The 57671-nt window shown below is 45.7% G+C and carries 46 protein-coding genes and 1 riboswitch (2 of these 47 running past the window's edge); of the genes, 35 read left to right on the top strand and 11 right to left on the bottom strand.

Going from position 1 to position 57671, the window contains the following annotated elements; genetic code table 11:
- The 13 genes from brnQ to cysK form a co-directional block, all read left to right on the top strand.
- On the top strand, positions 1–1053 hold the 3' portion of the coding sequence (gene brnQ, locus CKV62_RS08325) for a branched-chain amino acid transport system II carrier protein (RefSeq protein ID WP_095066494.1). It extends 285 nt beyond the left edge of the window; only the last 1053 of its 1338 coding nucleotides appear in the window; its start codon lies off the left edge, out of view; its stop codon occupies positions 1051–1053.
- A gap of 95 nt (positions 1054–1148) precedes the next feature.
- The gene (locus CKV62_RS08320) at positions 1149–2222 is read left to right on the top strand and encodes an iron-containing alcohol dehydrogenase family protein (protein WP_095066493.1); all 1074 of its coding nucleotides are present in this window, start codon (positions 1149–1151) and stop codon (positions 2220–2222) included.
- 52 nt (positions 2223–2274) lie between these two features.
- Entirely contained in the window at positions 2275–2511 is a 237-nt protein-coding gene (locus CKV62_RS08315; protein ID WP_095066492.1) for a DUF1653 domain-containing protein, read from the top strand.
- 8 nt (positions 2512–2519) lie between these two features.
- Positions 2520–3296, top strand: a complete 777-nt coding sequence (locus CKV62_RS08310; protein WP_095066491.1) for an HAD family hydrolase — start codon at positions 2520–2522, stop codon at positions 3294–3296.
- A 230-nt stretch (positions 3297–3526) separates the two neighbouring features.
- Positions 3527–4171 (top strand): peptidylprolyl isomerase, encoded by a 645-nt coding sequence (locus CKV62_RS08305; RefSeq protein WP_095066490.1) that lies wholly within the window; start codon positions 3527–3529, stop codon positions 4169–4171.
- Complete coding sequence (locus CKV62_RS08300; protein WP_422821973.1) at positions 4161–4532, top strand: GIY-YIG nuclease family protein; 372 nt, start codon at positions 4161–4163, stop codon at positions 4530–4532. Before CKV62_RS08305 ends, CKV62_RS08300 begins: the two co-directional genes overlap by 11 nt.
- Before the next feature lie 52 nt (positions 4533–4584).
- On the top strand, positions 4585–5043 hold the full coding sequence (locus tag CKV62_RS08295) for a YwiB family protein (protein ID WP_038117165.1): 459 nt from the start codon (positions 4585–4587) through the stop codon (positions 5041–5043).
- Positions 5009–6742 (top strand): arginine--tRNA ligase, encoded by a 1734-nt coding sequence (gene argS / locus CKV62_RS08290; protein WP_095066488.1) that lies wholly within the window; start codon positions 5009–5011, stop codon positions 6740–6742. Before CKV62_RS08295 ends, argS begins: the two co-directional genes overlap by 35 nt.
- Before the next feature lie 15 nt (positions 6743–6757).
- On the top strand, positions 6758–8368 hold the full coding sequence (locus CKV62_RS08285; RefSeq protein WP_095066487.1) for a CTP synthase: 1611 nt from the start codon (positions 6758–6760) through the stop codon (positions 8366–8368).
- On the top strand, positions 8365–8577 hold the full coding sequence (locus CKV62_RS08280; protein WP_095066486.1) for a hypothetical protein: 213 nt from the start codon (positions 8365–8367) through the stop codon (positions 8575–8577). The genes CKV62_RS08285 and CKV62_RS08280 overlap by 4 nt, the downstream gene beginning before the upstream one ends.
- Before the next feature lie 184 nt (positions 8578–8761).
- Complete coding sequence (gene ahpC, locus CKV62_RS08275; RefSeq protein WP_038117157.1) at positions 8762–9325, top strand: alkyl hydroperoxide reductase subunit C; 564 nt, start codon at positions 8762–8764, stop codon at positions 9323–9325.
- Positions 9326–9662: 337 nt separating this feature from the next.
- Positions 9663–10112 (top strand): RrF2 family transcriptional regulator, encoded by a 450-nt coding sequence (locus CKV62_RS08270; protein ID WP_038117155.1) that lies wholly within the window; start codon positions 9663–9665, stop codon positions 10110–10112.
- Between the two features lie 89 nt (positions 10113–10201).
- Positions 10202–11137 carry a cysteine synthase A gene (cysK, locus tag CKV62_RS08265; protein WP_038117152.1) on the top strand — a complete coding sequence of 312 codons (936 nt, stop codon included), beginning with the start codon at positions 10202–10204 and terminating at the stop codon, positions 11135–11137.
- A gap of 226 nt (positions 11138–11363) precedes the next feature.
- Here the strand turns inward: cysK and CKV62_RS09520 are convergent, their stop codons facing one another.
- The 5 genes from CKV62_RS09520 to dapF form a co-directional block, all read right to left on the bottom strand.
- Positions 11364–14801: a subtype B tannase gene (locus tag CKV62_RS09520; RefSeq protein ID WP_197696273.1), complete on the bottom strand. Its 3438-nt coding sequence runs from the start codon at positions 14799–14801 to the stop codon at positions 11364–11366.
- Between the two features lie 239 nt (positions 14802–15040).
- On the bottom strand, positions 15041–17023 hold the full coding sequence (locus CKV62_RS08255; RefSeq protein WP_095066485.1) for a PTS fructose transporter subunit IIABC: 1983 nt from the start codon (positions 17021–17023) through the stop codon (positions 15041–15043).
- Positions 17024–17071: 48 nt separating this feature from the next.
- Positions 17072–17983, bottom strand: a complete 912-nt coding sequence (gene pfkB / locus CKV62_RS08250) for a 1-phosphofructokinase (RefSeq protein ID WP_095066484.1) — start codon at positions 17981–17983, stop codon at positions 17072–17074.
- Between the two features lie 159 nt (positions 17984–18142).
- A complete protein-coding gene (locus CKV62_RS08245) occupies positions 18143–19480 on the bottom strand; it encodes a Na+/H+ antiporter NhaC family protein (protein ID WP_231968319.1) in 1338 nt (445 codons plus the stop codon).
- 61 nt (positions 19481–19541) lie between these two features.
- Positions 19542–20375 (bottom strand): diaminopimelate epimerase, encoded by an 834-nt coding sequence (gene dapF, locus CKV62_RS08240; RefSeq protein ID WP_095066482.1) that lies wholly within the window; start codon positions 20373–20375, stop codon positions 19542–19544.
- A 165-nt stretch (positions 20376–20540) separates the two neighbouring features.
- On the opposite strand from dapF, the gene ptsP reads away from it, so the two are divergent.
- Together ptsP and CKV62_RS08230 are read left to right on the top strand one after the other, a co-directional pair.
- Positions 20541–22268 (top strand): phosphoenolpyruvate--protein phosphotransferase, encoded by a 1728-nt coding sequence (gene ptsP / locus CKV62_RS08235; protein ID WP_095066481.1) that lies wholly within the window; start codon positions 20541–20543, stop codon positions 22266–22268.
- A gap of 100 nt (positions 22269–22368) precedes the next feature.
- Positions 22369–22629, top strand: a complete 261-nt coding sequence (locus tag CKV62_RS08230; protein ID WP_095066480.1) for an HPr family phosphocarrier protein — start codon at positions 22369–22371, stop codon at positions 22627–22629.
- A gap of 306 nt (positions 22630–22935) precedes the next feature.
- On the opposite strand, the gene CKV62_RS08225 is transcribed toward CKV62_RS08230, so the two are convergent.
- Positions 22936–23214, bottom strand: coding sequence for a metal-sensing transcriptional repressor (locus CKV62_RS08225; RefSeq protein WP_095066479.1), 279 nt, complete (start codon positions 23212–23214; stop codon positions 22936–22938).
- Between the two features lie 151 nt (positions 23215–23365).
- Here CKV62_RS08225 and CKV62_RS08220 point away from each other — a divergent pair, with 151 nt between their 5' ends.
- From CKV62_RS08220 to CKV62_RS08160, 13 genes are all read left to right on the top strand, one after another.
- Positions 23366–24175: a transglycosylase domain-containing protein gene (locus CKV62_RS08220; protein WP_095066478.1), complete on the top strand. Its 810-nt coding sequence runs from the start codon at positions 23366–23368 to the stop codon at positions 24173–24175.
- Positions 24176–24397: 222 nt separating this feature from the next.
- Complete coding sequence (locus CKV62_RS08215; RefSeq protein WP_095066477.1) at positions 24398–26095, top strand: ShlB/FhaC/HecB family hemolysin secretion/activation protein; 1698 nt, start codon at positions 24398–24400, stop codon at positions 26093–26095.
- Between the two features lie 43 nt (positions 26096–26138).
- Complete coding sequence (locus CKV62_RS08210) at positions 26139–32345, top strand: two-partner secretion domain-containing protein (RefSeq protein ID WP_231968318.1); 6207 nt, start codon at positions 26139–26141, stop codon at positions 32343–32345.
- On the top strand, positions 32327–33220 hold the full coding sequence (locus CKV62_RS08205; protein WP_095066476.1) for a hypothetical protein: 894 nt from the start codon (positions 32327–32329) through the stop codon (positions 33218–33220). The genes CKV62_RS08210 and CKV62_RS08205 overlap by 19 nt, the downstream gene beginning before the upstream one ends.
- 224 nt (positions 33221–33444) lie before the next feature.
- Positions 33445–34656, top strand: a complete 1212-nt coding sequence (locus CKV62_RS08200; protein ID WP_054674335.1) for an argininosuccinate synthase — start codon at positions 33445–33447, stop codon at positions 34654–34656.
- Positions 34656–36083, top strand: a complete 1428-nt coding sequence (gene argH / locus CKV62_RS08195) for an argininosuccinate lyase (protein ID WP_095066475.1) — start codon at positions 34656–34658, stop codon at positions 36081–36083. Before CKV62_RS08200 ends, argH begins: the two co-directional genes overlap by 1 nt.
- A 539-nt stretch (positions 36084–36622) precedes the next feature.
- Positions 36623–37954 (top strand): putrescine-ornithine antiporter, encoded by a 1332-nt coding sequence (potE, locus tag CKV62_RS08190; RefSeq protein ID WP_095066474.1) that lies wholly within the window; start codon positions 36623–36625, stop codon positions 37952–37954.
- 129 nt (positions 37955–38083) lie between these two features.
- A riboswitch (cobalamin riboswitch) is annotated at positions 38084–38269 on the top strand.
- Between the two features lie 215 nt (positions 38270–38484).
- A complete protein-coding gene (gene nikB / locus CKV62_RS08185) occupies positions 38485–39423 on the top strand; it encodes a nickel ABC transporter permease (RefSeq protein ID WP_095066473.1) in 939 nt (312 codons plus the stop codon).
- Positions 39423–40244 (top strand): nickel transporter permease, encoded by an 822-nt coding sequence (gene nikC / locus CKV62_RS08180; protein WP_095066472.1) that lies wholly within the window; start codon positions 39423–39425, stop codon positions 40242–40244. The genes nikB and nikC overlap by 1 nt, the downstream gene beginning before the upstream one ends.
- 155 nt (positions 40245–40399) lie before the next feature.
- The gene (locus CKV62_RS08175) at positions 40400–41968 is read left to right on the top strand and encodes an ABC transporter substrate-binding protein (protein WP_095066471.1); all 1569 of its coding nucleotides are present in this window, start codon (positions 40400–40402) and stop codon (positions 41966–41968) included.
- Between the two features lie 12 nt (positions 41969–41980).
- Entirely contained in the window at positions 41981–42778 is a 798-nt protein-coding gene (locus CKV62_RS08170) for an ABC transporter ATP-binding protein (protein WP_095066470.1), read from the top strand.
- Entirely contained in the window at positions 42771–43580 is an 810-nt protein-coding gene (locus CKV62_RS08165; RefSeq protein WP_095066469.1) for an ABC transporter ATP-binding protein, read from the top strand. Before CKV62_RS08170 ends, CKV62_RS08165 begins: the two co-directional genes overlap by 8 nt.
- Before the next feature lie 208 nt (positions 43581–43788).
- Positions 43789–45342 carry an ABC transporter substrate-binding protein gene (locus CKV62_RS08160; RefSeq protein WP_095066468.1) on the top strand — a complete coding sequence of 518 codons (1554 nt, stop codon included), beginning with the start codon at positions 43789–43791 and terminating at the stop codon, positions 45340–45342.
- A gap of 126 nt (positions 45343–45468) precedes the next feature.
- On the opposite strand, the gene CKV62_RS08155 is transcribed toward CKV62_RS08160, so the two are convergent.
- Complete coding sequence (locus CKV62_RS08155) at positions 45469–46410, bottom strand: YiiG family protein (protein WP_095066467.1); 942 nt, start codon at positions 46408–46410, stop codon at positions 45469–45471.
- Between the two features lie 255 nt (positions 46411–46665).
- Here CKV62_RS08155 and CKV62_RS08150 point away from each other — a divergent pair, with 255 nt between their 5' ends.
- The 5 genes from CKV62_RS08150 (at position 46666) to CKV62_RS08130 (ending at position 49914) form a co-directional block, all read left to right on the top strand.
- The gene (locus CKV62_RS08150) at positions 46666–47490 is read left to right on the top strand and encodes a sulfurtransferase (RefSeq protein ID WP_095066466.1); all 825 of its coding nucleotides are present in this window, start codon (positions 46666–46668) and stop codon (positions 47488–47490) included.
- A gap of 8 nt (positions 47491–47498) precedes the next feature.
- Positions 47499–47732 carry a hypothetical protein gene (locus CKV62_RS08145; RefSeq protein WP_095066465.1) on the top strand — a complete coding sequence of 78 codons (234 nt, stop codon included), beginning with the start codon at positions 47499–47501 and terminating at the stop codon, positions 47730–47732.
- Positions 47733–48488, top strand: a complete 756-nt coding sequence (locus tag CKV62_RS08140) for an exodeoxyribonuclease III (protein WP_095066464.1) — start codon at positions 47733–47735, stop codon at positions 48486–48488. It abuts the gene before it with no gap.
- A gap of 22 nt (positions 48489–48510) precedes the next feature.
- Positions 48511–49212: a 7-cyano-7-deazaguanine synthase QueC gene (gene queC, locus CKV62_RS08135; protein ID WP_095066463.1), complete on the top strand. Its 702-nt coding sequence runs from the start codon at positions 48511–48513 to the stop codon at positions 49210–49212.
- Between the two features lie 210 nt (positions 49213–49422).
- Positions 49423–49914 carry a QueT transporter family protein gene (locus tag CKV62_RS08130; protein WP_095066462.1) on the top strand — a complete coding sequence of 164 codons (492 nt, stop codon included), beginning with the start codon at positions 49423–49425 and terminating at the stop codon, positions 49912–49914.
- Positions 49915–50105: 191 nt separating this feature from the next.
- Here the strand turns inward: CKV62_RS08130 and CKV62_RS08125 are convergent, their stop codons facing one another.
- The 4 genes from CKV62_RS08125 to ispE form a co-directional block, all read right to left on the bottom strand.
- A complete protein-coding gene (locus tag CKV62_RS08125; protein ID WP_095066461.1) occupies positions 50106–51362 on the bottom strand; it encodes a Glu/Leu/Phe/Val family dehydrogenase in 1257 nt (418 codons plus the stop codon).
- Positions 51363–51667: 305 nt separating this feature from the next.
- Positions 51668–53131, bottom strand: coding sequence for an alanine/glycine:cation symporter family protein (locus CKV62_RS08120; protein WP_095066460.1), 1464 nt, complete (start codon positions 53129–53131; stop codon positions 51668–51670).
- Between the two features lie 24 nt (positions 53132–53155).
- Positions 53156–53851: a GntR family transcriptional regulator gene (locus tag CKV62_RS08115; RefSeq protein ID WP_095066459.1), complete on the bottom strand. Its 696-nt coding sequence runs from the start codon at positions 53849–53851 to the stop codon at positions 53156–53158.
- Positions 53848–54744, bottom strand: a complete 897-nt coding sequence (gene ispE, locus CKV62_RS08110; protein ID WP_095066458.1) for a 4-(cytidine 5'-diphospho)-2-C-methyl-D-erythritol kinase — start codon at positions 54742–54744, stop codon at positions 53848–53850. Before ispE ends, CKV62_RS08115 begins: the two co-directional genes overlap by 4 nt.
- A 286-nt stretch (positions 54745–55030) precedes the next feature.
- Between ispE and CKV62_RS08105 the strand changes: the two genes are divergently transcribed.
- Both CKV62_RS08105 and CKV62_RS08100 read left to right on the top strand, forming a co-directional pair.
- On the top strand, positions 55031–55948 hold the full coding sequence (locus tag CKV62_RS08105; protein WP_095066457.1) for a YitT family protein: 918 nt from the start codon (positions 55031–55033) through the stop codon (positions 55946–55948).
- 179 nt (positions 55949–56127) lie between these two features.
- Positions 56128–57671, top strand: the 5' portion of a protein-coding gene (locus CKV62_RS08100; RefSeq protein ID WP_095066456.1) for a phosphoglucomutase. It continues 94 nt past the right edge of the window; only the first 1544 of its 1638 coding nucleotides appear in the window; its start codon is at positions 56128–56130; the stop codon falls past the right edge of the window.

Here is a 57671-nt window from a genome sequence, read left to right as displayed (position 1 = left end):
ATCGGACCGATGTTTGCTATACCTCGTACGGGCACGGTTGCTTATGAAATTGCAATCAAGCCTTTTACAGAAGGCTTGAACATGAATATGGAGCCTATTTTTTTAGCTATTTTCTTTGGATTATCTTTATGGTTGTCCATCAGTCCTCAAAAATTGGTTAACCGTATCGGCAATATTTTGACCCCTGCATTGCTTCTTGTTATTTTGCTGCTGATTGTAAAATCATTTATTACGCCTCTTGGCGGCTATAGTGTGCCGCAACCGGCTTATGGTGATGCACCGACAGCGGTATTGCAGGGCTTCCTTGACGGTTACAACACGATGGATGCTCTCGCATCGGTGGTGTTCGCCATTCTTGTTATCGATTTTGTACGTCTCAGCGGTGCTACTTCTCGCGACGTCATTACGAAAACCGTGATGGAGGTAGGGGCTATTGCCGTAGCATTACTCGGCGTGGTATACATCTTTATCGCCAATATCGGCGCTACCAGCGTGGAACGCTTCGGTCTGTTCGATACGGGCGCACCTGTATTGTCCGTCAGCTCCCAGTATCTATTCGGAGATTTCGGTGAAATCGTATTGGCGATTATCGTTCTTTTGGCGTGCCTCAGTACGAGCATCGGATTGATCACGTCCTGCGGAACGTATTTCCACAAGCTGACCCCGAAGATTAGTTATAAACTATATGTAGTTATCTTTTCCGCAGCCGCCTTTGCGTTCAGTATGTTCGGTTTGAAAACCATCATCAGTGCGGCTATCCCGGTTTTGATGCTGCTATATCCGTTGACGATAGTAATTATCTTCCTGGCGCTTGGTCATAATGTATTCGGCGGTCGTCGTTGTATCTATGCATGGACGATGGCTTTCACCATGATTTCGGCCCTCATGAGCGGCCTCGAAACGGCAGGTATTGCACCGGGTTTCTTGGAAAATCTGTTTACTCAATATATTCCGTTCCAATCGGTCGGCATGGGCTGGGTGAGCTTTGCAGTTCTCGGTTTTATTGTAGGTCTTATTCACAAGGGTTTAGTGAGTGATTCTGTGAAAGCGTAATCTCATAGCGATACATAAAATTCCTCTATCCATTGATTTCGGATAGAGGAATTTTTATAATTAATCTGTAGAAAGACATTTGAAAGGAGAACATTATGCGTAGTACTCATTGTTTACCCAGTTACAGTTTTGGCGGTCACGAAGTATTTTCGTTGATCTCTCAATTTACAAAACGTTATGGATTCACGGTGGCGGTTATCGGTGGCGAAAAGGCATTAGCCGCAGCGTTACCGCATTTGGAGTCGGCTTTTAAGGCGGCCGGCATCAAGATTCTTGATGTCATTTTGTTCGGCGGAGAATGCACATTTCAGAGAAGCAAGGAAATCTCAGAAATGCCTTCGGTGAAAGCCGCGGACTTTCTCTTTGCTGTCGGCGGCGGTAAGGCTATCGATACGGTGAAGCTGGTGGCAATTGAACTCGATGATAAACCGTTCTTTACGGTTCCTACCATCGCTGCTACCTGTGCGGCTACGTCGGAAGCTGTTGCTGTATATACGGCAGACCATAACTTTGATGATGTAGCCTTTGTGAATCATCCGCCCGTGCATTGTTTTATCGATGCGGAGATTTTGGTGAATGCACCGAGCCGCTATCTTTGGGCCGGTATGGGGGATACCATCGCTAAGCACTATGAAACACTTATGTCTGCACGGAATCGTGAGCAGGTATATAACACGCAATTAGGGCTTACACTTTCCTCCATGTGTAGCGAACCGATTTTGGAACACGGATTACAGGCTTATAAGGATAATGAGGCGCATCGACGCAGTGAAGCCTTTGATATGATGGTGATGACCGTTATCTTCACGACGGGGATCGTATCCGGCTGTATGCCCGGCGATTATAACAGCAATATCGCACATGCGATCTGTTATGGCTGCGCTACGAATGAGAAAACGGAGAAACATCATTTACATGGAGAAATGGTGGCCTTTGGTCTTTTAATCTTGTTTGCGGTGGATAAACAGTTGGATGAATTAAAACGATGGTTGCCTGTTTATAAAGCTATCGGATGGCCGACGAAGCTTTCACAGCTGGATCTTGATGAATCACATATTCCGCAGGTTGTTGAAAAGGCCGTGTCCGTTCGCGATATCGTAATATCGCCGTATGAAATTACGAGAGATATGTTGAAAGATGCCATCGAATATATAGAGTCGTTATCATAATGATTTTAGGCTGAGTTGTCACATTGCTATATGCTATATAATGAGGTTAATGATGAGAGATATTGTAAAAGGCGGTTTATATCGACATTTTAAGGGCATGTATTACTATGTGCTGGATGTGGCAACGCATTCTGAAACGGGTGAAAAGCTTGTAGTATATCAAAAGCTGTATGATGAGCGCGATATGTATGTGCGTCCTCTTGAGATGTTTTTGAGTGATGTGGATCGTGAAAAATATCCTGAAGTGGAGCAGCGGGAACGCTTTAAATTGATGAGCGGACGTGATTAGGAGGGCCTGTGGAACAGAAATTTTTCTTTTTCGATATCGATAACACGTTGGCGGTGTGGCCGGAAGGCAATATTCCGGACAGTGCGCAATATTGTTTAGATGAACTTCAACGTCGCGGTCATCAGGTGGCGTTGGCGACGGGACGTATCCAGGTCGATGCCAAACGTTTTGCGGAAAGGGCGGGGCTCACCAATTTTGTAGCGGACGGCGGTCACAGCATTACCGTAAATAATGAACTTGTATCCATGATCGGCATGGATCGTGAGGCATGCATCAAGTATTTGGAATATTTGGAATCTCACCATATTCCCTGGGCTGTTACGGACCGTAATAAGTTAGGGCGTATTACGCCTTATAAGGAAATCCTCGATTGGCATCCCGATTGGGATGTATTTAAAACGACGGTGGATCCTGATTTTGACTTTCACAGTGTAGATGAATTTTATAAGATCTACGTGTTTTTCAAAGAAGGCGAAGAAGAGGCGAAGGATATTGAGCATATGACGCATAAGCTCATTCGTTACGGCGACGGCTGTGTTCTTTACGAACCGATGGAAAAGGCCTTGGGGATTCGTAAAATGCTTGATTATTTCGGTATGAAGCCGAACCAGGCTGTCGTGTTTGGTGACGGTTATAATGATTTATCCATGTTTAGACCTGAATGGCTTAACATCGCTATGGGAAATGCACGGCCGGAGCTGAAAGAAAAGGCTGATTACATCACGACGGATTGTGATAAGAACGGGATTTATAACGCATGCAAGCATTTTAAATGGATTGACTGATAATTTTAAGTGAATCGTTGGATAGACGAAAAATGCAATGGTCTATGCGGATTTAGCAAAATGATAAATTTAATATTTATTTAAACCATTTTTTTCTGAAAACATGATATACTAAAAAAGAGCCGCTCACGGGTTGAGCGGCTTTTCTATGTGAATATCGATTTATAATAAATTTTAGTATAAAAGATTTGTTGCACGTTGTGTGACGGTTTAATGTAAAAGGAGATGCTATGAACTGGAAACGTTTGGCATTATGCGCTATGTTGGGAATTGTCGTGCTGGGTACTACCGCTTGCAGTAGTCAGAGCGGAACGAGTCAGCCGCAAGGAAATACCGTACAGGCCGATACCGTAAAAATGCCGAATTTCAGCAATGCGCCGATTGCCGATGAATATGCCGTATTTGATACGAATTACGGACAGTTTAAGGTCCGCCTGTTAGGTTCTAAGGCGCCGATTACGGTGAAGAATTTCGACTATCTAGTGAAGAAGGGCTTTTATAACGGTGTTACATTTCATCGCGTTATCGAAGGCTTTATGATTCAGGGCGGCGATCCTGAGGGGACCGGCGCAGGTGGCCCCGGATATACGATTCCTGATGAGTTTTCCAACGATCTGCATTTCAATAAAATGGGCGTTCTCGCCATGGCTAACAGAGGTCCGAACACGGGCGGTTCTCAGTTTTTTATCACGTTGGGACCTACGGATTGGCTTGATAATAAGCACACCATCTTCGGTACTGTAGTGCAAGGCATGGATGTAGTGGAAAAAATCGGTAAGGTTAAAACGGACGGTAAAGATAAACCGGTACAGCCGGTGGTAATCAATTCCATTTCCTTGGAGCCGATTACTGATGACGCAAAGAATGGCAAGTAAGAAGCCCCGATCCGCGGTTGATGATGAGAAATCGGAATGCACTTCGACCTGTGGCGACGTCGTTGATTGTAAGGTCCTGCTGTCCGGAGACAGTTCGAAGGAGTCGGATTTACATTTTGTGTATATCGTAAAATGTGCGGATGACTCCTTGTATTGCGGATGGACGACGAATTTAAAACATCGGATGGAGGCTCATAACGGCATCATTCCGGGCGGCGCGAAGTATACCCGTGGACGTCGTCCCGTACAGCTGGTGTATGCGGAAAGCTTTCACGAGAAACAGGCGGCTCAACGTAGGGAATACGCCATTAAACGGATGTCGAAGACACAGAAGTTGAGACTCTTAAAGGATACAAATTAATCTGCAGTTATGATATAATATATTAGTTAATTACTACCTTGGAGGTTGAGATATGAAGCGGGTTCTGGTGTCCGTAAAGAGCGTACAACGAGATATGGATGGCAAGGATACCGTGGTTGAATTGATCTCGCCCGGTACGTGGCACGAAAAGGGGAATGTACAGTATGTACGTTATGAAGAATCAAGCGTGACCGGTATGGACGGGGTCAAGACGACGATTAAAATTTATGATGACTCCATCGTGCTTCTCAGAACGGGTGCGGTGAATATGCGTCATGAATACATCCGTGGTGAAGAGCGAGAATCTATTTATGAAACGCCATATGGTGATCTGCATATGGCTGTTAACACTCATGAATTAACAGTGGACTTTCACGATGGCAGCGGTCACGTTCATCTTGGCTATGATATTTCCGTTGAAGGTGAATGGCAGTTTTATAATCAGTTAGATATAGACGTGCGGGAGGATATAGAGCATGGACATGAAGGAAATCCTGAAATCGGGGATTGAGCAGGCGTTACAAGATACGATTAACAGCGGTGCACTACCGGCCGGAGACTATCCGGAAATCGTTCTCGAAGTGCCACCTCAAAAAGAGTTCGGTGATTTTTCCACCAATATCGCCATGCAATCGGCACGCGTCGCTCGTCAAAATCCTCGTGCTATTGCGGAGGCTTTGATTAGTCATATGAATTTTGACTGGCTTGACCGTGCAGAGGTGGCCGGTGCGGGATTCATCAACTTTTTCTTGAAATCCGATATGGTATACGATACGTTGAAAGCCATTTTGAATGCGGGCGAAACGTATGGTATGCAGCCTTTACGCGCACGGGATACAATTCAGGTGGAATATGTGAGTGCGAATCCGACAGGTCCGTTGCACGTAGGTCATGGTCGCGGTGCGGCATATGGCAGTGCTTTGGTTAATCTGTTGCGTGCGGCCGGTTATAATGTGCAGTCCGAGTACTATATCAATGATGCGGGTAATCAGATCGATAATATGGCGATTTCCATTGAATATCGCTTTCAAGAGCTGCAGGGGGCTACCTTGGTGTTCCCGCCTAAGCGCAATGAAGACAGCTGTATGCCGGAGTTCAACGTTCCGGAAGGGGCGCTCGTGTTCCCTGAAAACGGCTATCGTGGTCCCGATATTATCGAAACGGCGAAAGCTATTGCCGATAGAGAGGGTTATGATACGTTAAATGCGATGAGCGAGGCGGATCGTATTGCCTTGTTCAAAGAGGCGGGGCTTAAAGAAAAATTGGCCCGCTTAGAGGCGACGTTGAAAGATTTCCGCGTAACCTTCGATAACTGGTTCAGTGAACGAACTTTGCATGAAACTAATGAAATTCAATATGCTGTAGACCAGTTAAAAAATCTCGGCGCTATTTATGAACAGGACGGCGCCTTATGGTTGAAATCCACGGATTATGGTGATGACAAGGACCGCGTGGTTATTCGTGATAACGGCGTTCCTACGTATTTGGCGGCGGATATCGCATATCATCGCAATAAATACGAGCGCGGTTTTAATGAGATGATCAATATATGGGGTGCCGATCATCATGGCTATGTGGCTCGTGTGAAAGCAGCTATGGCCGCTTTTGATTTTGATCCTGATAAATTGACGATTCTGTTGTTACAGATGGTTGCGTTATATCGTGACGGAGAACTCGTAAAGCTCTCTAAACGCAGCGGCGACAGCGTCACATTGGATGAATTGATTGACGAGGTCGGCGTCGATGCATCTCGTTACTTCTTCCTGATGCGTTCTCTCGATAGCCAACTCGATTTCGATATTAACTTGGCGAAATCGCGCAGCAATGATAACCCTGTGTATTATATCCAATATGCTCATGCGCGTATTCACAGCATTTATAATCAGGTGCGTGAAGCCGGTATTGCATTTGGTGATTATAGTCAAACTGATTTCACAACGCTTACAAGTGAAATGGAATTAGAGTTAATTAAAAAGTTAGCTGAATATCCGGAAGAGGTTGTACAATCGGCAGAACATCGTGCGCCGCATCGCATTGCCCGTTATCTTTATGATTTGGCGAGCATGTTCCATTCGTTCTATCGTCAAGGGCGTATTATTGGCGTGGATCCGGCATTACAACAAGCTCGTCTTGGACTCATTACGGCGATTGCCCTCGTTCTTCGTCAAGGCTTGGGGATTTTAGGTATTTCCGCTCCGGAAAAAATGTAATAGGTGGGAGGCATCATGGCAACTAAGTATATTTTCGTAACTGGCGGCGTTGTTTCTTCTCTTGGTAAAGGGATTACGGCGGCATCTTTAGGTCGTTTGCTCAAAAACCGCGGATTTAATGTGACGATTCAAAAGTTTGATCCTTACATTAATATCGACCCGGGTACGATGAGCCCTTATCAACATGGCGAGGTGTTCGTAACCGATGACGGCGCTGAAACCGATCTTGATTTGGGTCACTATGAACGTTTTATCGATATCAATCTCAGCAAACGTTCCAATATTACTGCCGGTAAGGTATATTGGTCTGTCATCAATAAAGAACGTAAAGGGGATTATTTGGGCAGTACGGTTCAGGTTATTCCTCATATTACAAATGAAATCAAGCAAAGTGTGTACCGCGTAGGTAAAGAGGATAATGCCGATGTGGTCATTACCGAAATCGGCGGTACCGTAGGGGATATTGAAAGCTTGCCTTTTATGGAAGCCATCCGCCAGGTGAAAAAAGAGGTAGGTCGTAATGATGTACTGTATATTCACGTAACCTTGGTGCCATATATCAATGCCGCAGGCGAATTGAAAACCAAACCTACACAGCACAGCGTAAAAGAATTGCGCAGTATCGGTATTCAACCGGATATCTTGGTATGCCGCAGTGAAAAACATATTTCCGATGAAATGAAGGAAAAACTTGCTTTATTCTGTGATGTGGAACAGGAAGCGGTTATTGAAAATCAGACGTGTAACTCTATCTATGAAGTACCGTTGATGATGCAGGATCAAGGCCTTGATGAAATCGTTATCAAGAAGCTTGATCTTGAAGACCGTCCTTGCGACATGGAAGCATGGAAGGACATGGTTCATAAAATTTTGAACCCCAGCAAGAATATTACCGTTGCCATCGTCGGCAAATACGTGGCATTACATGATGCGTATCTTTCCGTTGTAGAGGCTTTGGACCATGCGGGTATTGCGGCCGATACAAAGGTGAATATCCGTTGGATTGACTCCGAGGAGTTGGATGATACATCTGTAAATCCTGCAGACGTATTTGAAGGGGTAGAAGGAATTATCGTACCGGGCGGCTTCGGTTCTCGCGGTGTGGAAGGCAAAATCCGTACCATTCAGTATGCACGGGAAAACAAGATTCCATATTTGGGACTTTGCCTCGGTATGCAATCGGCTGTTATGGAATTCGCCCGCAACGTATGCGGTATGGAAGGTGCAACCTCCAGCGAATTCGATGAACATGCAAAGTATAAAGTTATCGACTTGATGAGCGACCAGGTTGATGTAGATAAAAAAGGCGGCACCATGCGTCTCGGTATCTATCCATGTAAGGTGGAACCGGGCACAAAAGCTCATGAAGTGTACGGCAAGGACTTAATCTATGAACGTCATCGCCATCGTTATGAGTTCAATAATGAATACCGTCAACAATTGACAGATGCAGGGCTTGTTATTTCCGGTACATCTCCGGACGGCCGCTTGGTGGAAAGTATCGAAGTAAAGGATCATCCGTTCTTTGTGGCGACGCAAGCTCATCCGGAACTTAAATCGCGTCCGAACAATGCACATCCGTTATTCCGTGGTTTTGTAGATGCAATCCTGGAACTTAAAAAATGATGCAGATTATATCTATTATAGGTTTATTTATATTAGCTGCACTTAAGCTTGAACAATTTGTGTATGGTAAAGCCGGCAAGGAACAATCTACACCAGGCCGCGTTGCTAGACGTGGTGCCGCCGTTGTCGGCAGTCTATTCCTCGGTGGAGGATATATAAGCAGTAAAAAGATAGTGGTACGTAAAAAGAAGGCAGATGCTCAGAAATGAGTATCTGCTTTCTTTTTTGACAGTCAAAACTGTTACAGAAAAATATATCGATAAATTTAAAAATAATGCTTGCAATATTAAATGATTTTTGTTATTATATAGACAAAGATAGATATAGATTTGATGATAAGTACATCAATGTAAATATGTTAACTAAAAATGGAATTTATACAAGGAGGACATGATGTCTATTATAGGTAAAAAACTTCCTGAGTTTACACTTGATGCTTTCAAAAAACCTGAATTGGTAAAGGTAAGCACTGCAGATGTATTGGGTAAATGGTCTGTGTTCGTATTTTATCCAGCGGATTTCACATTTGTTTGTCCAACTGAATTGGAAGATGTACAAGATTCCTATGCGGAATTGAAAGAATTGGGTTGTGAAGTATACTCCGTATCCACTGACTCCGAATTCGTTCACAAAGCATGGTCCGATGCTTCTCCAAGTATCAATAAAATCGAGTACTACATGTTGGCTGATAAGAAACATGAATTAGCTGATTTCTTTGATGTATTCGATCCTGAGTCCGCTATGGCATATCGCGGTACATTCGTTGTGGATCCGGAAGGTATCATTCGTACTGCTGAAATCCATGACATGGGTATCGGTCGTTCCGCCGAAGAATTAGTACGTAAAGTACAAGCGGCTCAATTCGTAGCTAAACATGGTGACCAAGTGTGTCCTGCACGTTGGAAACCGGGTAAAGAAACGTTAAAACCGGGTCTTGATCTTGTAGGTAAAATTTAATTTATCTCGTATACCTTTTATCTAGACCATTTAGACAACTCCTCAAATGATATTACGGGCGCGGATCGTATCCCTATCGATTCCGGTAAGTCCCAATAACCTGATGAACCCTCTCCAATTCATCATGGTAAACCTCATATAACAAACTACAAACTATACGCAAAAGGACTGGCCTTCGGGTTGGTCCTTTTGTGTTATATAAGTTCTTGCAATTTTGATTCAGTTATTTTATAATAAAATTAATTCCTAGTGATATACAAGGTTTTGAAAGCGTAGATAGGAATTACATTTTAAATATATTAGAGCGTCTTGGCTTTTATAAAGAAAGGCAAAATATATGAGAATTTCCACAAAAGGCCGATATGCGTTGATGGTACTCATCGATTTGGCGGAGCAGGGGCAGGAAAAGCCCGTGTCCTTACGATCCGTTGCAGAGCGTCAAGGTATATCCGAAAAATATCTGGAAGGCATTGTAGCCCGATTAGTGGCGGCTGATTTAGTGGATAGTATTCGTGGAAAATACGGCGGTTATCGACTATCCAAAGCCCCAGAGGAATACACCATAATCGAGATTTTACTCGCCACGGAGGAATCCATGGCGATTATTTCCACTCTTGATGAAGGGGTTTCTACCGATGCGGTTATCAATGAGCGGACCGTTGGATTCTGGGCCGGGTTGCAAAACTACATTCACGATTATTTGGGCAGCGTAACGCTTCAAGATGTGATTGATGGAACTTACGCTAAACTCGATACTAAATACGATAACTGGGATGGCTCCATCTAATATAGAAAGTTCTATTTTAAATTCATATTATTTCGTAACATGATCAGTATGATTACATAGTTTATAGCGTTAGATAAGGAGTGATTACTATGTCTAATATCGCAAAATCTTTTGTAGAATTAATCGGTAAAACGCCGTTGCTAGCGGCTACACGCTTTGGTAAAACAGTCGGGGCGGAGTCTAACATTTTTGCCAAGCTGGAATATTTTAATCCCGGCGGCTCCGTGAAAGATCGTATTGCGGCGGCTATTATTCAGGCGGCTGTGGAATCCGGTGAATTACAGCCCGGTGGTACAATCGTAGAGGCTACATCCGGCAATACCGGTATCGGCTTATCCGCTGTAGGTGCCGCATTGGGCTATAAGGTAGTCATTGTAATGCCGGAAACAATGTCCATTGAACGTCGTAAATTGATGCTCGGCTATGGGGCTCAACTGGTATTGACCGATGGATCTCTCGGCATGAAGGGGGCCATTGCTAAGGCTAAAGAAATCGTAACTGCTACGGCTGGGGCGATTGAAGCGGGCCAATTCGTAAACCAGGCGAACCCTGCAGTTCATTATAAAACTACGGGTCCTGAAATTTGGCAGGACACAGACGGTGCTGTCGATATCTATGTAGCCGGTGTCGGTACAGGCGGTACATTGACCGGTGCGGGGCGCTATTTGAAAGAACAGAACCCGGGCGTCAAGGTGGTTGCCGTAGAGCCGGCTGATTCCGCGGTGTTATCGAATGGCAAACCGGGCCCTCATAAAATCCAGGGCTTAGGCGCCGGTTTCATTCCGGACATATTGGATACTCATATATACGATGAAGTTATTCAGGTTGCGAATGATGATGCATTCAAAACGGCTCAAGCATTCGGCCATACCGAAGGCGTATTGGTTGGTATTTCCTCCGGTGCTGCATTATGGGCGGCTCAAGAGTTGGCTAAACGTCCGGAAAATAAAGGTAAAAACATCGTGGTGATTCTTCCTGATACAGGGGAACGCTATTTGTCGACACCTTTGTTCCCGGAAGCATAGTGCTCTCGGATATATAAATTCTTGGACGTATAATATTTCCGGTAATGTAATATTTTGAAAGTATGATTTCTGAAAATATAATATCTCGAAACTTATACATTTTCACAATGCAATGAATACTTGTAAAAATGGTGAGTGAAAGAAGCGTGACAGAAAAGGACCTCCGTAGGGAGGTCCTTTCTTTATGTACTTTCATGTACTATATAATTGTTTGATTAGCAATCTGTTAGCGACCGTTTTTCACAATCGAATCCATCCAATTGAACAGTTCCTCCAGGTCATAGTCACCGGAGTGATCCACGTTGAACGGCGTCGCCATGTCTACCCTGTATCCGAGGTTTTGTGCACGTGTGCCGACGATTAACGGAATCGCCATGGATGTGTTACTATCCGCTGTACCGTATCGGATACGATAGTAACGTGCATTTGTTGCCGCCGGTGAACCGAGATAATTCATCGGGTTCATCATGGTAACAATTTTTGCGTTTTCTACATATACATCCTGATTGGATGTCGTATCGTGCAGAGCGGCGGTAATCGTAAAGTGATTGTTATCGCTTGTACTTGTACCGAAGAGGTTATTTTCACCGGAGTCGTTACTACGTGAATCGAATGCACCCGGCGCCTTCGAGCGACTTACAAAACGATTGTACGCTTCCCAGTTGATATCTTTAATAGCACCTGTTTTAGCATCTCGAATCACATATGTATGCTTCGATACGTCCGTACCATTAGCTTGCGCTTTATTAATCGCATCGATGATGAAAGCTTTCACATAAGCCTTGAAGCTGCCGTCACCGTTTTTGTCGAGTCTCAAGACACGTCCTATGGAGTCACGTAATTGCAAGTTGTTTACGTAGTCAGGGAAGTGTTCCTTGAGCAAGTTCGAGTATGCCACGTCATCCGTATTTAAGGTTACACGCTGTGTTGTACGTTTCGGTGGAGCGGCGTTACCGGAAACATTGGCTTGCGGTAATTCGCCTTGGCCCATAGATACTTTATCGAATGATGTAATACCGTTATAGCTCCATTCATAAGCCATGTCTGCCGCATCGAGGTTTGTAATCGGCGCGTATGCAGAGGATGCGTATACATCGGTCGGTGCCGTAGCAGCTCCGAGGGCTTGCAAGTATGGCTGGAAGTCAACGTTATTGCCCGCAGCCCCTTGTAATAAGGAGACTGCACCGCCCGCACTGGTACCGTTTGTGATGATTCGATTTGCATTACCCGGCATAGCGGCATCATTTGCATGTAAATAAGCCGTAGCGGCCTGTAAGTCGACGATAACCGCCGGCGCTTTGCCGATGTAATTGCCGTCGGATGCCTTATTGGTACGACCGCGCGTAGCAGGTGATGCCACAACATAACCGCGGGACAATGCGTAAAGGGCACTGTTCGGCTTGCCATTATCAGCTTTCGGTACCATAGGTTGACTTGGCATATAACCGCCTACCGAGTTCGGCATAAAGATAGGTGCCGTTTGTGTCGTATATCCGTTTATCGTACCGTTGTTAAAGTATTCTTCCGGCACATAGATATTGAGGTATTGCTGGTCGATGTCAATCGGATTTGATACATAAGGAATATATTCAAATGCACGATAGGTGATAGTTTTGTTATCCACCGTGCCCGTCATGGTTTCGTAATTCTTGGCATCGAATGTCAAGTTGATTTTCGCGGATGTATCTGCCTGCAACGGCGGATCCATAGGTTGTGAAAGTATATTCTTTTCGTCCGTTATAGCAGGTCCTTTTGTAGAAGCTTTGTTGCGGCTTTCTACATACGATTGAGGCAATGTATTGTCCTCAGCTGTTTTAGTTTCCTCAACTTTGGTTTTTTGAGTTTCTGAGGCTTTGTTTTTCTCGCCTTCTGCAGCTCTAGCTTTTTCTGCTGCTTCCGTTTTAGCTTTTTCTTCGGCTGCAGCTTTTGTTTTTTCAGCTTCTTCTGCTTTTGCTTTTTCAGCTGCAATACGTTCCTGTTCAGCCTTAGCCTTTTCTGCCGCTACGCGTTCCTGTTCGGCTTTGAGAGCAGCCTTCCGTTGAGCTTCGGCCTGATAAGCGGCGATACGTTCCTGCTCGGCCTTGATAGCGGCTTCGCGTTCAGCCTTAGCTTTTTCAGCCGCCGCTGCGCGTTGTTGAGCGGCTAAGCGTTCTTGCTCAGCCTGTTGAGCGGCGATACGCTCCTGTTCGGCTTTAAGAACGGCTTGCCGTTGAGCTTCGGCTTGTTGGGCGGCCATGCGTTCCTGTTCGGCTTTAAGAGCGGCCTGCCGTTGAGCCTCGGCCTGTTGGGCCGCTAGCTGTTCCTGCTGAGCTTTGAGAGCGGCCTGCCGTTGGGCCTCAGCCTGTTGAGCGACAATGCGCTCTTGCTCAGCCTTAAGAGCCGCTTGGCGTTGCGCTTCGGCCTGATAAGCTGCAATACGTTCCTGCTCGGCCTTGATAGCGGCTTCGCGTTCAGCCTTAGCTTTTTCAGCTGCCGCTGCGCGTTGTTGAGCGGCTAAGCGTTCTTGCTCAGCCTGTTGAGCGGCGATACGCTCCTGTTCGGCTTTGAGGGCCGCTTGACGTTGGGCCTCAGCCTGTTGAGCCGCCAGCTGTTCCTGTTGAGCTTTGAGAGCGGCGATACGTTCTTGTTCAGCTTTGAGAGCCGCCTGCCGTTGTGCTTCGGTTTGTTGAGCAGATGTGTATTTTTGTTCCGCCATACGGCGTTGTTCTTCTTGAATACGAAGCCGTTCCTGTTCGGCAGCTACGCGTTGCTCTTCCGCAATGAGGGAGTGTTCAGCCTGTTGAGCTGCGATACGATCTTGTTCAGCTTTTAGGGCCGCTTGGCGTTGAGCCTCAGTTTGTTGAGACGCGATACGCTCCTGTTCGGCTTTTATGGAAGCTTGTCGACGAGCTTCCGCCTGTTGAGCAGCTAACTGTTCTTGCTGAGCTTTAAGAGCGGCTTGTCGTTGTGCTTCAGCTGCTTTTGCTGTGCGGTTCTGCTCCTCTACTTGTTGCTGCTGAGCTTCCAGCGCCGCTTGCTCCAGTGCTTCTTTTTCTAAACGCTCACGTTCTGCGCGTTGGATGTCGCGTATAGTCAGTTTTTGTTTCGCTACGACGGATTTTGTCGTTGTTGTTCTTGCAATTGGCAGAGGGGCCGTAGAGGGTTCCTGTTGAACCACAGGGGCACGTTGAATTTGAGTTTTTTGTAATTCCGGTTTTCCATCAACTTGTTTTTCCACTACCGACTGCTCCGTTTGACGTTGTACATTCATTAAGCTATGCATCGCCAATGTCGGCTCCATTACGGTGTGTGTGTTTTTGTCTACCGTATATTGCGGTTTTTGTACTGTCGCAACAGGTTGTGCTATTGCCGTAACATCAATGGTATTACGGGGCGTATTTGCTTGTGATGCGGTAGATGTGGACGATTGTCCTTGTTGCATCTCCGATTGTGTCGACGCAGCCATCGGTTGTGTGGCGGATGGCGCGGTAGGTTGCGCCGCAGTTTGTTGTACAGCCGCAGCAGACACAGTCGCCGCAGAAGGGGTTGTAGTCTTAGATTCAGCGGTGGACTTAGTGCCGACTAAATCGCTCATATTGAGGGACGGTGCCGCATGTGCTACACCACCTAAGGCCGTTGCCGCTAAAAGGGCGGCAGTGACCTTCTGATTCTTGGTTGACTTCATGAATTAATGCTCTCCTACTAGATATGAATTGATAGTTAAAAAATTTAAAGTTAATTTATAGTTTAGCATAAATCCGTGTAATTGTACACTTTATACATATGCGGACCGTGAATTTATCTGATTTTATAGACATGATAAATTTTAAATTAAGGTTAATCGATTGAGATGTAAAGAAATTGTTTATGATGAAAGTAAAAGCCCTATACCGCGGCGGTATAGGGCTTTCACTAAAGGATATATTATTTTTTCAAGCTCGGTTTTACCAGGCCTAAGATGATACATGCAATAACGGAACCGATGGCGATGGATGCGAGATAAAGTAGCGGATTGCCGATGGTCGGCACCACGAAAATCCCGCCGTGAGGAGCGCGTAGGGTGCATTCAAATAACATAGATAATGCGCCTGCTGTACCGGCACCGATGATGCAGGCCGGCAATACGCGAATCGGATCGGCCGCTGCAAACGGGATGGCACCTTCGGTGATGAAGGAGAGGCCCATGATGTAGTTGGTCAAACCGGATTTGCGTTCCGCTTCGGTAAAACGGCTAGGGAAGAAGGTCGTGCAAAGGGCAATCGCCAATGGTGGCACCATGCCGCCTGCCATAACCGCCGCCATGATACCGTATTCACCGGTTGCTAAAGCGCCGGTACCGATAACGTAAGCTGCTTTGTTTACAGGACCGCCCATATCAACGGACATCATAGCGCCGAAGATAAGACCCAACAATACACGGCTTGTGGTGCCCATGGATTGCAGGGAATCCATCAACCAGTGGTTAAGTGCGGATACCGGCGGATTGATGATAAAGGTAATAGCAAGGCCTATGAATAATACGCCTAGTACCGGATAGAAGAGAACGGGCTTCGTGCCCTCCAATGCTTCCGGCAGGCCGGATACGAGTTTTTTAACCAATAAGACTAAATAGCCCGCTGCAAAGCCGGCAATTAAGGCGCCGAGAAAGCCGGAGCCGCCCTGGTTTGCTAATAAACCGCCTACAAAGCCTGCTACGAGACCGGGACGGTCTGCGATACTCATGGCGATATAGCCGGCGAGAACCGGCAACATGAATCCGAAGGAGGCGCCGCCGATTTGCATCAGAAATGCTGCAAGCGGCGTACCGGAACCGAAGTTTTTAGGATTTGCCGGATCGAGTGTATCAAAGAGGAATGCCAATGCGATTAAGATACCGCCGCCGATAACGAATGGTAACATATGGGATACGCCGTTCATCAGATGTTTGTAAATTTGACGACCGATGCTGTCCGAAGCATCTCCGGTCACTTCCGAGTCTTGTTGCTCGGCGTTGGAGGCGTGGTATACAGGTGCTGTACCAGACATGGCTTCCGTTAATAATTCCTCAGCCTTGTTGATGCCGTTGGCAACCTTTGTCTGAATCATCGGCTTACCGTTGAAGCGAGCCATTTCGACTTGGCGGTCAGATGCGATGATGATGCATTTTGCGTGTGCGATTTCCTCCGCTGTGAGCGCGTCTTTTACGCCGGATGCACCGTTCTTTTCAACCTTTAGGGAGATGCCCATCTCCTTGGCTTTGCGGTCTAATGATTCCGCCGCCATGTAGGTGTGGGCGATGCCCGTAGGACAGCCTGTAACGGCTAATACATCATAATACGGATTGGTTGCAGTCGCTGTTTCTGTTGCGAAAGCCGTTGTATCGGTTGCGGCATTGTCGGATTGCGCAACACTTAATGTGCTTTCAGCGGTCGTAGCGGATTTGATACATCCCGCTACGGACGGATCAAAGTGGCCTTGCTCCTTAGCCGTGATGAGTTCCAGGAACCGCTCTACCGTAGGGGCGGCGATGAGGGCCTCCTTGAAATCCGGATCGATAACCATCGTCGCGAGTTGACTTAAAACCTCTACATGCGTATCTGCAGCTCCTTCCGGAGCGGCAATCATGAAGAATAAGCGGGACGGTTGACCGTCTAAGGCCTCGAAATCGACGCCGTTCGGCACGACCATAGCCGCAAGGCCTGCTTCGCGAACGCCTGTGGATTTGGCGTGAGGTGTGGCGATACCGTCGCCGAGACCGGTGGAACCGGATTCTTCACGGGCGAAAACGGCCGCCAGATACTCTGCTTTGTCGATGAGATGGCCGCCCTTATCCATCAGTTCCCCTAACATGTAAATGGCATCTGCCTTTGTTACCGGCTCCGCGTTTAAGAGGACGGATTCCGGTTTTAATAAATCGGTGATTTGCATATATGTACTCCTTGATGCAGATAAAATAGAAAATTATTGAAATGTGATTTAGGGTTGTACTTGTGAAAGTAGTGCTTCCACCTCGTCCAATGTGGCGAGGTTTTCCGAATAGGCCGAAGCGGACCCGCTGGCGATGCCCCAGCAGAGGGCCTCTTGAAGGCTACCTGTTTTCTCGTAGCCCGTAATAAATCCGGCCACCATGGAGTCTCCGGCTCCTACGGAATTTACGAGGGTTCCCTGAGGGGCTTTGCTCGTGTAGACTGTACCGTCTGCAGCTACTAAGATAGCGCCGTCGCCGGCCATGGAGATCAGGACGTGTTGAGCACCTTTTGCCTGTAATTCTTTTGCGGTCGATACCAGGTCATCCTTTGAAGATAAGGTGCGACCGAAGATTTCGCTCAGCTCGTGATTATTGGGCTTGATTAAGAACGGTTTATACGGTAATACACGCGTCAGAAGATCCTTTGTGGCATCGACGATGATGCGGATGTGTTTGTGCTGTAAACGCTCCATGATGCGTTCGTACATATCGCTCGGCAGGTTTGAAGGAATGCTGCCCGCAAGGATCAGAATATCCTTGGCAGTCAGTGAATCCAACTGTGTGTACAGTGCCTGTAATTCATCGTCGGCGATGGTCGGACCGCGACCGTTGATTTCCGTTTCCTCGTCGGATGCTTTTACTTTCACATTGATGCGTGTTAAACCTTCCCGGAGACGGATAAAGTTTTCCGTTACGCCGAATTGATTCAGCTGGGTCACGATTTCCTGACCGGTGAAGCCCGCGATGAAACCGAGTGCTGTCGTATTCATGCCGAGATTGTTGAGCACAATGGAAACATTGATGCCTTTACCGCCACCGAGGACATATTCCTGCGTGGTGCGATTGATCGTGCCCGTTTTGAGATGGTCCAGGCGTACGATGTAGTCGAGGGCCGGATTAAAGGTGATAGTGTAGATCATATATATTCCTCTTTGATACTACGTAAATAATTATCATATCGAACTATTATTATATTGAACGACTAAACGACTATTTATATTATGTTTTATGCTGAATTATATTTTATACGAAATCATGCCGAATGGAACGGATGTTTTCGTGTCAGAACAATACTTGTATCAGATTGATTTTATCCTGTCATGTCGGCACAGGCGCAACCAGTAGATGAGAGGCGTCAGATACAAGAAGAAGGCGAATGGTATATAGCCGGTTGCACTGGTATTCAACATGATAACAGGTACGAGAGCGGCGATATTCCACGGTTGTAAGGCGGTGATGAGGATGCCGCTGTTTTCAAAGTCCAGCATTACGTCGTCCGCCTGAATGCTTTGTTTCGCATAGGTGGTGCGCATAATGGAATGGGTCATGATGATAGCGATGGCCTGGCTGCAGCCGATAGCGCCCGTTAAAAAGGCGAGTCCCGCATTGGCTGCAAATAAGCTGCTGCGCGAGTTAGCATGGTCTAAGAGCTGTCTCATTTCGTTCCAGAAGCCGACGCCTTCCAGCATGTTCGAAATGGCGCAGGCCATAAATATTGATAAAGACGGAATGAACATGGTTTTGAGACCGCCGCCGTGAATGATATCTGCCAGAGGATTGTAGCCGGGAAGCTCGAAGCCCGCCAGGCTGAACCGGGCCAGGTCAGACAGGCTTTGGCCTTGACTGGTATACGCTAGAATCGCGGCCGCCAATGCGCTGAGGCCGATGGGCCATCTGATGGATACTTTCAGAGGCAATAATGCCATGACGATGATGACGGGAATCCATAACATCCAATTGATATTGAAAATGAAAGGAATCGTATCGGACAGATAATTGTCTGTAGTATCCAACGGAAACCATTGGGATAGCAAAATGTAGAGAAGCGTTGAAATGACGAGCGCCGGTATGCTGTCCGTAAACATTTTTCGGATATTCGTCCGTACCTCGGTATGCGTTAAGGCAGCCACGAGGGATGCACTGGATGAGAGGGGACTGTTGCGGTCGCCCACATACGCTCCGGCAATGATAGCACCAGCTACGATGCTTTCCGGTATATTTCCGGCCCGTGCGACGGCGATGAGTACGATTCCGATGGTGCCTACCGTGCCGAGAGATGTGCCGAGCAGCATGCTCACGATGGCGGCGATGAGAAAGGCACAGGCGATAAAGATATATGGGTTAATCCAGTCGATGCAGGTGGCGATGATCATAGGTATAGTTCCCGATGCCTGCCACATGGCGATGAGCCATCCGATGAGAAGAAAAATCTGTATTACACCAATCGATGACTTCGCACCTGTCCAGGATAACTTGAGCAGTTCTTTCGGCTCATAACCCTTACGGTAGAATACGTACGCCATGATACACCATACCGTGAGCAAGGCGTAGCCGATAGCGATACCGTTAGCTACGGCGGTGATAATGACGATGATGGACAGCAATAAGCCGATGAGAGATTCTATGTTTCGGGGCATTAATGAACGACCTTGCCGATAGTTCAGAAATGCGTTCAGTATCAGTTGCAACCATTTCATCTTATTCTATGGGAAGTTCGGTTTCGAACACTTCCTCGGCAGGTCCCGTCATGAGCACCGTGCCATCCTCCAAGTATGAAATATGCAATATGCCTAAGTATAACTCCACGTCCACTTCGCGACCGGTCAGGCCTTTTTCGCAGGCCATGACGGCGGAGGCACAGGAACCGGTACCGCATGCGAGCGTAGCGCCGGCTCCGCGTTCCCAGGTGCGAACCTTGATGTGGTGGTCATTTACGACCTCCACATAGTTTACATTTGTATTTGCCGGAAAGGCGTCATGCTTTTCAAGGATAGGGCCTTGCGTTTTAACAGGTGCCTTTGTGATGTCGTCAATGAATACCTCCGTGTGAGGCACGCCGAGCAACACGGAGCTGACCGTTACGGCTTCTCCGTTTACGTCGAGGTCTACGTCGATCACCTTGTCCATATCCACATTCATCGGAATCTCCCGGGCCTTAAAAAACGGTTTGCCCATATCGACGGTGACTTGTGTTACCACGCTGTTTTCAATCGTCAGGGATGGTTTCATGACACCCGCCAATGTTTCGATGGTGAAAGTATCCTTTGTGATTTCTCCGTGCTCATAGGCGTATTTAGCGAAGCAACGGATCGCATTGCCGCACATTTCCGCTTCGCTGCCGTCCGAGTTGATGATGCGCATACGTATATCGCATGTGTCGGATGGTACGAGGATGGTAAGACCGTCAGCGCCGATGCCGGTGCGACGATCGCAGAGGCGAATGGCGAGGTCCGTATAATCTTTTGAGGCCCCTTTTGAATCGGCAAATAGAATGAAATCATTGCCGAGGCCGTGCATTTTCGTTAATCTCATAAGCGCTCCTATCAATAGATAAGACTTTCACCATGAAGCCCGTGAAAGTCTCTGATTTACATTATATTATTATATCACATATAAGGGGGCCGTACTTTATTGTTTACTATAGAAATGTTACAATAATATGTAATGTAGTTTATCAGTATAGAAAGAGGAATACACATGCGAATTCAAGGGATTTCTGGATCTCGTGGCGTTGCAGTAGGCAATGTATATAGATATGTGCAGGAGGAAATCGTCATCCCCGATTACACCGTAACGGACGATAAGGTGGATGAGGAAATCGGTAAATTTGCCACCGCTATGGCGGCGACCTTGAAACAACTGGATACGATTCGCCAAAAAGCGTTGGAGGATATGGGCCCCGACGAGGCGGCCATATTTGAGGCGCATATGCAAATCGCTCAGGATCCGTCATTGTCCGACGGCATCAAGTCCCTCGTTGAATCCGGTCATGTGAATGTGGTGGCGGCTACGTCGCAGACTATTGAAACCTTTGCGAATATCTTTCTCGGTATGGATGATCCGTACATGCGCGAGCGCGGCGCCGATATCAAGGATATCGGAGACCGTTTGATGCGTAACATTTTAGGCATGAATCCGCGCGGCTTGTCCCATATTTCCGGCGAAGTCATTTTGGTGGCTCACGATCTGGCGCCATCCGATACGGCGTCTCTTGATAAAAATGTGGTAAAAGGCATCGTGACGGCGGCCGGCGGTCCTACGTCCCATGCGGCTATCATGGCGCGGACTCTTGAAATTCCCGCTGTTATGGGGGTCGGTGATATTGAAAGCTTCACTGACGGCGATAAGGCTGTCGTGCTCGGTACGGACGGCGTCGTGGAAATCAATCCTTCCGATGCGGACTGGATCGAATATACAAACCAAGCCGAGGCATTTCAGGAGGAACTCAAACGATTGCGCGAGTCCGCCAATCTTGAAGCGATGACCACAGACGGTCATCATGTGGAACTGTTCGGCAATATCGGTAAGGCGAAGGATGCAAAGCACGCCCTTACGATGGGCGCACAGGGTATCGGCCTATATAGAACGGAATTCCTGTACATGGAAAACGATGAATTGCCGACAGAAGACGCGCAATTTGAAGAATATAAAAAAGTAGCTCAGGATATGAAGGGACAGCCTGTTATCATTCGCACCATGGATATCGGCGGCGACAAGGAATTGAAATGTCTGGACTTGTCGAGTGAAATGAATCCGTTCCTTGGATATCGGGCGATTCGCATTTCATTAAACCGTCCGGACATTTTTAAAGTGCAGTTGCGTGCGCTGTTGCGTGCTAGTGCCTTCGGAGATATTCACATTATGTATCCTATGATCGCTTCCGTGGAAGAGGTTAAACAGGCGAATGCGATGCTCGCCGAATGCAAAGCCGAGCTTACTGCTGAGGGCATCGATTTTAATGATGCTATCAAGGTGGGCATTATGATTGAAGTGCCGGCAGCGGCCGTTATTTCTCCGATTTTGGCAAAATATGTAGACTTCTTCAGCATCGGCACGAACGACCTTTGTCAATATACATTGGCGGTAGACCGGATGAACGAAGCCATCGGCGGTCTATATCAACCGTTGCATCCGGGCGTGTTGCGGCTCATCAAACACGTCATCGATGCAAGCCATGAACAGGGAAAATTCACGGGTATGTGCGGTGAACTTGCAGGTGATCCTGTGGCGACGATGATTCTGTTAGGCCTTGGTCTCGACGAATTCTCGATGACCGCATCCTCCATTCCGCTCATCAAAAAAATTCTGCGTTCCGTATCGAAAGATGATTGTAAAGCGGTGGCTGACAAGGCCCTCACCATGGATACGGCGGAAGAGATTACCAACTACGCTAAAGCCGTTCTTGAAGAAAAAGGTTTGTTGTAGATAGTGCGGGTACTTGAATTCGAAATATCGAATTGATACAATAAATCTATTACAAGACGTATGAGATGGGTCAGACCTATCGAGATAGAAAGAGGTTATCATGAAAGAATTGACAGTAGAAATTACAAATGAATCCGGTTTACATGCGCGTCCTGCGACGGCTTTCACACAATTGGCGGCAAAATTCGCATCTAAAGTTACCATTGCGGCAAATGGTAAAACAGCGGATGCCAAATCTATTTTGACCGTGTTGACATTGGGCGCTACGAAGGGTACGTCCGTTACATTGACGGCTGACGGCGCCGATGAAGACGATGCACTCGTTGCATTGAGCGAATTCTTAACTACAAATCACGACTAATCTTAAAATTGGAAAAGTCCTCCGACTATGAACGGCAGCCAGAAATTTGGACATAATTTCTGGATCTGCGGTTCACTACGGTCAGAGGACTTTTTTGTTGCCCGAAATTCGGCACGTAAAAGGAAATTGATTAGCAGGCAGGTAATGGCTTGATTAGATGTATGAAAAATCGGTATTAAATCAACAGGTTCCGTCCCATAAGCCAGATTAACAGATATACAACAGATCGGTCAACGGACATGCAAAAGACCGACTATATGAAATAGCCGGTCTTTATTGTTCGTTTTTCATAGACGCCTCGCAGGACTATTTTCCCATATTCGCAAAGCGTTCTACAGCTTTTGTGAAGTCTCTGATCGTTTTTTCCACGTCCCCGTGTTCGATACCGTCACGCACGCAATGGTTGATATGGCCCTCAAGCACGACCTGACCTACCTTGTGCAGTGCGGATTTGGCCGCATTAATCTGGCTCAGCACATCTTCGCAGGGAATGTCTTCTTCTATCATACGGTCGATAGCCTGCACTTGACCTAAAATTTTTCGTAATCGACGATGTAGATTATCTGAATCCATACACTGTTTCATAATACTCCTCCAATAGGCATGCTTTATCATCCTATTAATTATACTCTAAATAAACGCGTAAATACAACACAATCACATAGATGTGATACAATACAATCAATATAACTTATTTTTGTATATTTGTACATCGATATATCTGCATGAGGTTACAATGACAATATTTCGCTTTATTCGCCGTGCGTTGACGGTCGTCGTGGTCATACTATTGGCCATGTATATCTATGATGCGTACCATAGCTTTCAGGGGACCAATCGTGAAAGCAAGGCAAAGAGCACCGTTGAGCAACGGATAGAACAAAATGAAGATACACTGAGCAGGTTGGATCGCATTGTGCGGCTGTTTACGTTTAAGGATAAGGTGGAAACGGCTCTTGCACAGCGTGTGCCGCGGGAACACTGGGTGAAAGCGGATACCATTCCGGAAAATGCGAAAAACGCGCTCATCGCCATTGAAGACAAGCGCTATTATAATCACGGCGCTATCGATATCTTCGGCATCATTCGCGCGTTTTATACCAATACGGTGTCCGGTGAAACTGTCGAAGGGGGCAGCACCATTACGCAACAATTGGTAAAAAATCTGTTCCTGTCGTCAAAGCGTATCGTGACACGCAAGGTGGAGGAAGCCATCCTCGCCGGTGAAATGGAACATTATTATTCAAAGGAAGAAATTCTTACCATGTATCTGAATACCGTATACTATGGACATAACTATTACGGTATTTATGAAGCTTCGCACGGCTATTTCGGAGTCAGCCCGAGTCGACTTACGCTGGGGCAGTGCGCCCTGCTGGCGGCGTTGCCGAATGCGCCGAACTATCTAGATCCGTACGAGAACTATGAAGGCGCCAAGGCTCGACAAAAACTCGTGCTGGAACAGATGGTCGATCAGGGCATGATTACGCGTGCCGAAGCGGACTATGCCTATGAACAGGATTTGGGACTCATTGAGGAAGAATAGTTATTTTATTGACTGGAGGATTCAAAAATTGGATTTATGAACTGTTAGCTGCCATATAATTGAATAGGTTATCTCATGAATATCTCTTGGTTGATTGCAAAATTGACTGAGAGATATTTTAGTGAAAATAAAAATTTCATGAAATTTATAAATAGAGATTGACATCATAGGGGGAGGCTAAGATATAATTTAATACGTTACCTATAGAAAGGGGAGAGGACTATGAAAGCAGTATCTGTTGCCGCAGGCTGTGTGGGCCTGGCCGGCGTTATGTGTGCAACGCCAATTGTGGCGGCGGATGTACCGGACTTATTTATACAACAGGAAGCGGCTCGAGCCGATGCTTCCCTGCGGCAACGCGCGGAGGCACCGATGGCGAGGGCCGCTTTGTTGCGTTCGGAATCACCTGATGAAACATTAAATGGCACCTCTATACAGGCTTTGCCGCAGGAAGCGGTATCATTCCCGATAGAGCATATTACGGTTATTTCATCGGAACCGGTTTTTAAGAAGTATACGCATCGGTTGAAGGCCTATACTCATAACAATATCGGTGCGGAGGGGATTGCTGTACTGCAAAAGCAGTTACAAGAACAGATTCTTGCCGATGGATATATGACGAGTCAAGTGGTGGTGCCGAATCAGGATTTACAATCGGGCACACTTACGTTTGAGATTGTACCGGGATATGTGGAAGATATTGTTCTTACGAACCCGAAAGCTCGCACTAATTGGCGAAGCGCCTTTCCCGTACGGCCCGGGCATGTATTGCGGAGACAGGCGTTAGAACAGGGTATAGATCAGATGCGCAGTGTGCCGGGACAGGATGTGAAGCTCAGTATTGAGCCCGGAACAAAGCCCCTTCATTCTATTGTGAAAGTAACGGTAGAGCAAAAAGGATTTGTGCATGGCGCACTGATAGCGGATAATGCCGGTTATGAATCGACAGGAAAATACCAGGGGACCGTGTATCTGTCATTCAGTCAATTGGCAGGCCTTAACGATACCTTATCAGCCGGTTATACGAAGGATATCGGTCACCATGGTGACGGACATGGCTCGAAACAGTATGCCGTAAATTATGCGGTGCCCGACGGGAACCGGACGTATCGACTGTCGACGTATCAATATAGTTACCATCAATTGATATTCATGCCGGAAGCGTTCCGCTCTTCGGGGAAGACCCGCGGTGTCGAGGTTTCCGTGGAGCAGGTGCTGAACCGGACGAGTCGCTCCAAGACAGCCGCTGTCGCTAAGGTGATTCATAAGACACGACATAGTTATATTGATGATATGGAAATCGGTGTGCAGGAACAACATACGACGGCATTGGAACTGGGACTGTCCCATCGTCAGTACAGCGGGAACACCGTGTCCGACGTATACCTCTTCTATCGGCAGGGGATACGTGGGTTAGGCGCTACGGTGCGCGGCTGGGAAGGTTTGGCAGATAATCCGACTACATTATATAAAATGGCGGGACTGGAAGGCGAAATACAAAGCGGTGTACGCATCGGTCATAAACAGGGCGTGTATACGATGCGTTTCAGAAGCCAATTTACCAATCAACGTCTGTTCGGGACCGATCAGTTCAGTATCGGGGGACGGTATTCCGTACGCGGTTTCAGTGGGGAGGAAACGCTTCGTGGTGACTCCGGTTACTATATTCAAAATGAATGGGCCTTACCGTTCAGACGACAACGGATCACTCCGTATATCGGTGTAGATATAGGTCATGTATGGGGACCGTCAACAGCGACACAAATCGGTCATACATTAGCGGGCGGTGTTATCGGTGTTCGTGGGACTGTCGGCGATGCGTTTCGCTATGATGTGTCATTAGGGACACCGCTCAAGAAGCCGGACGGCTTTACGACTGATACAAAAGTATGGGCGTTTAGAGGCAGTTACCAATTTTAATTAATATGTGTGTTATCAGATGAGTGTGTATAAGGAGAGAACCATGAAAATCAAACAGTATACTGCGACCGCTGTATGTGCAGCCCTGTTAGTGACAAATTCCGGGCCTTGGATTCCGCTGGCTGTGGCACAGTCTGTCGTACCGAATCAAGGTACAATGGGTCCTGCTATGGATGAAGCTCCTAATGGGACCCCCATTGTCAATATTAATAAACCGAATGCTAAGGGGTTATCTCACAATCAATATGATATGTTTAATGTAGATGAGAAAGGGGTTATTTTAAATAACTCGAAGCGTCCTGTATCTACGGAACTGGCCGGCTATGTGATGGGGAATCCGAAGTTGAGAGGCGCCGCAGCTAAGACGATTCTAAATGAAGTAACCGGAACGGGCGCGACGGCTATGAATGGTGCGTTGGAGGTAGCAGGGCGTAAGGCACATGTTATCATTGCTAATCCTAATGGGATTGCCATTAATAATGGGACGTTCATTAATGCCAGTGCCGCTACGTTGACAACAGGAAACCCTATTATTACCGATGGAACTATTGCCGGATATGATGTGAAGCAAGGTGCGGTGACGGTATCCGGACAAGGTCTCGATGCATCGCGTACATCTCGCACGGATATTTTGGCGGAAGCGGTACAGCTCAACGGCAAGGTATGGGCGAATGAAGGCCATGTGGTAACCGGTAACAATACAGTATCTGTCGACGGTAGCGGTAAGGTAACTAATGTTACCAAGACGGGCAACTCAGAGAAGGTAGGCCTTGATGTATCTCGCATTGGCGGTATGTATGCAAACAGCATGTATTTAGTGGGAACCAATGATGGTTTCGGTGTGAACAACAAAGGGATTCTTTCCGCACAGAATCATATTTCTGTAGACAGTACCGGCAAGGTGCAAAATAGTGGTACTGTGGTGGCGCCGGATATGAGCATTAGCGCAAAAGGCTTTACGCAAGTCGGTCAAGCTAAATTGTATGCTGACTCGGCACGCATTTCGGCGGAGGCTTTCACACAAACCGGTAATGCCGTTACAAAAGATGCACCGGTACTCATTGCGCGTAAGAATTTAGCGGTGGCGACAAAGGCCATACAGAATACGAATGGTAGTGTGCTGAAGTCAGAAGGCGTGTTACAACTTGGAAAGACGATGGATTATAACGGCGCTGTAGCCGGTAAGATGGATACGTTGACTAATGTGGCGGCCACTATTGAGGCCGGTCAGCAAGGTATGATTCTCGCCAAATCCATTGCTAATACAAATGGTGGCGTTACGTTGAAACGGGCTACCACGGGAACTACGGAGCACGTTAAAAATGAAGTGGCACCGGAAGGCAGTATCAAACGATATCAGCTATCTGAGGAACGCATTTATGGTCATGATGATCCGATTCCACAAGATAAGGTCGTAGTTCATTCTTCTGAGAATTTACAACTGTCTATTAATGGACAGCATCATGATAGCTGGACTAAATATGAATATGACCGCACGCGGGTAAAAGAAGTAGTAGATACCTCTAAACCGGGACGTATTATTTCCGGCGGTAATTTACAGATTGAAGCGGATGTTGTGACTAATGATGCCAGTCAAATCAGTGCAGCGGGCATTCTGACCGGTAATATCGGTCACTATGAAGCCAACAATCCGAAGGGACATGAATATATTAGTGAAAATGGTACGGCTACAGGGTATAGTCGCCATAAACATCATGGATGGGATTCCACAAATGTTCGTGAGGCGGAGTATCATAATGATGTAGTGCAGCCGATAGATATACCGTTAACTGTCTATGGCAGTCATGTAGCTAATAGTACAACCGGGGCTACGGTGGATACGTCGGTATTGGCGACTATGAGTCAGTTATCTACCAATCCGAATACAACGTATGCGATGGAAACGGATCCGAATTTTACCAATCGAAGAACCTTCTTATCTTCTGATTATGTGTTAACCCGTTTACAATTGAATCCCATGCGTGTACAGAAACGATTGGGGGATGGGTACTACGAACAACAGTTGGTGATGCAGTCTATTTTACGTCAAACGGGTAAAAGTAGATTGCAGGCGGGGCTTACAGAAGAAGAGCAGTACCGTAAATTAATGGATGCAGGTCTTACCGTGATGAAGTCTAAATCCATGATGCTCGGACAAGGATTAACTGAGGCGGAGCAACAGCAATTGACGGAAGATGTGGTAATGCTTGTCAGTCAACCGGTGGTATTGCCGAATGGTAAGACTGAAACCTTACTCGTGCCGACGTTATATTTGGCGCCGACCACACAACGTGTCGAGGGGGCAGCGAATATGCAGGCTCAATCGATTAATTTGCAAGTGGGTACGATGCATAACAGCGGCAGTATAGTGGCGGATGATGCGATAACTGTACATGGTCATACGATTCACAATGATAACGGACTGATTAAAGGGCGTACAACGACAGTGGCGGCGGATACCGATGTTCGTAATACACAAGGTACGATAGAAGGCCGTGATCGTACAACTGTATATGCTAAGAATAATATGATAAATGAAGGCGGCACGATTAAGCAAACCGATGAAACAGGAAAGCTTGTCGTGGCGGCGGATCGTGATGTTATCAATAACGGTGTTAAGTACGAAGCCGGCAATAGTAAGATTGTATGGAACAGTGCCAATAGCCGCCGTGAAACGGTAACCGCTGTAGATCAAGGTCAAATTACGGCGAAAGGCGATGCTGTGGTGACGGCAGGCCGTGATGTTGCGATGCAGGCCGGTACGGTGACGTCGGGTAAGGATGCTACCGTGGTAGCCGGACGCCAGGTAAACATGCAGTCTATGACAGCAAGTCATGAATTAGAGGAACATCGCTATGACAAAGGTAAATCCGGTGGCGGTCATTCTCAGACTACAGAAACACATGATTTAGTGAATGAAGCGACCTCTGTAGGCAGCAGCGTGGAAGGTAATAATGTAACTGTGGCTGCGAATGCTGATGTAGTACTTAGTGGTAGTGAAATTCTGGCCGCTGATAAGGCACAGGTGGAAGGACAGAATGTAAAACTGGATACTGCATCAGCTACAAGCTCCGCCAATCATGTGTATAAGGACAAGAAGAAAAGTTTAGTTAAACGGGAACGTACGGATGCGACCGGCGTGGCACAAGTGACTGCTGTAACAGGGTCTGTTGTAAGCGGTAAAGATGTTGCAATCAGATCTGGTCATGATGTGACGGGGCAATCTGCTAAACTAATGGGTGAAAAAGGCGTTCAAGTGACAGCAGCTGGCAAGGTTGAACTCGGTGCGGATAAGAATATAGCGGAAGAAACGAGTACATATCGTCATAAAACGTCAGGGTTAATAGGAAGTGGTATCGGATTTACTATCGGTACGGAAAAACGAAATGTAGACGATACTAATCGTGAAGAAGAAACGGCACGTAATACCATTGCCAGTACAAAGGGTAAGGTAACTATTACGGCTAATGATACGGTACATCTTACTAGTGCTGACATATTGAGTAAAACCGGTACAACGATTGAAGGGACTGCAGTGACCCTTGACGGTAATACGGATACGCAACATATGACACATGATGACCGCTATAAAAAGTCCGGTTTAACCGTGTCGTTAGGGGGTGCTTTAGCTGATAGTGTAACGAATGCAACACGAACCATTAAACAAGCAGGGGGACGTGATGATAAACGGTTAGCAGTCCTTGAACTCAATGAAGCTCGTAAGCAGTTGCAAGATGGGTATGCAGCGGTAGATAAAGCGGTTAAGGGGGTCAAACTTCGTGATGCGAATGGCAATGTGTTAAAAGATACAAAAGGTCATTCTCAGCGTGGGCAAAAGAATATTGATGATGCTGTCAATTTGTCCGTGTCAATTGGTAGCACCTCACAGAAACAAGGGCAAACTGTAGATACGGCAACTTATAAGGGTGGTACCGTTATTAGTGATGGTGATGTTCGCATGACGGCTCGTGATGCTAAAAACAAAGGCATTACTCTTACCGGTGAAAGCGTATCTGCTCAATCTCTCAGTCTAGCTAGTGCCGGCGATATTAATCTTGAAGCCGGTAAGAATATAGTAGATGTGAAGAATAACTACAAAAGCTCCGGTTGGAGTGTGGGTGCTAATCTTAGCTTAATGACCGGTAGTCTATTAGATGTCAATGCCAGTGGGCATATGGCACGTCAACAGGGGGATACGCATCAGGAAAGCTATGTACCGGCAACCATAAAGGCTACAGAGCTTGCGCAACTTAAGGCGCATCGAGATACAAATATCATAGGGTCTACTGTGTTCGGTAAGAAGGTGCAGGTAGATACCGGACGTGATTTGACGATTCGGAGCTTACAAGATGTAGATAACTTTAAAGAACATAGTAAATCCGGTGGATTCTCCATTTCCTCTAAACCTAATTTCAAGGATCCTACCGGCAGTATCAGTGCTAGCGTCGGTCGCATTGATAGTAAGTGGAAGAGCGTGACGAAACAGGCGGGGATCTATGCCGGTGATGAAGGATACGATATTCATACAGGCAATGTGACAACCTTAGAAGGGGCTTTGATTAAAAGTGATGCTCCGAAAGCTAAGAATAAATTGGCTACAAAATCTCTAGAGATGAAAGATATCCATAATGAAGCTGAGTATACTTATAGCAATAATGGTATTGGCTATAACTACTATGGTAGTAAAAAGAAACTCGAAGAGATGAAGACTAACGATAAAAAAGGTTACGATAAAATTTATAACAATATCGGTCTAGTTCCGAATTTAGGCGTAGGCTCTAAAGGTAAAGCAAGCTCCACTACTCAATCTGCTATTTCTGATGGTATACTTACAGTAGATGGTAAAGAGATTGATACTAAAACCATTAATACGAATACCGAAAATACATTACATCAACTAGATAAGATTTTTGATAAAAAGAAAATTGAAGAACGTCAGGAGTTGGCTCGTCTATTCTCACAAAATGCTTATGAACAATTACATAATTGGCAACCAACAACTAAGGATGGTAAATTGGCTAAGTCTATTGCTCACGGTATTATTGGTGAATGGGCAGCTCGTATAGCCGGTAATGCACCTGGTAGTGGATTTAAGGCCACTATGACTAATGAAATGTTAATAGGTGAAATAAGAAAATTAGCTAAAAGTAATTCTGATTTAGCACAGTGGTTAAGTGCTGGATTGGGAGCTTTAGTAAATTTCTCTACAGATTCTGATCCTAATTTAGGTGCAGCTATAGCAAGTTATGGAACAAAATGGAATGAGGTGTCTGTTAGTGAAGTAAATCGATCTAATGAGATGTTTTTGTATGAAAAGGATGCTGAAGCAAAGGCTTATAATGTAAATTCCGATGTGAGTTTTGAGGAAATTTCTAATAGTTTAAATTTGGTAAAGGAACTTGGTCCAGTGGATGTTGGTATTGATTTTCGTAATGTACCACAAGGTTTTTTTAGATCGTTGGCAAATGCGGCAAATAATACCAATCCTTTTAAAGAAAATGGTGCATTTTTAATGATGAATATAGATTCAGATTATAATAATCAATTAAATTATGGAGATAAGGGATTGATTTTATTATCACATCGTAAATATGAATTTATTGCAAACTCTCAATTAGGTAGTGTAATAATGGAGGGTATTGAAATGCAGAAAGCTATCAAGGATACTATTGAATTCGCAGTTAATAATGGTACGGTTGGAAAAACTATTAACATAAAAACTAACATTTCATATAATGGAAACCCTACAAGTGATAAAATATTAGATTTTTTTGCTTTTGTAAGTGCAGGAAGACATGAGTTTAATTCGGAGGCTCGAAAAGATTCAAAAAATAAAATTTACACAAATTCATTATTAGTTGATAACTCAAATTATGAGTATCATAAAGGTACATCTCCTACAGATGTATTAAATAATATAGGTGCTAGGGGAATGGAACTAGGGCATTTACAAGCTTATGAATGGATGATTAAATTTAGGCTTGAGGCTGTACCGGTGGATATGCTTAGATTAGAAGAAATGGAAAAACGAAATGAAATACGAATTATTGGTGATCGTATAGTCAAACAGGCTCCTAGTATTGCTGTTATTAAGAGATTTGTAGATAAAAATGGGCCTAAAATTCCAAGTAAGACTAGTTTGGTTGATTTTATTAAGGAGCAACTAAATTCAGGCGGCAGATTAATAACTATATATGATGCTAAAAAAGGAAAAAATGTAAATTATATTGTATGGGTAAAAAATGGATAATGAAATACATAAAAATATTACTTATCATAATCAGCCTTTGTACAGTATCTTTTATTTTGATATTTAATTACCTTTTTTCGGATAACCGGTTCAATACCTCAGAGATTTATTATGATACTGAAGAAAAAGTGTTGAGTAACTCCAAATCAGATGGTGTTATTGCCAGAGATGTATATGGGATGTATGAAATTGAAAATAAAATTTATTACATCACTTCGTATGGCTACGGTATATATGATGAACACACTGGAGAAAATAGTATTGTTAAATATACTAATGAAAGTACAATACCGGCTGATGTGAAGTTAAATTTTAATAGAGGTTATCTATCTATTAAGCAGCTTGATGTCAGTGAACAGGATACATGGTCTAAAATTCTAAACAATGAAATTAAATCACAGCATAATTTTCCGGATTGTTATGTTGTTAAGTATCCATTTTATCTTTCCGGGTTACAACATAAAATTATTGAGTTGAATACAGGAAAATCAATAGGTCGTTATAGTGAGTTTAGTATTCAAAATAATGCGTTTTATTTTGTTGATTTTGGAACTATAGGTAAAATTGATTTAGATACAAATCAGGTATATAAATTCTATACCTCTAAATTATTAATATCTAAGTTTTCTAAAGAACCCGGAAGTGATGGATTTAAGAATTACTTATTAGAAATATTGGAAAAAGAACGATTAAAAGATAAAGAATTATTAGATAACCATACTTTGAGTATTCTGCTTGTGAATAATTTTTCTGAATTCAATGGTACGGATCAATCGGTATTCAGTACATTGATAGATAAAATGGTTCGAGAACGGAAAGCTCTTGATATAGGGAAATTAAATAATGTTCCTATTGTTGACTATTTAAATGAATAATAGCTTGTCTGTACAGAAAAAAATTCTAAAATACTTACAAACCGAATTATATTACATAGTTGCATAAAAACAATACTTGCATTTATAAATATACGGGTGTATACTAAGTTTTGTCAGACTGGTGAAATTCTTTCACGGGCCGTAAAGCCACAGGGCTTTCACAATTGTCTGATAGTGTATCACGTATATTATAGAAATATATAATGGGTTTATGAGGTGTTATCATGGGCAAAGCAAACAAAGTAGTACTCGCGTATTCTGGTGGGTTGGACACATCTGTTATCATTCCTTGGCTTAAGGAAAATTACGGTTGCGAAGTTATCGCTGTGTGCGTTGATTTGGGGCAGCCTGAGGATTTCGATGCTGTTGAGAAAAAGGCCATCGCGTCCGGCGCGTCCAAGGCGTATATCGTCGATGCGAAGGAGGAATTTGTTAAAGAATATGTATGGCCTACTGTGAAAGCCGGTGCCGTGTACGAAGGTAAATATTTGCTCGGAACATCCTTTGCGAGACCTTTAATCGGTAAAATTCTGGTTAATATCGCCACTAAAGAAGGCGCCGATGCGGTTGCTCATGGTGCGACCGGCAAAGGTAACGATCAGGTGCGGTTTGAATTGGCTATCAAAGCCCTTGCACCGAACTTGAAAATTATCGCGCCATGGCGGGAATGGGATTTGAAATCCCGTACGGACTGCATGGAATATGCGGCAAAGCATAATATCCCTGTAGTGGCGACTAAAACGCATCCGTATTCGATGGACCAAAACGTATGGCATTTATCTCACGAAGGCGGCGATCTTGAAAATCCAGCAAATGCGCCTAAAGATGATGTGTATTTGGTGACGCATACTCCGGAACAGGCCCCTGATGAAGCCGGTTTTGTGACGGTTACTTTCAAAGAAGGCGTACCGGTAGCCGTAGACGGTGAAAAAGGCACACCGTTACAATTGTTGGAAAAACTCAATGAAATCGGCGCTCATTATGGCGTCGGCGTCGTAGATATCGTGGAAAACAGATTGGTAGGTATGAAATCCCGTGGCGTTTATGAAAATCCGGGCGGATCTATCATCATGTATGCGCATAGAGAATTGGAATACCTTTGCCTCGACAGAGCGACGTATCACTATAAAGAACTCATTGCGAACAAGTATGCGGAACTCGTGTATGACGGCATGTGGTTTGCGCCGTTGATGAACGCGTTGCAGGCATTTGTGGATGAAACGCAGAAGACGGTGACAGGCGATGTGAAACTCAAATTGTACAAAGGCAATATCATTTCTGCAGGCAGCACCTCTCCATATTCCTTGTACAGCGAAGATTTCGTAACATTCGAAGAGGATGATGTATATGATCAGGCTGATGCGGCCGGATTTATCAACCTGTTCGGTTTACCTCTTAAAATTAATGCGTTGATGAAAGAAAAGGCAGGTTTATAATGGCTAAATTGTGGGGCGGGCGTTTCACAAAGGGCACGGATAAAGCGGTAGAGGATTTTACATCCTCTATCGCTTTTGACGCTCGGATGTACGCCGAAGATATTGCCGGCAGTAAGGCACATGCGAAAATGCTGGCTAAACAACATATTATCTCCGACGCGGATCGGGATGCAATTGTGGCGGGCTTAACGAAGATAAAGGGGCAAATCGATAAGGGTGAGTTTCCGTTTTCCGTAGCCCTTGAAGATATTCATATGAATATTGAAAAGCGCCTCACCGACGATATCGGTGAAGCGGGCGGTCGTTTGCATACGGGTCGTAGTCGTAATGATCAATGTGCGGTGGATTTGCATATGTACGTGCGCAAGGCCGTTGTGGAAATGGGCGAACTCATCGTGGATATGCAAAAGGCGCTCATCGAAACGGCGGAGAAATACAGCGACGTAATCATGCCGGGGTATACTCATTTGCAACGGGCGCAACCGGTGCTGTTCGGACATCACATGATGGCGTATTTTTCCATGTTGGAACGCGATTTTGACCGTTTGCTGACGGTCTTTAAGCATGCCGATATCATGCCTCTCGGGGCGGGTGCATTAGCGGGTTCTACGTACGGTATTGATCAGACGTATACACAGGAGCTATTGGGGTTTTCCCGTATTTATGAGAACAGTATGGATGCCGTATCCGACCGTGATTACGTAGTGGAATTTTTGTCCTTCGCGTCTCTCGTGATGATGCACTTGAGCCGTCTCAGCGAGGAGCTGATTTTATGGTCCACCAATGAGTTCAATTTTATTGAATTGGACGATGCGCACTGCACGGGCTCCAGTATCATGCCGCAAAAGAAAAATCCAGACGTATGTGAACTGGTGCGCGGCAAAACAGGTCGTACCTATGGACATCTGTTAGGGTTGCTAACGACCCTCAAAGGTTTGCCGTTGACGTACAACAAGGATATGCAGGAGGATAAAGAGGGTATCTTTGATGTCATTGATACGGTTCACTTTGCATTATCCATCAATGCGGCTATGATTCGGGGGATGAAGGTAAACGGTGCTCATATGAAAGCCGTCCTTGATGACGATTTCTCCAATGCGACGGATATGGCGGATTACCTTGCGAAAAAAGGTGTTCCGTTCCGTGAAGCTCACGAAATCGTGGGCAAGGCCGTACATCATTGTATCGAAAAAGGCTGTGTTCTCCTCGATTTATCCGTAGAGGATTTCAAAGCCATCTCTCATCACTTTGATGCGGATATTTTAGATGCCATCTCTATTGAAGCCTGCATAGCGGGACGTAACAACTACTCCGGTACCGCACCGGACTGTGTGGAGCGGCAACGGAATAACGGGAAAGCCGTTATCGCCGCAGAAGAAAAACAAATTGCGGACTGGAAGGCCATTGTTGAATCCGTACAGGAATAATATGATTCATCAGTATAGCTGAAAAATTTATAAAGCCGATATATACATAAGCGTTGATTTGCCGTTAAGGGAATCATTATGGACCTATGTATATATTGGCTTTTTGTTTGCTGAAACTGTTATGTATTGTAAGTGAGAATGTACTATAAAAATGGTGTGATTTTGTGTTCGCGTGTAGTGGACTGTATAAAGTGATAGTCTTGTACCACGATACCATAACCGTCATAGATAGGAAAAATTACATATAGACACAGGATAAAATAGGGTAAAAATATATATTGTCATCATTAAAATAAATTCAGTTCATTTTACATGTTAAATTATATATGATTTATTCAATTCGTGTAATATGACATGTCCGTCAATAAAGTACTTTCATTTTGAACTCATAGGTGATATTATTGGAGTCGTATTAAGAATAAAAACGGTAAATCCACATTCAAGCCCATCACAGCACGAACTGGATTTACTTAGCGGTATATATAGTACAAGTGAATTATGGACGAGAAAAAATTCACCTTACGAAAGGGGATTGATACATGAAAACCACCGCTAAAAAAATGTCTGTATTCCAGCTAACCACAATGGTAGCAGCCAATATGCTAGGAGCTGGGATCATTATGTTACCGACTAATTTGGCTCAAGTTGGTACTATTTCAGTTTTATCTTGGCTCGTGACAGCTGTGGGTGCGCTGGTATTGGCGTATATTTTTGCTCAAGCGGGTATGTTCTCCACAAAACGTGGCGGCGTGGGCGGCTATGCAGAATACCGCTTCGGTAAAACTGGACATTTTATGGCGAATTATGCTTACAGCATATCGCTTATCATTGCTAATATAGCCATTGCAGTATCTGCAGTCGGTTATGGCGCAGTTTTCTTTGGGGTTGATCTTAATGCCATTCAAATGAGTGAAGCGGCAATCGTATTGCTATGGTTCGCGGCGATTTTGAATTTCCGCGGTAATCGCTTCACCGGCCAATTAAGCAACCTTACTATTTGGGGCGCTATCGTCCCGGTCCTTGTAATCGGAACCCTCGGTTGGTTCTGGTTCAACCCTGACACTTATATGGCGGCATGGAATCCAAACGACTTGCCGTTCTTTGATGCAATCAAACAATCTATTGCATTGACATTGTGGGGCTTCCTAGGATTTGAATCTGCTGCAGCGAATGCTGATGCTGTAGAGAATCCAAAGAAAAACGTGCCTATTGCGACTGTAGCGGGCACATTAGCAGTGGCGGTGATTTACATCTTGTCCACTAACGTGATGGCCGGTATCGTGCCTAACGTTGATCTCTTGAACTCTAACGCACCATTCGGTTTGACCTTCGTATACATGTTCAATGATACGGTGGCTGATATCGTAATGGCGGCTATGGTGATTTCCTGCTTCGGCGCATTGTTGTGCTGGCAGTTCACTTTGTCTCGTGTTTTTAAAAGCTGCGCGGAGCACGGTTATTTCCCTAAGGTGTTCGCTCGTGTGAACAGCAAGGATGCTCCCGTGCGTGGCGTCTTTATCTTGTTAGCTATTGAAACGGCGATTACATTATTTACGGCAGATGATTCCCTTCGTCAGCAATTTGAAAATCTTGTAAACTTGGCCGTTGTAACTAATGTGTTCCCTTATGTGTTGTGTATCTTAGCGGTAACGACTATGATGCGACAGGAGGGCGCTGCAGAGGTGAAAGTTAAAAGATTCGCACCGGTTGCGATGTTTGGCGTGGCATACTGCTTGTATGCAATTTACGCATGTGGCGTGGATGCTATGATGAGCAGCGCTATTGCTATCGGCATCGGCTTTGTAACCTATATGGTTCGCAAAGCATGGCTACATCGCCGCCAGGTCGGTTTACAACAAAGTATTGATTAAACTCTCGTCTTTTGGAGGCTGTTACTACTGTAACGGCCTCTTTTTTGTGCCTTGATGCATGCTTTGTACCCATAGGGGGTATGTGTATTGTAAACTAAGTATAAATATAGTATATTTATAATCGATAAAAATGAATAAACTAATGAGTGTCGGTGTATACCGAGCGTAAAAGAGGAAAATGGGTGTGAATCCCATACTATGCAAATAGCTGTAATGAGGAGCAAGGTTTCATTATAGGGTCACTGGGGAACTGGGAAGGCCGAGATGTTGCGATGAATCATAAGTCAGAAAGCCTGCTCTAAAGGAATGGTATATTGTATATGGTATTTCCTGTTGAGGTTAGTCAGGCTGGCTAGCCTTTTTTTGTGCATAGTTCCCTGTAGACCTCAACGTGTGTGGAGGCCTCCATATTGCAAAACAATAAAATTATGGAGATAGGAGATATTAGAATGCAGTAGCTTGGAGGAGCACTTATAGAGTTATTCATGTATCGATGGTATTTCGGGTTTTGGAGAGTTTAGGAGGTGCCTATGGGCAAACGCATTGCCAAACAGCTCGGTCAGTTTATTGTGACCTTGTTTGGCATTACATTCTTGACATTTTGTCTAACCTATTTAGCCCCCGGTGATCCGGTAACGATGTTATTGGAAACGGCGGATACGATTGTATCTCAGGAAACGATTGATGAAACGCGAGCACAGTTGGGGCTCGATAAGCCGTTTCTGGTGCAGTATGCGAATTGGGTTGTCAATGCGGCGCACGGCGATTTGGGGATGAGTTATTCCTCTAAAAAACCGGTGGTGGATCGCATGCTGGAGGCTTTGCCGGGGACGGTAGCCCTCGCGGGAACAGCCTTAGTATTTACATTGCTGTATGCACTGCCGGCAGGGATTGTGAGTGCTCTTAATCGGAATAAATGGATAGACTATCTGCTCAGATTTGCTTCCTTTGTAGGTATCTCTATGCCGACATTCTGGTTGGGCCTAGTGTTAATCTACATTTTTGGTCTTAAGTTAGGTCTGGTTCCGATCGCATCGTCCCGTGTAACGGCAACGGGGGTCATTCTCCCGGCAATTACATTGGCCGTAGTGGTAGGTTCCAAGTACATGAGGCAAGTACGTCTTGTCATCCTGGAGGAAATGCAGAAGGATTACGTCATCGGAGCTCGTGCTCGTGGTGTCAGCGAAGTTAAAATTTTATTCGGTCATATCTTGCCGAATGCATTGCTTCCGTTGATTACCATCTTAGGCGTGCTTATCGGATGGCTTTTAGGCGGTGTAGCCGTAGTGGAAATGGTATTTTCCTGGCCTGGCCTCGGGAATATGGCGATTTATGCCATCACCATGCGCGATTATCCGCTGATTGAAGGCTTTGTGTTGTGGGTTGCATTAGCTTATATGTGCATCAACGCTTTAGTAGATGCATCGTATATCCTATTGGATCCTAGATTGAAACGGGAGAGAGCATAATGACAGAATTTATTCAAAAACATAAATTGTTCTCTTTCTACAGTATGCTGATGCTTATTGTCGTGTTCATCGCTATCTTTGCACCATGGCTTGCACCGGGCGATGCTTTCACATCGAATATGAGTCAGGCCCTGCAGGCGCCGAGTGCGCAGTACTGGTTCGGCACGGATAAGCTGGGCCGTGACGTATTGTCCCGTATCATTTACGGTACGCAGTTGTCTCTCTTCATGGGCGTGTCTATCGTTGTTATCATGGTGACAATCGGTACCGTTATAGGAGCGGTGGCAGGCTATTTCGGCGGAAAAATCGAAATCGTCCTCATGCGTATGGCGGATATCATGTTATCCTTCCCTGGTGTTGTATTGGCGATTGCTATCGCCGGTATTTTGGGCGGTAGTATTGTAAACACCATTCTCGCTTTGTCCGTCGTAGGCTGGGCGAAATATGCGCGTATCGTGCGTTCTCTTACGCTGAAAGTACGCGGTGAGGAATATGTAACGGCGGCGGTTATGATGGGGGCCTCTACGGGAACCATTCTCAGACGTCATATCATTCCGAATATATTACCACTTGTCGTAACGACCGGTGCTCTCGATATCGGTGCTATCATGATTGAGGTTGCGGGGTTATCCTTCCTCGGTTTCGGTGCGCAGCCGCCGACTCCGGAATGGGGCCTTATGCTCAATGAGGGGCGTCAATATTTACAGACGAGCCCATGGCTTATGGTGTTTCCGGGGATGTCCATTTTGCTCGTCGTAGCTATCTTCAATCTCTGGTCCGACTCGCTACGTGACGTAGTGGATCCTAAGAATCAGGGATAAATTTTAGCTTAAGGTATATTCAGGAAAAATCCGAAATATATTCTGTGAAAGAACCGTCCTGTGGCGGACGGACTCTAACATGGTTTTACCATTACTACCACCCATAGCGTGGTATGGTGATATTTTATATGTTGTAATTGTACAAGGAGATTTACATGAAAAAATCTTGGAAAAAGGCCCTCATAACAGGCCTTAGCATTGTGATGATGGGTTCCTTCATTGCCGGTTGCGGTGCTGATAATAAAGGCGCCGAGAACAAGGATACGTTGAAAGTAGCCGTTACAAACTTCGCATCCACATTGGAACCGACTGAAAACTTCTTCGCATGGGTTGTTATGCGTTACGGTGTGGGCGAAACGTTGACGAAATTCGACGAACAAATGAAGCCGCAGCCATGGATTGCCTCCAAATGGGAAGTATCTGACGATAAGAAAACCTGGACTTTCACAATCAATGACAAGGTAAAATTCTCTAACGGCAAAAAGGTTGATGCGGCCGCTGTAAAAGCATCCATTGAACGCGCTTTTGAAAAATCCAACCGCGCTAAAACATTCTTCAAGTATGATTCCATTGAAGCGAACGGTCAACAATTGATCATCAAGACGGATAAGGAATATCCTAACATGCCCGGCCTTTTGGCGGATCCATTGTTCCTCATCGTCGATGTACAGTCTGAAAAGGACGGCCGTAACTTTGCTAAAGAAGGTCCAATCGGTACCGGTCCATACGTAGTGAAATCTTTCACGAAGGAACGCGCTGAAATGGTGGCAAACGAAAATTACTGGGATGGTGAAGTACCGTTCAAGACTGTAGAAATCCCATCCATCGATGATCCGAATACGCGCGCTATGAGCTTGCAGTCCGGTGATGTGGACATGGCTGTTAACATCGGCCCCGGCGAAATCGGTTTGTTCCAAGGCAACGATAAGTTTAAGGTAGATGAAATCGCATCTCTTCGCGTAGTATTGGCGCGTATTAATCAACGTGGTATCCTTGGTGATGACAAGGTTCGTGCTGCTGTTATTTCCGCAACGGACCGCAAAAACTATGCGGATGTATTGTTAAAAGGAACATTTATTCCGGGTTCCGCTCCAATTCCACCATCCATGGATTACGGTTTCAATGATTTGAAAGACCCTAATGCATATAATGTGGAACGGGCAAAACAATTATTAGCGGAAGACGGCTGGAAAGATACTGACGGTGACGGTGTCCTTGATAAAGACGGTAAACCGTTGACATTCAACTTTGTTGTATATAACTCTCGTGCTGAGTTGCCACTTTATGCGGAAGCTGTACAAGCGGACCTCAAAAAAGTGGGGATCGATATGAAAATCAAGACTGTTGACTATAACTTGATCGATAAAATGGGTCAAGACGGCGATTATGATATGCTTATTTCCAATATCGTAACGGCGAATACGGGCGACCCGATCTGGTTCTTGGCGAACTACTGGCATACCAATATCAATGGTTCCAATCCTCAAAATGGTTCCGGTTATTCCAATCCAGAGGTTGATCAATTGTTAGATGCGGCAGAAACCGAATTTGACCCTGCTAAACGTCGTGATTATGCTATTAAAATCCAACAATTGTTGATGAATGACGGTGCGGCATTGTTCTTGGGGTATCCAAAAACTAATATCGTAACCGGTTCTTACTTGAAAGGTGCTGTTATGTACCCAAGTGATTACTACTGGATTACAAATAAAATTACGAAATAATGAGGAGCTGTAATGGCAGAAAACGTACTTACTGTAGAAAACCTTAGCATCGCGTATCAAGGTGTGCCTGCTGTTATGGATGTAAACTTTACCTTGGAACGCGGCAAGGTGTTAACCATCGTAGGGGAATCCGGATCCGGTAAGACTACCGTGATTCGGGCCCTTATGGGATTGTTGCCGGTGGGCGGAGAAGTGACGGACGGAACGATGGTGTTTAACGGTCATGATCTTCGCATCCTATCCAAATCAGAATGGCGGTCTATACGCGGTAAAGATATGGCCATGATATTTCAGGACAGCGGTAGCGCATTGGATCCTATCGTGCGTATTGGAAAGCAGTTTCGTGAGCTGTTTAAAGCGCATATAGATATTACTGATGATGAATGCGACCGGCGCGCTATTGAGTTGTTAGCGTCCGTATCTTTGCCTGACGGGGGGGATATGTTGAAACGTTACCCTCATGAGTTATCCGGCGGTCAACGTCAACGCGTGGGAATCGCTATGGCTCTGGCGTTGGATCCGGTACTTCTCATCGGTGATGAACCTACATCGGCGCTTGATGTGACGACACAATCTCAGGTGGTAATGCAAATGCTTGAGCTTTCAAAAAAACATAATTCGGCAATCGTCATGGTAACGCATAACCTCGGTGTAGCCGCGTATATGTCTGATTATATCCTCGTTATGAAAAAAGGCCGTGTCGTCGATGCGGGAACGCCACAGGATATCCTGGAAAACCCATCCAATGAATACACGAAACAGTTGAAGGATGCGGTACCGACATTGGGAGGAGGCCGTTACATTGACTGATTATGCAATAGAATTAAAACATGTATGTAAGCGCTTTCCTTTGCCGACCGGCGGCGAGCTCGAGGCGTGTAAAGATATCAATATCACGCTCGAAAAAGGTCAGTCCATGGGCATTGTAGGGGAATCCGGCTCCGGTAAAACTACGTTGGTGCGCATGATCATGAAGATGCTTCCTATTACGGAAGGCGAAATTTATGTGGACGGTGTTGAAATTCAGCATATGAATCGGGAGCAGACGAAACAATATCGTCAAAAGATTCAAATGGTATTTCAGGATCCGTCAGCAGCGTTTAATCCGCGCATGAAAGTAAAGGACATTATTCTGGAGCCTCTGTATAACTTCGGTCTGCTTGAAAAGGGACAAGAGGAACAGATTGCCGGTGATTACCTGGAAATGGTAGATTTACCGCGTGAGTTTATGTATCGCTATCCTCATGAAATGTCCGGCGGTCAGCGTCAACGCGTAGCGATTGCCCGTGCTATCGTATTGGAGCCGGAAATTCTCGTTCTCGATGAAGCGACAAGTGCCCTTGACGTATCCGTACAGGATTCCATCGCGTATCTGTTAGCGCGATTGCAGAAAAAGAAAAACCTGACATATCTATTTATCGCCCATGATATTGCCTTCATCCGTACTATGTGTCACAAGGTTGTAGTCATGTATAAAGGTACTATCGTGGAGGAACTGGATGCGTTCCATCTGGCTGATGCGAAACATCCGTATACGAAGGTGTTGTTGAGCTCCATTTTTGAAATCGGACAGGACCATAAACCGTTGACGATGGATAGCGTAGCAGAATAAGAGCATGGTGAAAGCCCTCTTTGATATGTCCCCCCTTTACTGGACAACCAGTAAAGGGGATTTTTTGTACAAATATTCATAAATTTACATTGTGTAAATCCTTGGAATATAGTATATTTGAATAGATTTAGTATACCCATATGGGTATATAGATGTATGTTCATATGAAGTTATATACATAGATATGTGCGAAAAGGAAGGTGCGTAGATGAAAGGATTTAGTAAGGCTTTATTGATAGGTGCTGCATTGGGTATCATGGTGCTTGGTACCACGGGTTGTATGAATCAGTCGGAGTCGGGCTCCGGTGATGTCCTTAAAGTGGGCACTATCGGGTTTGCCAGCACATTAGAGCCGACGGCGGATTATTTCAGCTGGGTGGTGGTTCGCTACGGTATCGGTGAAACACTCGTTAAGTTTGATGATTCCATGCAGGTGAAACCGTGGCTTGCAACATCATGGAAACAGGGGGATGATAAACTGACCTGGACTTTCAACATCAATGACAAGGTGAAATTCTCTAACGGCAATCGATTGACGGCTGAGGCGGTGAAAGCATCGCTGGAGCGAACTTTTAAAAAGAGTAATCGCGCTAAAACTTTTTTTAATTACACGGAGATAACTGCAAAGGGGCAGGAGCTCACGATTAAGACGGACAAGCCCTATTATAATTTGCCTAATTTGTTAGGAGATCCTCTATTCCTCATTATCGATGTGACCGCAGAGGAACAGGGGCGTGATATCAGCAAGGACGGTCCGATAGCGACAGGTCCCTATGAAGTGGAATCGTTTACGAAGGAACGGGCGGTACTTAAACGTAACGAAAATTACTGGGATGGCAAGGCCGGATTCAGTAGAGTAGAGGTTCCTGCCATCAATGATGCGAATACGCGCGCGATGGCGTTACAGTCCGGCGATGTGGACATGGCCGTCAATATCGGTCCCGGCGAATACGAGACCTTTAAGAATGACAAGAATTTTACGGTCTATGAAACCGCATCATTGCGAGATTTGATGGTGCGTATGAGCCAAAAAGGTGTGTTGAAGAGTGCCAATCTTCGCAGCGCTCTTATCAGTGCAGCCCCTCGTGAGGAATATGCGAAAACCCTTATGAAGGGGACTTTCACACCCGGGAAAGCACCGTTGCCGCCATCGGTGGACTATGGATTTAATCAGTTGCGCGATCCGAATGCATATAATGTGGAATGTGCGAAGAAATTGTTGGCTCGCGACGGGTATCGTGATACGAATGGGGACGGTATCGTCGATAAAGACGGGGAGAACCTCGTATTGACGCTTTATACCTATGCATCCCGTCCTGAATTGCCTCTATATGCGGAGGCGTTGCAGGCGGATTACAAGAAAATCGGTATTGATGTGCAAATCAAAATCATGGATTATACCGTGGTGGATTCGATTGCGCAGTCCGGCGATTATGACATGATTTTATCCAGCATAGTGACATCTAATACGGGGCAGCCCGTGTGGTTCCTGAAACAATATTGGGGGACCGGCAGTGAAAATAACGGTACGGGATTTTCCAATGCACGATTTGATGAACTCTTAGCCCTTGCTGAAAGCTCCGATGATCCGACGGTGCGCCGCAACGCAGTTATCAATGCACAACAATTGATGCTCGACAATAGCGTAGCCCTTTTTCTGGCGTATCCGAATATCAATGTGGTAGGGAATAATAAGATTGACGGTATCGCTATTTCTCCTGCTGAGTATTATATAATTACGAAAGATTTGAAACGAAAATGAGCTGAAAATAAATTCCTGTGAATAGTCAGAATATAAATAAACCTCCCGAGGCTTACCTTAGGAGGTTTATTTTTTATTTCAGTATTTAAATTAATAATGCCGACTCCGACGATAATCGGACTCGGCTTATTCTTCATTTCTTGCTTTTTCGGTTATATCAAGATCATTCATGTTAACGGAGTTGGCTTTGCTCACCATCTTGTTATATTTTATAAACAACTGGGTGTATGCTTCGCCGTAAGATGAATTGATAATGATGTAGTTCCGTGCCTCCGCAACGAATTCCTTTGTGGAATCCTGATATGCTTTCACAGCGGCCTGTGTGCTCGGCGTTGAGCCTGGTTGTAATTTATTGATGCGTTGTGTAATCTGTTGTAAGTTGGATTCGACCTTTTGTGTGTCGGTGTTTCCGTCCGGGTCGATAAGGTTGATCGTCTGTGCTGTGATAAGGTTGAGTTCGATAAAGTTTACCGCATTTTCCCGTTTTTCCTCTTGGAATTCACCCATACGTTCCTTGTAGAGTTGATTGTTACGATTATCCAAAGCGAGATCTAATGCATTGTAAGCGGCATTAAACTGTTCCGCCAACGGTACGTATTGAGCGGCTAATTCATCGCTGCCCTTGTAATTATCTTTTTCGTAGGTTCTCGCTACGTAATAGACTTGCAGTTGGTCCGCAATCGGAATGATTTGATCTAAAAGGGCAAGCACGTCATTTGTTGCCTGATTTACATCCTCGTAGGCGGTAGGACTTTCCTGCTTTGCTTCTTCTAAAGCTTGTTTTAAGTCCTTATATTTCGGTAAGGTAACCGTTGTGTTGTGTGTACCGTTTCGAAGTTCTTCAAGGGTTGGCTGTAATTGGCTCTCGTAGGCTACGCTGTAAGAATTATACGCATCCAATGCATTGATATAAGGTCGAAGCGCGTTGATTTTGTCCTCTACGGTAGAGCGATATAAAATTGTCGCTGTATTGGATGATAAGAGGGTATATACCCCGTAGATTCCGCCACCAATAATAGCAATGCCGAGTACAACGGCTGCAATTAGTTTGATGTAACCTTTTTTCAACTGTGTACGCTCCTTACAACTACACAAACCCTTCTAGATACTTAGCTAATTACACACACAAGAGTAATTAGTTACATTATATCATATGTTAAAGGGGTAAAAAAGACGTATAGGACACAGAATTATAAGAGATTCATGAAATTTATTAATATTACTTCTAATGAAAGCTGATATTCATTGTCTACAACCTTCCTTCGTTATATAATAAACATATCGTATCTGACATTTTCGATATGTTTATAGAAAGGAGTACATATGTCTAATTTTATCACTCCTAAAGAATTGTTAAGTTGCCTAGATGAAGTCATCATTCTCGATGCTCGCGGGTATCAAAATTATAAGCAGGGTCACATCAAGGGGGCTTATGCCGTCGACTTGGACAAGGATTTGACAGGACCGCTCAGTGAGCATGGCGGTCGTCATCCGTTGCCCGATATGGATCAGCTGGCGCATACTCTTGAATCATACGGAATAACACGCGAATCGAAGGTTGTCATTTATGATTCCTGGTTGTTCCTGGCCGGTCGTTTGTGGTGGACGTTGCGGTACATGGGGCTCAAGGATGTGCGTGTCTTATCCGGCGGCGTTGAACGCTGGATTAAGGAAGGTCATACTTTAACGAAGGAACCGACACCGTTGCCGGACAAACCGTCAGTGTTCAACTATGAATTGCAGACTCACATGGTGATGAGTCGCGATGAGGTTCTCAAGGCCAGTGAAAGCGGGGATCATGTCATCATCGATGCTCGTGCGCCGCACCGATATGACGGCTCTGAAATAGATACCATGGACGGTATGACCGGGCATATTCCGGGGGCCGTGAATCATTTTTATGAAAGCGGCTATACCTCTGACGGTCCTAAATCTGTAAAAGAGTTGGAGGCCGAGTTTTATAACGAGTTATACCAAAGTCGTCCGCTTGTGACGTATTGCGGATCCGGTGTTACCGCTTGTAATGCCTTGATGGCGATGAGTGAAATCGGGCTTGAATCCGCTTTATATGTAGGTAGTTCCAGCGACTGGGTGACCTATGACGGATTTCCGCTCAATACCGGCATCGAAACCTTGCAACAGTCTTAGGAGGTATGATGGAAAGTTTAAAACACATATTGTCGATTATCGCTTTCGGTTATTTATGCTATCATATCTATACGTTCGGTCCCGGTGCATTTAATGTAACGGTCATGATTATTTTCCTTCTATCCGTGCTGGCTAATTATTATAGAGGAAAAAAGGGAAATGCCATGCGTGCCAATGAGGAGTCCCGTAAGGCCCGTGCTGAAGCACGCCATGCGAAGAAGCATAAAAATAAAGGAGTTTAAATGAAGTTAATTTCTTGGAATGTAAACGGCCTGCGTGCCGCTGTAACAAAGGGATTTATAGAATCCTTTAACGCATTGGATGCGGATATTTTTTGCCTGCAGGAAACGAAGTTGCAGCCGGATCAGATTCAATTGGAATTGCCCGGCTATGAACAGTTTTGGAACAGCGCGGTGAAGAAGGGGTATAGCGGTACCGCCGTATTTACGCGTATCAAGCCGCTTTCAGTAACAAACGGTATCGGTATTGAAGAGCATGACCAGGAGGGTCGTGTTATTACCGCGGAATATGATAACTTCTATCTCGTGTGTTGCTACACGCCGAACAGTCAGCGTGAATTGGCACGTCTTGATTACCGCATGACCTGGGAAGATGTGTTCCGCAATTACTTGCTTGAACTGGATAAGAAGAAACCGGTTATTCTCTGCGGTGATTTGAATGTGGCGCATCAGGAAATCGACCTTAAAAATCCGAAGACAAATCGCAAAAATGCGGGCTTTTCCGATGAAGAACGGGCAAAGATGACGGAATTATTGGAGTCCGGCTTTACGGACACATTCCGCCACCTCTATCCGGATGCGATTGAGGAATATAGCTGGTGGTCCTACATGGGCAAGGCTCGTGAACGGAATACGGGGTGGAGAATCGACTACTTCATCACATCCAAGCGGCTTGATGACAAGATTAAAGAGGCGAAGATTCATCAACAGATTTTCGGTTCCGACCACTGTCCTGTAGAACTCGATATCGATTTATAATCGTGTTCTGAAAGGAGAAATTATGGCTCAGAAACAACGTGCCGTTGTTTTGTTCAGCGGCGGCGTGGATAGTACGACATGTCTGGCGCTTGCCGTTGAGCGATTCGGTAAGGAGAATGTGGTGCCGTTGTCCATCCGATACGGTCAGAAGCACTGTAAGGAATTAGAGGCGGCAGCCGCCGTTTTGGCGTATTACGGCATCGAAGGAAAGACGATGGACGTGACGAAGCTGTTCGCTTTCAGCAATTCGTCTCTCCTGATGCAATCCGATGAAGCCGTGCCGCAAGGTTCCTATAAAGAGCAGCAGGACCGGGAAGGGGACGGCCCTGTGAGTACCTATGTGCCTTTTAGAAACGGATTGTTCCTGTCGGCGGCGGCGTCCTTGGCTCTATCACTCGACTGCGGTTATATTTACTACGGTGCGCATAGCGATGATGCGGCAGGAAATGCCTATCCAGATTGTACGGAACAGTTTTATAAGTCCATGGGCGATGCCATCTTTGAAGGCTCAGGTGAAGCCTGTTCATTGGAGGCGCCTTTCATCAACGCCAACAAGGCGGATGTGGTGAAAGAAGGATTGCGTCTTCATGTGCCTTACGAATTGACGTGGTCCTGTTACGAAGGCGGAGCGGTGCCGTGTGGACATTGCGGAACCTGTATTGACCGGGCTGAAGCGTTTCGTGCTAACGGCGTTGAGGACCCGGCGATTCATTTCGGGAAATAATCCGGCTCGTCTGACGTTGCGTAATAGGTGTTGAACTTTCACCAATTGCGAAACAATCGGATGTATGCTAAGATGTGTATATGCCGAAAGGCGACAATTGAATAAGACAGTTTGAAACCATCCTGTCTCTAAACAAAACTACGGAAAATCATAAGCATTCGAGCATGGTAGTTTTGCCATGCTCTTTTTTTATTTGAGGAGGTGAGTGTTATGAGTTCTACCCGAAAAATGACAATTTCCGCTATGGTTATAGCGCTTTATATCGTCTTATTGTATGTGACCCAAAGTATTTCTTTCGGAGCGTATCAAATTCGTATAGCGACATCATTGTATGCACTTGCTTATGCCTTTCCGTTTTTGGTGATCCCCATGGGGATTGGCAACCTCATTTCCAATTTTTTATTTGGCGGTCTCGGTATTCTCGATATGCTGGGCGGCTTCGGTGTCGGCATATTGACGACGGGCATCATAGTAGGCATGCGCCGCATGGGGCTCGGTTCGTGGTGGGTTATCTTGCCGATTATCATGGTTCCCGCTCTCTGTGTGCCGTTATGGCTCAGCCGGCTGCTCGATATTCCATATTGGCCGTTGGTGTTGAATCTTTTAGTGGGGCAGACCGTGCCGGCCGTGGTCGGATCTGTTCTGGTGAGATCCTTAATGGCGAATCCGCGTATGATTGCGTTGATGGGGGCTTTTAAATAAAAGCCGTCGGGAACCTTCGCATGAAATAGCAATCCTTCGTATGATGACAATATTGATGAGACTTTCAAATAAAAGAGCGTAAACTCTGTATATGTAGAGTTTACGCTCTTTTTATGCTTATAGCATAGGAGGATGGATTAGAAATTGCGGAATTATTTTATTGATTATAAATCTGTTTTCTTACTGAAAGCTTAGCAGTTGTATCCACGCAATGTGGTTTCTATTACGAGGCGTTCGAGAGCGACCATGTATGCCGCTTGGCGAGGCGGTACATTATATTTCTGCTGCATATTCCAAACCGCTTCGAAGCTGTTTTGCATATTTTTCGTCAATCGTTCGTTGACTTCTTCTTCGGTCCAGTAGTAGCTTGCCTTGTTTTGAACCCATTCGTAGTACGATACGACTACGCCGCCACCGTTAGCGAGAACGTCAGGGATGATGTCGATACCTTTTTCGTAGAAGTACTTATCCGCATCATTTGTAGTAGGGCCATTCGCACCTTCCAAGATGATTTTTGCCTGGATATTTTCCATGTTATCTTTGTTCAATTGGTTTTCAAGGGCTGCCATGTACAGAACATCAACAGGCTGAGCCAATAGTTCCTGTCCGCCGATGAGGGTCATACCCGGCTCGGAGTAACCTTCCAAGGAGCGACCGTGAGAATTTGCATATTCATATGCTTTTTCAACGTCGATGCCGTTCGGATTGTAGATGTTGACGCTCACATCGCCGATGGCAACGACTTTAGCCCCTGCCTGTGCGATGAGGCGCGTTCCGACGGATCCTACGTTGCCGAAGCCCTGTACGGCTACTGTGAGATTTTTGATGTCCAGATTCTTTTTGGCGAGGTAGCTTTGCAACGCGATGAGACAGCCGCGACCGGTCGCTTCGTTACGACCTAGAGAGCCGCCGACCTCAATCGGTTTGCCGGTAACGATACCCGGGCTCCATTCGCCTTTTAATGTGCTGTACTCGTCGGCAATCCAGCTCATGATCTGAGCGTTTGTATTTACATCCGGTGCAGGTACGTCCGTATTTACGCCGATGATAGGGGCGATGCGACGAACGAAATTACGGGTCAAGCGTTCCAGCTCGCGTTGGCTCAACGTCTTTGGATCGACCTTGATACCGCCTTTACCGCCACCGTACGGAAGATTGGCGATAGCGTTTTTAATGGTCATCCATGCGGCCAAGGCACGCACTTCGTTTTCATCGGAATCAGGATGAAAGCGGAGGCCGCCTTTAGCGCTGCCGCGCAATGTGGAGTGTTGACAACGATATCCTTCGTATACGCGTACTTCGCCGTTGTCGAGCTGTAACGGAACGGACACCTTGAGTTCCCGTTCCGGATGGCGCAATACTTCGTAATCACTGCGGGAATAGCCGAGTTTTTCCGCAGCCACATCCAGGGTATTCAACATGTTTTCATAAGGGTTATATGCTTTCATACATACCTCCTGTATATAGAATATGTTATGAGAATACGAAAAGAATTCTATATTAATAGTATTCGACATGTTTTATAAAATAACCTGCATAAATGATAACTATATTCTATAGTCTGTGAAAGTTTATGGAGGGTAAGGCGGGGAAGGGATTAGGAAGGTTTTGATAAGCGGTAATAGAGAATATTTTAGAAAAAATAGTAGAAAACATACTAGAAAATACTGAGACCCCTTTGGTGTCGATAATCGCACCAAAGGGGTCTCAGTATTTCTGTTAAGAAATTATATAGTATTAGAAAATTTAAATACTACCTGTTTTCTACCGTATTTTCAATCGGTGTAGGCGGTACGGAGGAATCCGTCGTCTGACCGTCACCCCACCATACAACGCCGTACGGATGATTCAATACGGAGCGGTGGAATACGGGTGATTCGACGCCGGCCTTGCGTTGCTTGATGTAATCGTCGAGGGCGAGACCTGCGGTTCTGCCCATGCGTACGATGGAGCTCACATTTGTCAGTACCAGGAATGCCATGAACAAGTCGGCCAGATTCCATACGAGATCGAGCGATGCGATGGAGCCGAGGAATGTCATGATGACAACACCGATACGGAACGCATAGAGATAGCCTTTTTTATCCGTCAAATGGCTGATGTTGATTTCGCCGTAGTAATAGTTGCCTACGAGTGAACTGAACGAGAACATCACGATAAATACGGCTACGGCTAATGGGGCCCAGGAGCCGAGCTGTTGTGCCAGGTTATGTTGCACAAGCGCGATGCCGGTAAGACCTGTCGTGCTGTAGTCGCCTACGACGAGGACGATGAAAGCGGATGCGGTACAGATGATGAACGTGTCGAGGAAGACCCCGAAGGCTTGGACGAGGCCCTGCTCCACCGGATGATTAACGGCTGCTGTAGCCGCCGCATTCGGCACGGAACCTTCGCCGGCTTCGTTTGAGAAGAGACCGCGCTTGATACCGTTCATCATGGTAGCGCCCATGAAGCCGCCGCCTGCCGCATAAGGATCAAAGGCGGATGTAACGATGGTGTAAATGACATGAGGAAAATGCTCGATATTCATGATGACAACGAAGAGGGCTGTCAAGATATAGAGAACGGCCATAATCGGTACCAGGACTTCCGACACCTTGGCTACACGGCTGATACCGCCGAAGATGACGAGACCTACGAGTACAGCTACGACAGCACCTGTGTATGTTACATCAAAGTCGAAGGTGACAAGGGAGGCCGCTAATGTATTGGCCTGTACGGAATTGTAAATCCATCCGAAGGTGACGCTGATCAAGATGGCGAAAAGAACGGATAAGAACTTATTGTTGAGGCCGTAGCGGATGTAGTAGGCAGGGCCTCCGTAAAAGCCGCCTTTTGCAAGGGGTTCTTTATAGATCTGAGCTAATGTACTTTCAATAAAACCGGTTGCCGCACCGATGAGGGCGATAATCCACATCCAGAAGATGGCACCGGGACCGCCTAATACAACGGCGATGGCGATGCCTGCGATGTTGCCGACACCTACGCGGGAGGCGGTGCTGACACAAAAGGCCTGGAATGAGGATACGTGATTTTTTTCGGTCGAGTTGCCTGCACCATTCGCTACGAGGCGAAGCATTTCTTTGAACATGCGAATCTGTACGAAGTTCGTCGTCATTGTAAAGAAGAGGCCTGCGCCGATGAGGATGAAGATGATGAGGTAGTTCCACAAATAACCGTTTATGGTGGACACTAGATCATTTAAATATGCTTCCATAAAAAATCCCTTTCTTGTTAAAACTTATCTGGACATATCGAATTCGGTGGATTCCTCCATCCCTTTTAAGAGGGTCTGTTCGGAATGTTCCATGTGAATTCGCGCCAGCTTGCGTGCTTGCGTCTCGTTATGGGAGGCGATGGCCTCCACGAGCTGGCGATGTTCCTCCCATGTTTTGCGCAACCGACCCGGCTGGTTCATGGAGAAACTGCGGAAGCGGTAGGTCTGCTCCCGCAGATTGTGAACAATATCCGCCAGCCGTTGATTACGGGACGCTTTGTATAATACTTCGTGAAATTCCACGTCGGCGGTGATGACGGATTCCATGTCCTTGTTTTCCATGTGATCACCGATTTCGACGAGCATGCGCTCCAAGGTTTCGATTTCCTCCGCCGTGATGCGTTCCGCCGCAAGACCCGCCGCGAGTTCCTCGAGAGCTGAGCGAATTTCAAAAACCTGCGTAATATCCTTTAAGGAGATGTTCGCCACATAGGTGCCGCGGCGCGGTATCATAACGACGAAGCCTTCCAGTTCGAGTTTGCGGATGGCTTCGCGAATCGGTGTACGGCTGACGCCCAGTTCCTCTGCCAGAGGAATTTCCATGAGCCGTTCACCGGGCTTTAAAATGCCTTCCTGGATGGCCTGTCGTAATGTTTCACTTACAACTTCCCGTAGCGGTTTGTACGCATCGAGGCGTATGGGTTGCAACCGTTTTGTCATGGTAAATCCTCCTCTGTGCATGTTTTTGTAATGAGTGAGAGCCAGTCGTGGCCCGCTTTTGAGATTTCGTCCTGCAGGTGCAAGGCATCTGTCGCTTTCTCGAGCAGTACGACCATCGTCGGACCGCTGCCGGTCATGATGGTCGGATATCCGCGGGATATAAAGAACTCCTTACATTGGGCCAATTCCTCGTGTTCGGGGAACAATAGTTCTTCGAAGGTGTTGATACTGCTGGTGAAAGCCGCATACATATCGTTGTTTTCGATGTGTTTCCGCACCGTATCAATCGTTTCGGATGTGGCCTTTGAGTTACCTTTGAATTGATTATATGCGGCTGCCGTTGAAACGGATGTCGTCGGTTTAACCAATAGGAGCCAATGCGGTTGCGGAGACGTACCGTAGGTAAGGATCTCTCCGCGACCCGTGCCGCGTGCCGTACCGCCGTGTAATAGAAACGGAATGTCGGAGCCTAATTGAGATCCTAATGTCAATAATTCATCTTGCGTCAGACGCAGGTCCCAAAATTTATTTAATCCTTTTAACATCGCCGCCGCATCGGCACTGCCGCCGCCCAGGCCGGCCTGAACGGGCACGCGTTTTAACAGGTGAATGGCGGCACCCGCCTTACATCCCGTATAGGCCTGGATGGCGCGTAACGCTTTAAGGGCGAGATTGCTTTCACCATATGTGACGAGGTTCTGCATGTAGTCGGGCAGCTCCGGAGCACCTCCGGAAAATACGACGGAATGGTGTTTGGCAAAGTAGATGGAATCACTGAGACGGATAGATTGAAAGATGGAATCGATATCGTGATAACCGTCATCGCGTTTGCCCGTGATGGCGAGCCCTATATTAATTTTACTGCAACCGAGTTGTTCGAAACTTTTACTCATAAAATCCTCGCTAATATATGTATATAGTTAGATTTTGAAATATGCGTCGAAGAATATGTGTCGAAGCCGGATTGTAAACCTTATCATAAAGCCTCGAATGGATTTGTGATATATGCATTTCATATGTTTATTCTATACTGTTATAAAGTGATTGAAAATAACCATTAAGTGGTTTATGATGAATTTGTATACGCTAGTTGTATTATTCTTAAACGTATTGTAAATGCGTATGTTTTAGATACTCCATTATAGAATATTTATAGGGAAATGGCAATTTGGAGGGGTTATGTTAACCAAGTATAAAGCCGATATATACCAGGTTGTGATGGTCGCCGTCGGGTGTGCTGTTTTCGGCGCCGGGCTTGATGCATTCGTTCTGCCTCATAAGCTGGTGAGCACCGGTCTCAGCGGTTTGGGGCTTATATTATATTATCTTACGGGACTATCCATCGGGACGTGGAATATTATTTTGAATATACCTATATGTTGGGCTGCCTGGCACTGGTTGGGAAAACGTGTCGTAGTCAATACGATATACGGTACGTTGATGCTGTCCTGGATGATTGATCAGTTTGATTTTCTGCAATATAACATGATTATTCAGGATCCTCTGTTGAGCTCCATGATGGCCGGTGTTACGACCGGTGTGGGACTCGGTATAGTATATCGGGTTGGCGGAAATACGGGCGGCCTTGACCCGATCGCCCTTATCGTGCGGAAATATTACGGATTGCAGATGGGGTCCATTAACAGCATCATTAACTGCGTTATCCTCGCAGTGGCTGTCGCCGTTGTAGGTCTTGAGGCGGTGGCGGTGACACTTGTCAGCGTTTATGTATATACGATCATTACGAATAAAGTAGTCATCGGGTTTAACCAGAGAAAGGTTGCTTTCATCATCACCTATCGGACCGATGAAGTTTGTGAATGCATCATCAATAAGGTCGGTCGCGGTGCGACCATCATCAACGGTATCGGTGCCTATACGCGGACCCCGCGACAAATCGTCATGGTGGCGGTAAATCTGTTGCAGGTGAATAAACTGAAAGAAGTCATTCAAGAGGCGGACGAACATGCGTTTATCCTCATTACCGATGCGCAGGAGGTTATCGGAGAAGGTTTTACACGACCTACGATACCGGCTTCGGTGGAAATGCTGGCGAAAGAATGTCAGGAAAATGCACATTATGTGACAAATAAGTAAGTGCGTGGTCATGTTAGGCTAATTAATAGATTATATTATTATTTCACAGAGTATGATTTTATGGACTATACTATGTAGACATCTATCGTTATGTAAACAGAGCAGATGTTCATTATTATTAAGATAGGTACATGTACGGTTTTATGCATGTTCGCCGTACATGTGATTGGGAGGTTCCTATGGCTCATGAGTTAGCAGGCAAGCCTGTACAAGAACAAGATATTATTGATTTAGAGGCCTTGATAGAGGCGTATTCTGACAATACACCGGATATGAATGATCCGACGCAACTGGTGTCTTTCGGTACGTCAGGACACCGCGGTACGTCGCTTAACGGGACTTTTACGGATCTTCATGTGGCGGCTATTACACAGGCTATCTGCGATGGACGTGGACAGTTCGGCGCTACCGGCCCTATATTCGTAGGTCAGGATACACATGCTTTATCACAACCGGCATTGGTGACGGTTCTTGAGGTGCTGGCCGGCAACGGTATCGTTGCAATGGTTGACAGCGATATGGACTTTGTACCGACGCCGTCTATTTCCCGTGCTATTATTCGTTATAATGAAAGTCATGATGATAAGGCTGACGGAATTGTCATCACGCCGTCTCATAATCCTCCGGATAACGGCGGCATTAAGTATAATACCGTTAACGGCGGGCCGGCGGACACATTGGTGACGAAGTGGATTGAAACCAGAGCGAATGAATATTTGCGCGCTTATTGCGAGATGGATGGATTTAAACGCATCAGTTTGGACAATATAGAACCGTCGCAACAGGAACCGTATGATTACAAAGGGCTTTATGTGGAAGAACTATCTTCCATTATCAATATGGAGGCCATTCAAAGTGCGAAACTGAAGGTCCTCGTCAACGCTCTTGGCGGTAGCGGCAGCAGTTACTGGCGCGCTATTAATGAACGATATCATTTGAATATGGACATCATCAATGATGATTACGACCCTACGTTCAGCTTTATGACCTATGACCATGACGGCAAGGTTCGTATGGACTGCTCGTCCGAGTATGCCATGGCGGATGTCATCAAGCAAATCGGGAATTATGATTTGGCTGTCGGTAATGATCCTGATTATGACCGCTACGGTGTGGTAAGTCCGGAAGGGCTGGCATCGCCGAATGCCTTTTTGGCGACTGCGGCGGACTATCTCTTTACGACGCGCGGATGGAAGGATAAAGGCGTCGGAAAGACCGTAGTATGTACTACTATGATCGATAAATGGGCTGCAAAGAAAGGCATTGAGGTCTATGAAGTACCGGTGGGCTTTAAATATTTCAGTTCTCTTTTATTCGACGGAACTATCGGTATCGGCGGCGAAGAATCAGCCGGAGCATCGTTCCTCAAGAAGGATGGCACCGTTTGGACCACGGATAAGGACGGCATGATTATGGCCTTGTTGTCCATTGAAATGCTGGCTGTTATGGGTGCTACCGTTGAAAAATTATATAAGGGTATTATTGAAGATTGCGGAGAACCTCGATTCGGTCGCATCGATGCGCCTTGCTCCAAGGCGGCAAAGGTAAAATTGAAAGCCCTTGATGCGGGTGCGATTACGGCTGTTGAGGTGGATGGTGATCCGATTACTGCGATTCGCACCACATCACTTTATAAAGATATGCCTATTGACGGGGTCCGTGTGGAGACTGAGACAGGATGGTTTGTAGCGCGTCCGTCGGGTACGGAGGACCTGTATAAAAT

Origin of the sequence: Veillonella rodentium, assembly GCF_900187285.1 — a bacterium.
Classification (GTDB): Bacteria; Bacillota; Negativicutes; order Veillonellales; family Veillonellaceae; genus Veillonella; species Veillonella rodentium.
Note: the sequence above shows the minus strand (reverse complement) of the source record. Positions and strands in the feature narration are given on the sequence as shown.

What these genes read in the sequence shown, in the direction of transcription:
- CKV62_RS08320 (WP_095066493.1), top strand. Translation starts at nt 1,149, where the DNA reads ATGCGTAGTACTCATTGTTTACCCAGTTACAGTTTTGGCGGTCACGAA.
- CKV62_RS08315 (WP_095066492.1), top strand. Translation starts at nt 2,275, where the DNA reads ATGAGAGATATTGTAAAAGGCGGTTTATATCGACATTTTAAGGGCATG.
- CKV62_RS08305 (WP_095066490.1), top strand. Translation starts at nt 3,527, where the DNA reads ATGAACTGGAAACGTTTGGCATTATGCGCTATGTTGGGAATTGTCGTG.
- CKV62_RS08300 (WP_422821973.1), top strand. Translation starts at nt 4,161, where the DNA reads ATGGCAAGTAAGAAGCCCCGATCCGCGGTTGATGATGAGAAATCGGAA.
- CKV62_RS08295 (WP_038117165.1), top strand. Translation starts at nt 4,585, where the DNA reads ATGAAGCGGGTTCTGGTGTCCGTAAAGAGCGTACAACGAGATATGGAT.
- argS (WP_095066488.1), top strand. Translation starts at nt 5,009, where the DNA reads ATGGACATGAAGGAAATCCTGAAATCGGGGATTGAGCAGGCGTTACAA.
- CKV62_RS08285 (WP_095066487.1), top strand. Translation starts at nt 6,758, where the DNA reads ATGGCAACTAAGTATATTTTCGTAACTGGCGGCGTTGTTTCTTCTCTT.
- CKV62_RS08280 (WP_095066486.1), top strand. Translation starts at nt 8,365, where the DNA reads ATGATGCAGATTATATCTATTATAGGTTTATTTATATTAGCTGCACTT.
- ahpC (WP_038117157.1), top strand. Translation starts at nt 8,762, where the DNA reads ATGTCTATTATAGGTAAAAAACTTCCTGAGTTTACACTTGATGCTTTC.
- CKV62_RS08270 (WP_038117155.1), top strand. Translation starts at nt 9,663, where the DNA reads ATGAGAATTTCCACAAAAGGCCGATATGCGTTGATGGTACTCATCGAT.
- cysK (WP_038117152.1), top strand. Translation starts at nt 10,202, where the DNA reads ATGTCTAATATCGCAAAATCTTTTGTAGAATTAATCGGTAAAACGCCG.
- CKV62_RS09520 (WP_197696273.1), bottom strand. Translation starts at nt 14,801, where the DNA reads ATGAAGTCAACCAAGAATCAGAAGGTCACTGCCGCCCTTTTAGCGGCA.
- CKV62_RS08255 (WP_095066485.1), bottom strand. Translation starts at nt 17,023, where the DNA reads ATGCAAATCACCGATTTATTAAAACCGGAATCCGTCCTCTTAAACGCG.
- pfkB (WP_095066484.1), bottom strand. Translation starts at nt 17,983, where the DNA reads ATGATCTACACTATCACCTTTAATCCGGCCCTCGACTACATCGTACGC.
- CKV62_RS08245 (WP_231968319.1), bottom strand. Translation starts at nt 19,480, where the DNA reads ATGCCCCGAAACATAGAATCTCTCATCGGCTTATTGCTGTCCATCATC.
- dapF (WP_095066482.1), bottom strand. Translation starts at nt 20,375, where the DNA reads ATGAGATTAACGAAAATGCACGGCCTCGGCAATGATTTCATTCTATTT.
- ptsP (WP_095066481.1), top strand. Translation starts at nt 20,541, where the DNA reads ATGCGAATTCAAGGGATTTCTGGATCTCGTGGCGTTGCAGTAGGCAAT.
- CKV62_RS08230 (WP_095066480.1), top strand. Translation starts at nt 22,369, where the DNA reads ATGAAAGAATTGACAGTAGAAATTACAAATGAATCCGGTTTACATGCG.
- CKV62_RS08225 (WP_095066479.1), bottom strand. Translation starts at nt 23,214, where the DNA reads ATGAAACAGTGTATGGATTCAGATAATCTACATCGTCGATTACGAAAA.
- CKV62_RS08220 (WP_095066478.1), top strand. Translation starts at nt 23,366, where the DNA reads ATGACAATATTTCGCTTTATTCGCCGTGCGTTGACGGTCGTCGTGGTC.
- CKV62_RS08215 (WP_095066477.1), top strand. Translation starts at nt 24,398, where the DNA reads ATGAAAGCAGTATCTGTTGCCGCAGGCTGTGTGGGCCTGGCCGGCGTT.
- CKV62_RS08210 (WP_231968318.1), top strand. Translation starts at nt 26,139, where the DNA reads ATGAAAATCAAACAGTATACTGCGACCGCTGTATGTGCAGCCCTGTTA.
- CKV62_RS08205 (WP_095066476.1), top strand. Translation starts at nt 32,327, where the DNA reads ATGGGTAAAAAATGGATAATGAAATACATAAAAATATTACTTATCATA.
- CKV62_RS08200 (WP_054674335.1), top strand. Translation starts at nt 33,445, where the DNA reads ATGGGCAAAGCAAACAAAGTAGTACTCGCGTATTCTGGTGGGTTGGAC.
- argH (WP_095066475.1), top strand. Translation starts at nt 34,656, where the DNA reads ATGGCTAAATTGTGGGGCGGGCGTTTCACAAAGGGCACGGATAAAGCG.
- potE (WP_095066474.1), top strand. Translation starts at nt 36,623, where the DNA reads ATGAAAACCACCGCTAAAAAAATGTCTGTATTCCAGCTAACCACAATG.
- nikB (WP_095066473.1), top strand. Translation starts at nt 38,485, where the DNA reads ATGGGCAAACGCATTGCCAAACAGCTCGGTCAGTTTATTGTGACCTTG.
- nikC (WP_095066472.1), top strand. Translation starts at nt 39,423, where the DNA reads ATGACAGAATTTATTCAAAAACATAAATTGTTCTCTTTCTACAGTATG.
- CKV62_RS08175 (WP_095066471.1), top strand. Translation starts at nt 40,400, where the DNA reads ATGAAAAAATCTTGGAAAAAGGCCCTCATAACAGGCCTTAGCATTGTG.
- CKV62_RS08170 (WP_095066470.1), top strand. Translation starts at nt 41,981, where the DNA reads ATGGCAGAAAACGTACTTACTGTAGAAAACCTTAGCATCGCGTATCAA.
- CKV62_RS08160 (WP_095066468.1), top strand. Translation starts at nt 43,789, where the DNA reads ATGAAAGGATTTAGTAAGGCTTTATTGATAGGTGCTGCATTGGGTATC.
- CKV62_RS08150 (WP_095066466.1), top strand. Translation starts at nt 46,666, where the DNA reads ATGTCTAATTTTATCACTCCTAAAGAATTGTTAAGTTGCCTAGATGAA.
- CKV62_RS08145 (WP_095066465.1), top strand. Translation starts at nt 47,499, where the DNA reads ATGGAAAGTTTAAAACACATATTGTCGATTATCGCTTTCGGTTATTTA.
- CKV62_RS08140 (WP_095066464.1), top strand. Translation starts at nt 47,733, where the DNA reads ATGAAGTTAATTTCTTGGAATGTAAACGGCCTGCGTGCCGCTGTAACA.
- queC (WP_095066463.1), top strand. Translation starts at nt 48,511, where the DNA reads ATGGCTCAGAAACAACGTGCCGTTGTTTTGTTCAGCGGCGGCGTGGAT.
- CKV62_RS08130 (WP_095066462.1), top strand. Translation starts at nt 49,423, where the DNA reads ATGAGTTCTACCCGAAAAATGACAATTTCCGCTATGGTTATAGCGCTT.
- CKV62_RS08125 (WP_095066461.1), bottom strand. Translation starts at nt 51,362, where the DNA reads ATGAAAGCATATAACCCTTATGAAAACATGTTGAATACCCTGGATGTG.
- CKV62_RS08120 (WP_095066460.1), bottom strand. Translation starts at nt 53,131, where the DNA reads ATGGAAGCATATTTAAATGATCTAGTGTCCACCATAAACGGTTATTTG.
- CKV62_RS08115 (WP_095066459.1), bottom strand. Translation starts at nt 53,851, where the DNA reads ATGACAAAACGGTTGCAACCCATACGCCTCGATGCGTACAAACCGCTA.
- ispE (WP_095066458.1), bottom strand. Translation starts at nt 54,744, where the DNA reads ATGAGTAAAAGTTTCGAACAACTCGGTTGCAGTAAAATTAATATAGGG.
- CKV62_RS08105 (WP_095066457.1), top strand. Translation starts at nt 55,031, where the DNA reads ATGTTAACCAAGTATAAAGCCGATATATACCAGGTTGTGATGGTCGCC.